We start from the raw sequence: 55,596 nt of genomic DNA on the forward strand, positions 1-55,596 counted from the left end.
CGCCCTTGATGCCGGTGATGTCCGGCACGGAGGAGCCGCCGGCCGCGAGGGTGGTGGTGAGCTTCTGCTTGAAGTCGCCGCCGATGGAGGAACTGGTCAGCTTGATCCGGCTCTTGAAGTGCGTCCTGGCCTCGGCGACCACCTTGTCGCTGAGGGCTCCGCCCCAGTACCACAGGGTGAGGCTCTTGCCGTTCTTGGTGCCGCCGGATTCCGGGCCGCCGCCACAGGCGACGGTCAGGCCGGAGGCCGCCGCGGTGAACACGGCAGCCTGGAGGAAGCCTCTACGGGAAAGGTCCACGGGTCACTCCTGTTTGTTCCTGTTCGTGGTACTGCGGGGCTGTGGTGCGGGGGTGGGTGGGGTCACGCGGGCGGGGTGACCGGGGCGTGGTGCACGGGTGCGCCGACGTCGGCGGGGATGCGGTCCGCGAGGAAGCCGTAGGCCTTCTTCAGGCCGGGGTCGGTCAGCGAGCGCCACCAGTGGTCGACGCCGTACCAGCCGGGCGCCGCCAGACCTCCGCCGTGCCGGCCCACGGACAGACCCGCGGACAGCACGGCGAACCTCAGTCGCTCCGCCAGCGGCCAGCCGCCCAGGGAGGCGGCGACGAAGCTCGCGCCGAACACGTCGCCGGCGCCCGTCGCGTCGAGCACGTCGACGTCCAGGGCCGGGACCTCCGCGTACTCCCCGGTCGTCTGGTCCACCGCGATCGCGCCCTCGCCGCCGCGGGTGACCACGGCCACCGGCACCAGCTCGCTCAGCGTGCCGAGCGCGGCGGCCGCGCTGTCGGTGCGGGTGTACGCCATCGCCTCGGTCTCGTTGGGGAGGAAGGCGTGGCAGAGGGCGAGTTGGTCGAGCAGGCCACGCGACCACCGCTGGGTGGGGTCCCAGCCGACGTCCGCGTAGATGTGCGTGCCGTTCGCGGCGGCCTTGGCGAGCCACTCGCGCGGCTCGGCCTCGATGTGCACCAGCGCCGTGCGCGACTCGGGCGGGTCGCCCATCAGCACGTCCTGCGAGTACGGAGGTTCCTGGCCGTGGGTGACCAGGGCCCGGTCGTGACCGTGCGCCAGGGAGACGGTGACGGGGGTGTGCCAGCCGTCGGCGGTGCGCGAGAGGGAGAGGTCGACTCTCTCCTGTCCGGCGAGGACGTCACGGCAGTACGCGCCGTAGTAGTCGTCGCCGAAGACCGTGGCCAGGGAGGTCCGCAGGCCGAAACGGGCCGCGGCCACCGCCAGGTTGGCGATGCCGCCCGGACCGCAGCCCATGCCGTCGGTCCAGATCTCCTCGCCGGGGGTGGGCGGTTTTCCCAGCCCCGTGAGCACGAGGTCGTAGAAGAGCAGCCCGGTCAGCAGCACATCGGGCCGGTCGTCGTCCACGCGTGCACCCTCTCGTCGAGACGTTCGAAGATCACTCTTCAAAAGTCTTCAATTTCGGTGCACAGATCGTGCGCGCCTCCGAGAGGTTTGGCAAGAGTCAAGCAGAAGTGAGCATGGAAATGATTGGGAATGACGAGTACTGTTCAGCGCGTGCTGGCAGAGCGTAGACACCAACTCATCCTGCGGGCCCTGCGATCAGGGGGCCCGGCGGCCGTCACCGACTTGTCCGAACAGCTCGGTGTGAGCCCCGCCACCATCCGGCGTGACCTCGTCAGGCTGGAGGAGGAGGGGCTGCTCACCCGTGTGCACGGCGGCGCGGTCGTGGACGAGGGCGACCAGCCCTTCGCCGAGGTCGCCGAGGTACGGGTGGCCGAGAAGGACGCGATAGCGGCGAAGGCCGCCTCGATGGTCCGCGACGGTCAGTCCGTGCTCCTCGACATCGGGACCACCGCCTACCGCCTGGCCCGGCAGCTGCACGGCCGCCGCCTCACCGTCATCACCAGCAACCTGGTGGTCTACGAGGAGCTGGCCGACGACGAGGGCATCGAACTGGTCCTGCTCGGCGGCATGGTCCGCCGCGAGTACCGTTCCCTCGTCGGCTTCCTCACCGAGGACAACCTCCGGCAGCTGCACGCCGACTGGCTGTTCCTCGGCACGAGCGGAGTGCGTCCCGGCGGTCAGGTGATGGACACGACCGTCGTCGAGGTCCCGGTGAAACGCGCGATGATCAGGGCCGGCGACAAGGTGGTCCTGCTCGCCGACTCCGCGAAGTTCCCCGGCACGGGGATGGCGCGGGTCTGCGGCCCGGGGGAACTCGACGTGCTCGTGACCAACGGGTCGGTCGACCCGGGCACACGGTCGTCGTTCGAGGACGCGGGGGTCGAGGTGGTCACCGTATGACCGTCGGAGCGGCCCCCGGGCGGCGACGGCTGACACGTGTCGGACGCACCGGGCGCACGGACCGCGCGCAGGGTGGCGGGACGGCCCGCTCACAAGCACGATCGGCAAAGGTGGTAGTTGCGTGAAGCTGACGATTCTGGGCGGCGGAGGATTCCGGGTGCCCCTCGTGTACGGGGCGCTCCTCGGGGACCGCGCCGAGGGCCGGGTCACCCGTGTCGTCCTGCACGACCTGGACGCCGAGCGGCTCTCCGCCGTCACCCGCGTCCTCGCCGAGCAGGCCGCGGATGTCCCCGACGCCCCCGAGGTGAGTGCCACCACCGACCTCGACGAGGCCCTGCGCGGCGCCGACTTCGTGTTCTCCGCGATCCGCGTCGGCGGTCTGGAGGGCCGCGCGCACGACGAGGCGGTGGCCCTCGCCGAGGGCGTCCTCGGCCAGGAGACCGTGGGTGCCGGCGGCATCGCCTACGGCCTGCGCACCGTCCCGGTCGCAGTGGACATCGCCCGGCGGGTGGCCCGGCTCGCCCCCGACGCCTGGGTCATCAACTTCACCAACCCGGCGGGCCTGGTCACCGAGGCGATGTCCCGCCACCTCGGCGACCGCGTGATCGGTATCTGCGACTCGCCCGTGGGCCTCGGCCGCCGCATCGCCCGCGTCCTCGGGGCGGCGAACCCGGCCGAGGCGTGGATCGACTATGTCGGCCTCAACCACCTCGGCTGGGTCCGCGGCCTGCACATCGCCGGCCGCGACGAACTCCCGCGCCTGCTCGCCGACCGCGACCTCCTCGGCTCCTTCGAGGAGGGCAAGCTCTTCGGCGTCGACTGGCTCCAGTCCCTCGGCGCCATCCCCAACGAGTACCTGCACTACTACTACTTCAACCGCGAGGCGGTCCGCGCCTACCAGGCGGTCGAGAAGACCCGCGGCGCCTTCCTCAAGGACCAGCAGGCCCACTTCTACGAGGAGATGCGCCGCCCCGACGCGCACGCGCTCAAGGCATGGGACCGGACCCGCGCCGAGCGGGAGGCCACCTACATGTCGGAGAACCGGGAGACGGCCGGCGCCGGCGAACGCGACGCCGACGACCTCTCCGGCGGGTACGAGAAGGTCGCCCTCGCCCTGATGCGGGCCATCGCCCGCGACGAGCGCACCACCCTCATCCTCAACGTCCGCAACAAGGGCACGCTGACGGCGCTCGACACCGAGGCCGTCATCGAGGTGCCCTGCCTGGTCGACGCCAACGGCGCGCACCCGGTCGCGGTGTCCCCCCTGCCCGGCCACGCCACCGGCCTGGTCTGCGCGGTCAAGGCCGTCGAACGCGAGGTACTGGCCGCCGCCGAGTCGGGTTCCCGCACGACGGCGGTGAAGGCGTTCGCCCTGCACCCGCTCGTCGACTCGGTGAACGTCGCACGCCGCCTGGTCGAGGGCTACACGGCGGTGCACCCTGGCTTGGACTACCTGCAGTAGGCTCCCGCCCAGAAAGCGCTTACCGCGCCCGACCCGTCTTCCTCCGCTCCCCCTGCTCACCGCTCCGCCCGCTGCCTGGAGACCTCACATGCATGACGAACGCAACCGGATCGAGGAACGCGTCGAGCGCGTCCACACCCAGCGCATCAAGCCCGCGATCTACGCGGCCTCCGTGCCCTTCCAGGTCGAGGCATGGCAGGCCCCGGGCGAGCCCGTCCCCTTCGAGGAGGCCGCGGCCGCCTCCTACGCCCCGTTCGCCATGGACACCCCCTGGGGCCCGCCGTGGGGCACGACCTGGTTCCGGATGCGCGGACAGGTCCCCGCCGAGTGGGCGGGCCGCCGCGTCGAGGCGGTCGTCGACCTCGGCTTCGTCGGCGACTGGCCCGGCAACCAGGCCGAGGCCCTGGTCCACCTCGCCGACGGCACCCCGCTGAAGGCGGTCAACCCGCTCAACCAGTACGTACCGATCGGCAACCCCGCACGCGGCGGCGAGACGATCGACTACCTGGTCGAGGCCGCTTCCAACCCCGACATCCTCGCCGACAACTTCTCGAGGCCCACGCCGCTCGGCGACATCCTCACCGCCGGCGACAAGCCGCTCTACACCTTCCGGCGCGCCGACATCGCCGTCCTCGACGAGGAGGTCTTCCACCTCGACCTGGACCTCCAGGTGCTGCGCGAGCTGATGGTCCACCTCGGCGAGCACGAGCCCCGCCGCCACGAGATCCTGCACACCCTGGACCGGGCCATGGACGCCGTCGACCTCGACGACGTCGCCGGCAGCGCGACCGCCGTCCGCGAGATCCTCGCCCCGGCCCTCGCCAAGCCCGCCCACGCCAGCGCCCACACCATCTCCGGCGTCGGCCACGCCCACATCGACTCCGCCTGGCTGTGGCCCATCCGCGAGACCAAGCGCAAGACGTCCCGCACCTTCTCCAACGTCACCGCGCTGGCCGACGAGTACGAGGACTTCATCTTCGCCTGCTCCCAGGCCGTCCAGTACGAGTGGGTGCGCGACAACTACCCGCAGGTGTGGGAGCGGATCAAGAAGGCCGTCGACAAGGGCCAGTGGGTGCCGGTCGGCGGCATGTGGGTCGAGTCCGACGGCAACCTGCCCGGCGGCGAGGCCATCGCCCGCCAGCTCGTCCACGGCAAGCGGTTCTTCATCGAGCACTTCGGCATCGAGACCAAGGGCGTCTGGCTGCCGGACTCCTTCGGCTACAACGCCTCCTACCCGCAGCTCGCCAAGCTCGCCGGCAACGACTGGTTCCTCACCCAGAAGATCTCCTGGAACCAGACCAACCGCTTCCCCCACCACACCTTCTGGTGGGAGGGCATCGACGGCACCCGCATCTTCACCCACTTCCCGCCGGTCGACACCTACAACGCCCGCTTCAGCGGTGAGGAGATGGACCGCGCGGTCCGCAACTACGCCGAGAAGGGCGCCGGTACACGCTCGCTGGCCCCCTTCGGCTGGGGCGACGGCGGCGGCGGCCCCACCCGCGAGATCATGGAACGCGCGCGCCGCCTCGCGGACCTGGAGGGCTCACCGAAGGTCGTCGTCGAACACCCCGACGAGTTCTTCGCCAAGGCCCGCGCCGAGTACGAGGACGCCCCCGTCTGGAACGGCGAGCTGTACCTCGAACTCCACCGCGCCACCTACACCTCCCAGGCCCGCACCAAGCAGGGCAACCGCCGCAGCGAGCACAAGCTGCGCGAGGCGGAGCTGTGGGCGACGACGGCCGCGCTCAACGCGCCCGGCTACGCCTACCCGTACGAGAAGCTCGACCGCCTCTGGAAGACGGTCCTGCTCCACCAGTTCCACGACATCCTGCCGGGCTCCTCGATCGCCTGGGTCCACCGCGAGGCGGAGGCCGAGTACGCGAGGGTGGCGAAGGAGCTGGAGGTGCTGACGGCCGAGGCCGTCGCGGCGCTCGGCGCGGGAGACACCCGCGTCTTCAACACCAGCCCCCGCGACCGCGCCGAGGTGGTCCGCACGCCCGCGGGCGCGCCGGTGTACGTGACGGTCCCCGCGAGCGGCAGCGCGCCCCTGGCCGCCGCCGAACCCCCGCACCCCGTCACCGTCTCCGGCCGGGTGCTCGACAACGGCCTGGTCCGGGTCGAGATCGCCGAGGACGGCACCCTCGCCTCGGTCCGCGACCTGGTCGCCGACCGCGAGGTGCTGGGAGACAAGGGCAACCTGCTCCGTCTGCACACCGACCTCCCGAACTACTGGGACGCCTGGGACGTCGACAAGCACTACCGCAACCGCTACACCGACCTGCTGGACGCCGAGTCGATCACCGTGGTCGAGGAGGACCCGCTGCTCGGCGCGATCCGCGTGGAGCGCTCGTTCGGCAAGGGCTCCCGCATCGGTCAGACCATCACGCTGCGTGCGGGCAGCCGCCGGATCGACTTCGAGACGGACATCGACTGGCACGAGGCCGAGAAGTTCCTCAAGGCCGGCTTCCCGATCGACGTCCGCGCGGCCCACTCCTCCGCCGAGATCCAGTTCGGCCACATCCAGCGCCCCACCCACACCAACACCACCTGGGAGGCCGCCCGCTTCGAGGTCCCCGGTCACCGCTGGGTGCACGTCGGCGAGCCCGGCTACGGCGTGGCGGTGATCAACGACTCCACCTACGGCCACGACGTCACCCGCACGGTCCGCGAGGACGGTGGTACCACCACCACGGTCCGCCTCAGCCTGGTGCGCGCCCCGCGCATCCCGGACCCCGAGGCCGACCAGGGCAAGCACCGGCTCACGTACTCCCTGCTCCCCGGCGCGAGCATCGAGGACGCGGTCGCCGAGGGCTACGCCCTCAACCTGCCGCTGCGTGTCGCCGACGCGGCGGGCGCCCCCGAGCCGGTGGTCTCCGTCGACGGCGACGGGGTGACCGTCGAGGCGGTCAAGCTCGCCGACGACGCCTCCGGCGACGTCGTGGTCCGGATCTACGAGTCGGGCGGCGGCCGGGCCCGGGGCGTCCTGCGCACCGGCTTCCCGCTCGCCGGGGCCCAGATCACCGACCTGCTGGAGCGCCCCCTGTCCGAGGCCGCCACGGAGGGCGACGGCGTCCCGGTGACCCTGCGGCCGTTCGAGGTGCAGACCCTGCGGCTGGTGGTGGGGGAGCGCTGACCGTTCTCCCCGGCCGGCAGTGAGAAAGGCTCCGGCCGGCAGAGAGAAAGGCCGCGGCGGGCACGTCGCCCGTCGCGGCCAGGTGGACGGGTGCGGGTCCGGCGGGGGCCGGTCGCGCGGTTCCCCGCGCCCGTGCAAGCCCAGGCCCTGCGCGCCTGAAAAGCCCAGCCCTCACCGGGGCCGCGGGGGCGGGACCCCCGGCCCTCAGACGGCCAGCGGCCGGTCCGCGGACGGCTTGCAGGCGACCGGTGTTCCCACCGTGAGCGCCCGCGCCTCCACGGACTCCGGCTCAGGCACCACCATGGCGACCGGTACCTCGGACACCTGCTGCGGCAACGTGACCGCCCGTACCGGCCGGGTCCCCGACACCACCGTGTAGTCCTGACCCAACCGCGTCGGCACCACGTCACCCGGCTCCTCGCCGAGCGCCAACCGAACAGCGGCCCACGGCGCGTTGATCCCGCACAGCGCGAGCTGGTGCAGCCCGCCCGCCGGGCGCGTGTTGACGTCCATCAGCACCGGCTCGTCGCCGTACATCCGGAACTGGATGTTCGTGAGGTGGTGCAGCCCGAACCCCTCCGCGATCCGCCGTGCCGGCTCGATCCACGCGGGGTTCTGGCTGAAGCCGCGCCGCCGCCCGTTCTTCGTGCGGCCCACGGCCATCCGGACCCGCCCGTCGGGACCGGTGAGGCAGTCCACGGACACCTCCGGCTGCTCCAGACGCGGCATCACCAGCCAGTCCACGGGCTCCCCGGCCGCCCGCAGCGCCTCCACGACCAGGTCGAGCTGGACGTGCGGGCTCGGGAACCCGCTGAGGTGGGAGAGCGAGAAGGGGGCACGTGAGACGACGCGGAAGCCGACCCCGCCGGCGCCGGCCGCCGGCTTGAAGCAGGCCCGGTGACCGGCCTCCTCCAACTCGTCGACGGCGGCGACGAGTTCGTCGGCGTTCGTCACCCGGAACCACGGCGGCACCGGAATCCCGTGCGCCTGGACCGCCTCGTACGCGGTCACCTTGTCCTCGAAGAGCTCGATGGCCTCGGCCGTCGGCGCCAGCAGGGCCGTACCGACGGCCGCGAACTCCTCACGGTGGGCGGCCAGGGCCGCCTGGTGCAGCCGGGGCACGAACACGTCGATGCCGCGCTTGGCGCACTGGTCGAGCGCGTACTCGACGTACGCGGCGGGGGAGAGGCCCTCGGGCTCCAGGTCGGCGGTGTCCGCGGCGGCCAGCACCGGGGAGTCGGCGTCACCGTGCGTGGCATGGATGTCCACCGGACGAGCGTGCGGATTATGCCGCAGCTGATCCATGAAGAAGACGTTCTCCGCGTACGTGCGGTTGAGCCAGACGCGTACGCGAGAGACCATGCAGGCCGCCTTTCCAGGGTTCGCGGGCACAGCGGAGCAGGCCGTGCCCGGCCAGGGGGGATGGAGGTACGCCGAACCGCCGTACGCGAAAGAGAGGGCGTGGCGGTGGTGTAGGAGGGATCATACGGCCACCGGGGCCCAGGTTTCTGTCACGCGCGTGTTAATCCTGGCGCGGCGGGGCGGACGGGGCCCCGGCGGGGCGCGGGCCGGGCGGTGCGGCAGGCCGGTCTTGTCGACCGGTGCGCCCATGTGATCTCGTGTCGATGTGCGGTGTTCGGAAGGGAGCACGGGTGGACTCGAAGGTCGGCCGTCACGGGAATCTGCTGGCCATCAGCGATCTGCACATCGGCTATCCCGAGAATCGCGCCCTGGTCGAGCGGATGCGCCCCGAGACCGACGACGACTGGCTCCTGGTGGCCGGTGACGTCTCCGAGAGCGTCGCCGACATCCGCTGGGCCCTGGAGACCCTCGCCGGCCGCTTCGCGAAGGTCGTCTGGGCGCCGGGCAACCACGAACTGTGGACCCACCCCGCCGAGACCGTCCCCTACCGGGGCGTCGAGCGGTACGAGCACCTCGTCGCCCTCTGCCGGGAACTGGGTGTCCTCACCCCGGAGGACCCCTACCCCCGCTGGGAGGGCCCCGGCGGTCCGGTGATGATCGCCCCGCTGTTCCTTCTGTACGACTACTCGTTCCTGCCCAAGGGCTGCGCGACGAAGGAGGAGGGCCTGGCGTACGCGCACGGCACCGGCATCGTCTGCACCGACGAGCACGTGCTGCACCCCGACCCGTACCCGAGTCGCGAGGCGTGGTGCCGCGCCCGGGTCGCCGAGACCGAACGCAGGCTCGCCGAACTGCCGCCCGGCCTGCCGACGGTGATGGTCAACCACTACCCGCTGGACCGGCACCCCATGGACGTCCTGCACCACCCGGAGTTCGCCATGTGGTGCGGCACCGGACTGACCGCCGACTGGCACCGCCGCTTCCGCGTCGAGGTCATGGTCTACGGCCATCTGCACATCCCGCGGACCACCTGGCTGGACGGGGTCCGCTTCGAAGAGGTGTCCGTGGGTTACCCCCGCGAGTGGCGGCCGCGTCCGGGACCGCCGGGCAGGCTGCGCCGCATTCTGCCGATGGAGGTCGAAGCCGGTGATCGAGGAACTGCTCCCGGGAGCGGTCGTGGCCGTGGAGGCGTACGCCCCTGACGAGGACGCGGCCGTCGAGGCGATCGAGCTGTACCCCGAGGAGGAGGCGGTCGTGGCGCGGGCGGTGGCGAAGCGGCGCCGCGAGTTCACCGTCGTCCGCGCCTGCGCCCGGCGGGCCATGGAGAAGCTGGGCGTGCCACCGCGGGCCCTCGTCCCCGGCGAACGGGGCGCCCCCGTCTGGCCGGAGGGACTGACCGGCAGCATGACCCACTGCGAGGGGTACGCGGCCGCCGCCCTGGTCCGCCTCGGCGACCTCGCCTCCCTCGGTATCGACGCCGAACCCCACGGCCCTCTGCCCGAGGGCGTCCTGGCGGCGATCGCGCTTCCCGCCGAGGAGGCCCGGCTGGACCGGCTGAGCGCCGACGACCCCGCGGTCCACTGGGACCGGCTCCTCTTCAGTGCCAAGGAGTCCGTCTACAAGGCGTGGTTCCCGCTCACCGGGCGGTGGCTGGACTTCTCGGAGGCCGACATCGAGGTCTGCGTCGAACCCGGCGGCCGTTCCGGCACACTGCGCGCCCAACTCCTCGTGCCCGGACCGGTGGTGGACGGCCGGCCTGTCGACGCCTTCGCCGGACGCTGGACGGTCCGCCGGGGGCTGGTGGCGACGGCGGTGTCGGTCCCCCGCGCCCCGGCGGCCTTCCCCGGCGAGGCCGAGCCGCCGGACTCCGTCTGACGGATCATCACCGCCGGGGCACCGGAAGGGACCCCGGGGCTCCGGGAGGCGGTGACCCTCCACCGCACCCCCCGGCGGACCGTCGCCGCCCGCGCTCAGATCTCCGGGCACCAGCTCCGCAACAGCCTGAAGAACTCCTCCTCGTTGCCCGAGAGCCCCGCCGCCGACAGCGCCTGCTCCGCCTCGGCGAGCACGGCGGGCGGCACCACGGGTGGTCGGCGTGACTCGCCGGACCCGTCGAACGCTGCTCGTACGGTCCCCAGCAGCCGCAGATAGGCCTGTACGGCGGCCCGCTCGCGGTCGGTCAGTACGGCGGTCTGCATCGAACGGCTCTCCCCTGGTCGGATCGGCGAAAACTCCGTGCCCGCCCCGGCGTACGGGTGGCACACTCCCAGCTTGCCGTCCACCACTGACAATCCCGTTCTCCCGCGCGCTGATGTCGCCCGGCGAGCCAGGGCCTGTCCGACCGTTCCCGTCTGCCTCGCGACGCCCTGCACGCCCTCTCGCGACGCCGTGCACGCCCTCTCGCGACGCCGTGCACGCCCTCTCGCCGCGCCGGACGAGAGCCCAAGCGGCTCCGCCAGGAGGACTTCCGCCCGGCACACCGGGAGCACGCACCGCACGCCGCTCCTTCTCCCGCGGAGATCCCTCAGAAGGGCCCTAACGCCGTGCCGCCCCCAGCACCGTCTCCCGCTCATGCCCCGTCAGCGGCGGTTCCGTCAGCGGGGATCTGACCGGGCCCCGCAGCACCGCCAGGACGATCTCGGGCCTGACGAGGGCGCCGATCGGTGCGCTGAGGGTGACCACACCGAGGTAGGCCTTGAAGACCAGGGGCCGGCCGAGCGCGGTCCGCATCAGCCGCTCCACATAGCGGCCGAAGAGTCTCTGCACGGCGTTCGGCCGCTTGCCGATGGCCTCCGGATAGCGGATGTCCGCGCCGGTGGCCAGGTTCCAGGCCAGGGAGACCGGCACCGCCACCGCCTTCTGCACCCGGCGCGCGAGCCCCGGCGCCGTCAGACCCTGCGCGGCGACCCGCTCGCGCAGCGCCAGGGCGCTCTGGGCGGCGACGGACATGCCGTGGCCGTATATCGGGTTGTACGTGGCGACAGAGTCGCCGATCGCCACGAACCCGTCGGGCCAGTCGGACACCTTCTCGAAGAAGCGCCGCCGGTTGATCGTGCTGCGGGTGACCACGACGTCCGTCAGCGGCTCGGCGCGGGCGATCAGCTCGCCGACGACCGGGTCCCTGACGTCCCGCGCGAACGCCTCGAACTCCTCGGTGACCGCGCTCGGTTGACCGCCCCGGGTGCCCGACAGCGTCACCAGCCAGCGCCCGTCCTCGATGGGCACGAGGGTCGCGCTGCGTCCCGGCACCGGCTGCGACCCGTCCGGCTGCACGTTGACGACCGGGTACTCCTCGGTGCCCGCCGGTGCCCGGAAGACCCGGCTGGCGTACACGAGTCCGGAGTCGACCTCGTCCATCGGCGCCGGCGCGACCCCGAGGGTGTCGAGCCAGGCGGAACCCCGTGAACCGCGTCCGGCGGCGTCCACCACCAGATCGGCGGCGAGGACCCGCGCCTCACCGTCGGCGGAACGGACCCGCAGCCCCGTCACCCGGGAGGCGTCGCCCTCCAGGCCCAGGATCTCGGTGCGGTCGAGCACGGTGACCCGGGGCCCGGCGAGAAGGCGGGCGCGGACGACCGACTCCAGCAGATCCCGGCTGCACGCGATCATGAACTCCATCTCGGGCCAGCGGCGCACCCAGCCCTGGGGCGACAGGCAGACCAGGCCGGTCGGCAGCGGGATGCGCCGGGCGCCGGCCGCGAGCCAGGCGTCCGTGACCCCCGGCAGCAGCTCCTCCATGGCGCGGGCCCCGCCGGACCACAGCAGATGGGCGTGCCGGGCCTGGGGCACACCCCGGCGGGGCCCGGGCTCCTCGGGCAGCACGTCACGTTCGATCACGGTGACGTCGGCGTGGTCGCGCAGCGCGGCGGCGGCCAGCAGGCCGGCCAGGCCCGCGCCGACGACGACGGCGCTCCGGGAGGTCGTGACCGCGGTGTCACGCGGGCCGCTAACGGGTTCGCTCATGGAAGTCGCTCTCTGACCTGGTCGCGGCGGCCCATTCACGGGCGGCCGCTACGACGGGTGACTGACGCAGGGCGATGGACATCCGCACGAGGTCACGGGGGTTCTCGGTGGGCGGGGTGGGGGCTTCGGAGGCGGCGGAGCTGATGACCCGCCCCTCCGGATCGTGCTCCCTGGCCCGCACCGCCGCCGTCACCATCGCCGCGTCGGCCTCGGCCCGCGCCTGGGCGGGCTCGGAACCGGCCGCGACGGCGGCGTCGTAGGCCTTGGCCCGGACCTGGGCGTCGAAGTACGGGTACAGGCTGAGCATGCCGTCGTGGATGTCGGACTCCCGCTGGGTCATCTGGAGCCGGGCGGGCGCCCACCAGGAGATCCGCACCTCGTGGCTCGCCTGGGCCCAGACCGGGCGAAGCTCCCGCCACAGCGGGCCGAGCCGACGGTACATCGACCAGATCGTCCAGGAGTCGCCCAGCCGTTCTCCGGCCAGCGGCAGACAGAAACCGACCGCGCAGACCTGCGCGCCGACGGACGACAGCACGGGGGCGACGTACGTGCTCAGATAGTCCAGGTCGCCGCCCTGCCAGCGGGCCACCACGGCGACCAGCTTGACCGCCGCGAACGGGACGTTGAGCAGGAAGCCGAACGCGATGATCAGCAGTCCGGCGCGCAGCCAGCCCCGCACCTGCAGCGCCCAGCGCCAGCACATGACGTTCATCGCGACACCCGCGACGCTGAACCCGGCCAGATACAGCACGATCATCTCGCGCAGGAACGGCGTGGTGGCGTAGTACGTGTCGAAGTCCCGCACCCGCTCCACGGGTGCCTCGCCGAGCAGGAACAGCAGCACGATCGCCGCGCACACCGCGCCGTAGCCGGCGATCCAGCGGTGCGAGAGCCGGCGGGTCGTCTCGGGCGGGCCGCCACGCCAGTTGATGATCAGCACCAGACAGGAGCCGCTGAACGCGCTCAGCAGGAAGTAGACGACGGGCGCCGAGATGTTGGTGACGCCCGTGACGTGGTTGAGCTCGCTGATCGTCGGCGGCGCGGCGAAGCAGAAGACCAGGGCGGCCAGCGTCATCAGCGCGCACACGGACCTGATCAGGGGGTCGCCCCAGTTCCGCAGCAGCGCGGGCGTCTTCGAGGCCAGGGCGATCGCCATCGCGGCGGCCGGAAGGTAGTAGCTGGACCCGTCCATGCTCTCGGCGTCTCTGCGTTCCCGGCCGCTCAGCCCTGCGGTCCGCGGCAGCCCAGCGAGGCCCCGATGCGGCCGGCCAGGTGATCGCGGCGCACGGGCCGACGCAGCGCCGAACCGGCCAGCCAGGCACGGCACTTGCTCGCCAGCAGCAGTCCGAAGCTCTCGGCGTCCTGCTCGTCCGTCAGGTCGAAACGGGTACGGGCTGCGACCCTCGGCACGGTCGCCCGCAGATCGGCGTCCTGGCTCAGTAAGCGCGCGGCGACCGCGGTGCCCTCCACGTGCCGTCCGCAGTGACCGGCGTGCATGTGCCACAGCTCATGGCCGAGGATCACCAACTGGTGGTCGGGCGCGGTGCGTTCCTCGATGACGACCAGATCCTGCTCGGCCATGTCCAGCCACAGCCCGCTGGCCGTGCCCGGCGGGAAGACGGCCGTGCGATAGCGGACGGGACGGCCGCGGCGCCGGCTCATGGCGTCGCACAGGGCGCCGTAGAGATCGGCGGGGTCCGCCGGCGCCGGCAGCGTGAGTTCGCCGACCAACTCGCCGCACAGACGGCGCATTTCCTTTCCGATGCCCACAGTTCTCCCCCGGTCAGGACTCGGGCCGCTTGACGCTCTCCAGCAGCATGTCCAGCCACTCCGCCACCTTGTCGCGGTGCTGGTCGGTGGGCAGCTGGGCCGCCCGCCAGGCGATGGAGCGCACACCGTGGTTCTGCAGCAGCCGCTGCAGCGGGTCGTCCGCGGCCTCGGCCGCCGCGCGTTCGCGGTCGGCCAGCTGCTGGAGAAGCTCCTGCTCGGTCCGTATCAGGGCGCTCGCCAGCGCCTCGGGGTCCTCGGCGGTGAGGAAGCCTGCGTGCACCCGGAAGAAGCGCTGGATGGCGTCGCAGTGCTCCATCGTGGGCCGCCGGTCCCCGTTGATCAGGGCACCCGCCTGCTGGCGCGACATCCCGGCGCCGTCGGCGATCTCCTGCTGGGTGTACTTGCGGCCACCCGGCTTGAGGCGGGTGCGCCGCAGCAGGTCGAGGCGTTGCAGAAAGCGGGCCTGGACGTCCGGCTCACCGGCGCGCTGTCCGCTCAGCAGGGCCTTCACCACCGCCTCCGGCACGCCCGAGGCGACCGAGAGCCGTCGGGTGTCGAACACCTCCGTGTGCCGTACGCGCAGCTTGTCCGCCAGCGCGGTGACACGGGCCACGACGGCCGGCAGCAGAACCGTCGCCGCGGCGTCCGGAACCTCGAAGCCATCCGTCACCGACAGGTCTCCTACGTCTCTCTCAGGCCAATTTCGCGGTACTGCGGAATCCGTGGATCCAAGCCTGGCGCGAGACCCTGGTCCCGGCAAGTACACCCGTGAACTGCGGGGAGACTAGCGGTTGTGTCGAACTCACATCCAGGTCTCGCCACAACTGTGGCGGGATTCAGCCGTCAACCGACGCCGAATGCCACGATAGTTGACACCGATCCGACCGGGGCACCAGGATCAAGGCGCCGCGTGAAGGCCGCATAGGCAAGAGGGGTGACCTCCCGATGGCGTTTCAGGCAGGAGGGCAGCGGTGGGTACCGCGGTCCGTCCCCGACACTCTCGAAGCCCAGGAAGCACAGGCGTACCTCCAGGACTACGCCGTGTTGCTGGATTCCGTCCTGTTCCCGTCCGTGGTCCTCGACCACCGCTGGGGCGTCGTTCTGGCCAACGCCGCGTTCCGGGCCCTGTTCAACGGTGTGGGGCCGCACCCGACGGCCATGCCGGACGACAACTTCCTCCGCTTCGTGCTCTTCCACCCCGACGCCGCCACGGTCCTCGGCGACCACGAGGCCGGCTGGTGCCTGCCGATGCTCGCCCACTTCGCCGCCGCGGTGGAGCAGCACCCCCAGGACCGGGGCCTGCAGGCCGTCCGCCGGGAGATCGCCCAGGACCCGATCATGGACGCCGCCTACCGCCACGGCCTCCCGCACTGGCTCCGTACGGTGGGCCCCGCGGCCGTCCGGAACGACGGCGCCGTACGCCGGGTGATCCACCCGGACCCGCGCTGGGGCGCCACCCACTGCAGGGTCGTCGGCGAGAGCCCCGACACCCTGCGCGACATGGGCTACCACCGTATGACCCTCGTCCTGCGCGAGGTGGGCCGCCCGGCCGACCCGCTGCGCCGGACGCGCCGTCCCCGGCCCGCCGCCACGGGCCATCTGAGCGTGGTGCCCTCTCCCGAACGGTGAGCCGCACCCCCTCCGGCGCCGCCGGCGTTCAGGTCGCCGACGGCGCCGGAGGACAACCCCCGCCCCCCGGTCACCCCTTGCCCAGGTCGAGGGGGACATCCCGCTTCGCCGCCTGGATCTGCTCGTACACATGGGTCCGCAGCTCCGCGAAGCGCGGAGCCACACGGGTGTGCAGCTGGTCCCGCTCGGCGGGAAGGTCGATCCTGAGCCGTTCCCGCACGACGGTGGGGGAGGAGGAGAGGATCAGAACCCGTTCGCCGAGATAGACGGCCTCGTCGATGTCATGGGTGACGAACAGGATCGTGATGCCCCGCTCCCGCCACAGGCCCCGCACGAGATCCTCCAGGTCGGCCCGCGTCTGGGCGTCGACCGCCGCGAACGGCTCGTCCATCAGCAGCACCTCCGGCTCGTACGCCAGCGCGCGGGCGATGGCGACCCGCTGCTGCATACCGCCGGACAGCTGCCAGGGGTAGGCGCCCGCCGCGTCGGACAGACCGACGGAGGCCAGCGCGTCGTCGACCAGTTCCCGGCGCCGTGCCCTGCCCGACTTCTTCTGCCGCAGGGGCAGTTCGACGTTGTCGCGGACCCGCATCCAGGGGAACAGGCTGCGCCCGTACTCCTGGAACACCACCGCCATGCCCGGCGGCGGCCCGTCCACCCGCCGTCCCCCGAGGCGGACCTCACCGGCGGTCGGGTCCAGCAGCCCGGCCACGCACTTCAGCAGGGTCGTCTTGCCGCAGCCCGACGGCCCCACCAGACAGACCAGTTCGCCGGCGCCGACGGTGAAGGTGAGGTCCCGCACCGCCTCCACCCGGCGCCCGGAACCCTCGTAGACCTTCCGCAGACCCGTCACTTCCAGCAAGGCGCTCATCGCCGGCTGCCCCTTCCCCGGTTTCACCACGACCGCCGCGAGGACGCGCGCTGGCCGTGATACCAGCCCAGCACACGCCGCTCCACCAGGCGGAACACGACGGACAGCAGGAACCCGAGCAGACCGAGGACGAGGATGCCGGTCCACATGTCGGGGATCGCGAAACCGCGCTGGAACTGGACGATGGTGTGGCCCAGTCCGTCGCCGGCCGCGGTCATCTCGCTGATGACCATGAGGATGATGCCGATCGACAGCGCCTGCCGCAGCCCCGCGAAGATCTGCGGACTCGCCGAGCGCAGCACGACGTGCCGCAGCCGGGCCGCGCCCGTGACGCCGTACGACCGGGCCGTCTCGGACAGCACGGAGTCCACCGCCCGTACGCCCTCCACGGTGTTGAGCAGGACCGGCCACACACAGCCGCTCGCGATGACGGCGATCTTCATCGTGTCGCCGATGCCCGCGAACAGCATGATGACCGGGACGAGGACCGGCGGTGGCACCGCCCGCAGGAATTCGAGGACCGGTTCGCAGACCGACCGCACCCGGCGGTGGGAGCCGATGACCGTGCCGAGCGCGACACCGGCGACGGCCGCCACCGCGTACCCCGCGGACAGGCGCAGCAGGCTCGGCAGCACGTCGGCGCGCACCCGCTCCGCCGTCCAGACGTCCGGGAAGGTGGCGAGGATCGTGCGCAGGGGCGGCCAGAACACGTCGGTGCTGCCGGAGGAGGCGAACCACCACACGGTGACCAGGACGAGGGGAAGGGCGACGCCGAACAGCAGCCGCGCCGGCACACGTCTCACACGGCCACCTCCCCGCGCACCGACTGGTGCCAGGCCAGCGCCCGCCGCTCCACCGCACGGGCGCCCACGTTGACCAGCAGCCCCAGCAGCCCGGTGACCACGACCAGGGCGTACAGCTCCGGCACCGCCTGCGAGGTCTGCGCGACCGCGATGCGCTGACCCAGCCCCGGTGCCCCGATGACGAGTTCGGCCGTCACCGCCAGGACGAGGGCCACGGCGGCGGCCAGCCTGAGGCCCGTCATGACGTACGGCAGTGCGGTGGGCCACAGCACGTACCGGACCCGCGCCCAGGGGCCGAGGCCGTAGGAGCGGGCGGTCTCCTCGGCGACCGGGTCGACGTCCTGGACGCCGTACAGGGTCTGGATCAGGATCTGCCAGAAGGACGCGTACACCACCAGGACGAGCACCGACTGCAGTTCGCTGCCGTACAGGAGGACGGCGAGGGGGATCAGGGCGACCGAGGGGATCGGGCGCAGGAACTCGATCGTGGAGGACGTCGCCTCGCGCAGGTGCGGCACGACGGCGATCACGACCCCCGTGAGGATCCCGGCCGTCGCGGCGATCAGGAGTCCGAGGGCCCAGCCGGTCAGGGTGTCACCGAGCGCGGTCCAGAAGGCCGCGTCGGCGAGTTCGGCGGCCAGAGCGCCGGCGACCCGGCTGACCGGCGGGAGATAGTCGTCCTCGACGAGGCCGAGCCGTGGGACCGCCTCCCACACGGCGAGGAATCCCGTCAGTCCGGCCGCGCCGAGGAGCGCGTCGGCACCCCTCACGGCAGCAGCTTGTCCAGGTCCGGGGCCTTCTCGAACAGGCCGTCCTTCTGGCCGAGTTCGGCGAGCCGCTCGATGGAGGCACGGTCCGGCTCGGCCGGCCAGTGGGGCAGGACCACCGACTCCAGCAGGTTCTGCGGGATCTTCGTGTAGGTGGTGACGATCTCGCGGACCTCGTCCGGGTGTTCGTCGGCGTAGGCGAGCGACTCCGCCGTGGCCTCCTGGAACTTCTTCACCGTCTCCGGGTTCTCCTCGGCGTACTGCTGCGAGGTGAAGTACATGGCCACGGTGAGGTACGGCGACACGTCGACGAAGTTCGACGCCAGGACGGTGCCGCCCTGGGACTTGATGGTGGCCAGCGCGGGCTCCACGACACAGGCCGCGTCGACCTGGCCCTTGGTGAGCGCGGCCGGCATCTGGTCGAACGGCATCTCCACGTACTCCACCTCGGACGGGTCGCCGCCGTCCTTGCGGACCGACTCGTTGACCGAGGTGTCGCAGATGTTGCCCAGCGTGTTGGCCGCGACCTTCTTGCCCTCCAGGTCGCTGGCGGTCCTGATCGGGCTGCCCTTGCGCACCATGATCTCCGCGAAGTCGGCGCCCGCCTTTCCGGTGGAGGCGACGCCGTTCACCACGGCCTTGACCGGCACGTTCTTGGACCGGGCGACCAGCAGGGACGTCATGTTGCTGAAGCCGAAGTCGAACTGGCCGGAGACGACACCGGGCACGATCGCCGCTCCGCCCTGCGCGAGGGTGGGCTCCAGGTCGAGCCCCCGCTTGCTGTAGAAGCCCTTCTTCTCGCCCAGGTACAGGGGCGCCACGTCGATGATGGGGATGACGCCGAGCTTGAGCGTGGTGGTGCCCCCGGACCCCGCGTCCCCGCCGCCCGACTTCGTGGAACCGCAGGCCGTCGCGGTGACGAACAAGGTGCCGGCCGCGAGACCGATGAGCAGACGACGCATGACTCCCCCTGGTGGGAACGCTCCTCGACAGGCTGTGCGCACACCGCACAGAAGTGCTCAGCGGGAAGGTAGAACGCCGCCGGTTGCGGGTCAATGCCCGCAGCCTGCAAGCCCGTTGACAGTTGCAGAAGTGTGCTCCTAGCGTGCGCACAACGCACCGTCGTGCGTACGGCACGCGGGTGCGGCGCTTCGTCCGTGCCGTGCCCGCGCTTCGTTCGTGCTGCTTGTGTGCGGATCCGGTGCGGATCCCGTGCGGTGCTCGGCCCGGTGCCCGGTCCCATGCTCCCCGCGGTCTCCGTTGCGTCTTCCTGGAGTCGACGATGCCCGATCGAGACCGGTTCGGCGGAGCCCGCGAACCGCACTTCGTCCGGTCCTTCGAGCGCGGCCTCGCGGTCGTCCGCGCCTTCGACGCCGAGCATCCCGCCCTGACACTGAGCGAGGTCGCGCGGACCTGTGAGCTGACCCGGGCCGCCGCCCGCCGCTTCCTGCTCACCCTCGTCGACCTCGGCTACGTCCACACCGACGGCCGGCTGTTCCGGCTGACCCCGCGCGTGCTCGAACTCGGCTACGCGTACCTGTCGAGCGTCACCCTCCCCGATCTCGCCGTCCCCCATCTGGAGCGGCTGGTCGCGCAGGTCGGGGAGTCGTCCTCGCTGTGCGTCCTCGACGGCGACGACATCGTGTACGTGGCGAGGGTCGGCGCGCGCCGCATCATGACGGCGACGATCACCGTGGGCACCCGCTTCCCGGCCCACGTCACCTCCGTCGGCCGGGTGGTCCTCGCGCATCTGCCGGACGAGGAGATCGACGCCCGCCTCGCCCGCGCCGACCTCGTGCCCCTCACCCGGCGCACCCTCACCTCTCCCGGCCGGCTCAGGACCGAGCTGCGCCGGGTGCGCCGCCAGGGGTACGCCGTCGTCGACCAGGAACTGGAGGAGGGGCTGCGGTCCGTCGCCGCCCCGGTGCGCGACCGCAACGGCGAGGTGGTGGCCGGCGTGAACATCCCCGTCCACGCCGGGCGCACCTCGGTCGAGTCGGTACACCGGGACCTGCTGCCCCACCTGCTGGCCACGGTCGCCCGGATCGAGGCCGACCTGCGCGCGACGGGGACCGCCACGGGCCGGGCGCGCGCGGTGGCCGCGCCGCTACAGGTCGAGCACCAGCCGTGACCCCCGGCACCGGGACACGCAGATGAGCATGGTCTCCCCGGCCTCGCGCTCCTCGTCGCTCAGCACCGAGTCGCGGTGGTCGGGGGTACCCTCCAGGACGTCCGTCTCGCAGGTCCCGCAGGTGCCCTCCGCGCAGGAGTACAGCACCTCGACCCCGGCGGCCCGCACGGTGTCGAGCACGGACACCCCGACGGGCACCGTGACGGTCTTCCCGGTCCGCTCCAGTACGACCTCGAACTCGCCGTCGGGGCCCGTCTCCTGCTCCTTCGGCCGGAACCGCTCGACCCGGAGCGCCTTTCCCGGGCACCGCGCCTCGACCGCGTCGAGCAGGGCGCCCGGCCCGCAGCAGTAGACCAGCGCGTCCTCGGGCAGCCCGTCCAGCACGGACCCGAGGTCGAGCAGCCCGGTCTCGTCCTGCGGGGCGACGGTGACCCGGTCCCCGTACCTGCCCAACTCCTCCCGGAACGCCATGGAGTCACGGCTGCGCCCGCCGTACAGCAGCGTCCACTGCGCGCCCGCCGCCTCGGCCGCGGCCAGCATCGGCAGGATGGGGGTGATGCCGATGCCGCCGGCCACGAACCGGTAGCGGGGCACCGGCTCCAGGGCGAAGTTGTTGCGCGGCCCCCGCACCCGGACCTTGTCGCCCCGCGCCAACTCCGTGTGCACGTACGCCGATCCGCCGCGGCCGTCGGGCTCGCGCAGGACGCCGATCCGCCAGACCCCGCGGTCCGCCGGGTCGCCGCACAGCGAGTACTGCCGCTCCAGTTCCGGCCCCAGCAGCACGTCGATGTGGGCCCCCGGCTCCCAGGCCGGGAGTTCTTCGCCGAGCGGATGCCGCAGCGTGAGGGCGAGCACGCCGTCGGCCGCGAACTCCCGGCTGTCGACGACCAGTTCGGCTTCGTACCCGGGCGACGAGGGCGACGGCGAGGGGGGCGGGGTCATGAAGTGTTCCCTTGCGGCTCGTGTCCTTGGGGGTGGGCGAGCATCCACTCCCACATCTCGATGGGGTCCTGCGCGGTGTGCTCGCGCCCGCAGTGACAGGTGCCGTGCAGGATGTCCGTGCCCGGCAGCCAGTCGACGCGGTAGACCTCCCCGGTCCGGTAGGTGGGCGGGGTGCTCACAGGACCTTCTCCACCGGCTTCTCGCCCTGCTCGACCAGTCGGGCCAGGATGCGGCGGGCGGCCAGACCGCCGGTGTCGATGTTGATGCTCAGCTCCTGGTAGCCGGTGCGCTCGGTGCCCAGCGTCTCCTGCAGCAGGTTCAGCGCGTCGACGTCCTGCATGACGACCGTGTGGTTGTTGCCCCTGAGGAACTCGGTGACCTCGTCGCTCTCGGTCGCCCAGTCCCGCGAGACCATCCAGAAGTCGTACACCTTGCCGTCCGAGGACGGGGTGATCGCGTACGTGATCTCGGTGTGGAAGCCGTTCGGGTCGCTGCCGTCCGCCTCGGGGAGCACGCCCACGGGGGCGATGCGGCTGTGCAGCAGATACAGGCAGGGCGCGAAGTACTCGATGTCCTGCCAGCGGGTGATCCGGCCCTCGATGCCGGTCGACTTCGCATAGAACGGCGGGCACTCCGCGTCGTCCATGTGCCGGCTCACCCGCACCACGCCGGCGCCCTCGTCGACCTCGGTCGTGATCGGGGTCTCGGCGACCTCGGGGGTGCCGATGTAGCCGCCGTGCAGATAAGTCTCGTGGGACAGGTCGAGCAGGTTGTCGACGAGGAGCCCGTAGTCGGCGTCGATCGGCTCCATGCCGCGCACGGTGGTCCAGCCGGGAGCCGCCAGGTGCCGGGCGCGCGGGATGGTCTGCGGGTCGGCGAGCGCCGGGTCGCCTATCCAGACCCAGATCAGCGAGTCCTGCTCGACCACGGGGTACGAGGCCACGCGCGCCGTCCGCGGGATCCGCTTCTGCCCCGGCACGTACACGCACGCGCCCGTCGTGTCGTAGGTGAACCCGTGGTAGCCGCACACGATCCGGTCACCGTCCAGCCCGCTCTGCGACAGCGGGTACCGGCGGTGCACGCACCGGTCGTGCAGCGCCACCGGGGTCCCCTCCTCCTCGGTCCGGTAGAACACGAGCGGCTCACCCAGGATCGTCCGTCCGAGCAGTTCCCGCCCGACCTCCTCGGCGTAGGCGGCGACGTACCACTGATTCCTGGCGAATGTCGTCGTGTGCGGCATGGCTGCGGCTCCCGTCGTTGGGTGATGGCGACATCGTCCGGAAGGGTGTCACGGGGACGCAATACTGCTTCCGCCTCACGGAAGGCCCGATGTGAACAACCTGTTCAGAGGCTTGATCTGCCTACGCTTCGGCATTCGGCCCGAAGGGAGCGTGCGGCCGTGCCTGCTGTTCCTCGCCCACGGCCCGTGTCACTGCAGTTTCGGTGAACTGCGAAGACTGGCCGATTTGGTTCTTCTGTGAAGCCTTCTCGGCTGTGTACGGCTGTGTACGGCTGGTACAGCGGCAGACTGTGCGGAGCTCCGGATCACCTGGTGCGGTGTTCGCCCGCCTCCGGCTGCTCCAGGTGGGTGGCGAGGACGGCGGCCTGGACCCGGCGCTGCACTCCCAGCTTGGCCAGGAGGCGGGAGATGTGGTTCTTGACGGTTTTCTCGGAGAGGTAGAGCTTCTTGCCGATCTCGCGGTTGGTCAGTCCTTCGCCGATCAGGGCCAGGATGTCCCTCTCGCGGGGTGACAGGCTCGCCAGTTCGGAGGGCACGGAGGGGGTCTCCGCGGGGTCGGCGCGCAGTGAGCGCATCAGGCGGGCCGTGGTCGCGGGGTCGAGCATGGACTGGCCCGAGGCGACGGTGCGGACGGCCGAGACGAGGTCGGATCCCTTGATCTGCTTGAGGACGTAGCCGGAGGCGCCGGCCATGATCGCGTCGAGCAGGGCCTCTTCGTCGTCGAAGGAGGTCAGCATCAGACAGGCCAGCTCCGGCATCCGGTTGCGCAGCTCCCGGCAGACCGAGATGCCGTCGCCGTCCGGCAGCCGCACGTCGAGGACGGCCACGTCGGGGCGTAGCGCCGGCCCCCGAGCGAGCGCGTGATCGACGGTGCCGGCGTCACCGACCACCGAGATGTCGGGCTCGGCGCCGAGCAGATCCGCCAGGCCGCGGCGGACGACCTCGTGGTCGTCCAGCAGGAACACCCGGATCGGGTTCTGTTCGGTGAAGGTGCGTGGCTCGGGCATTGGCGACCCCTCGTTCCCCGGTGGAGCACAGACTGCGGGCTGTCCATGATGCCGATCATCACGTGCCCGAACCGCATGCGCCAGGGCCGACCGGCCCCATTCAGGAGGAGGCCGAGCCGGCGGGAGCCACGGGTACGGACACGGGACCGGGAAGCGTTCATGACATGCCTCGGGGCAGGGGGTACGGATTTCCCCCTCCAGCGTGCGGAATCTCAGGGCGGCGCCAATCAGTTCCACGTGAACGTGAACGTGCTCGACCGGGTCACGCTCAAGGACGCGATGGAGCATCCGGAGAAGTACCCCGACCTGACCATCCAGGTCTCCGGATACGCCGTCAACTTCGTCCGCCTGACCCGCGAGCAGCAGCTCGACGTGATCAGCCGTACCTTCCACGGATCGCTGTGCAGGCCGTCATGACGAACGGCCGGATCCACTCCTGGGACCTGTCCACCGGCGTGGACGGTCCCGGGACCCGGTTCGTGCTCTTCGTCAGCGGCTGCCCCCTGCGCTGCCCGTACTGCGCCAACCCCGACACCCGGCACATGCGCGACGGCCGGGAGGCGACGGTGGACGAGGTGATGGCGGAGATCGAGAAGTACCGGGCCTTCGTCACCACGGCCGGGGGAGGGGTGACGATCACCGGTTCGTCGCGGGGCTCGGCACGGTCGAACGGGTCGGGGTGCTGCCCTTCCACAAACTCGGCGCCGCCAAGTACGAGGCCCTCGGCATCCCCTTCCCGCTGCGCGACACCCCCGTCCCCGACCAGTCCCTGACCGAGAGTGTCCGCGCACGCTTCCGGGAGCAGGGTGTGCCCGCCCACTGACGGTCGAACCACGCGCGGTACGCGGGAGCGCCGCGCCGCGCCGCCCCGGTCCTGATCGGCCCTCTCGCGGACCGGGGACCGCGAGAGCCGCCGCGAGTGACGCGGAGCGCCCGGCCGTCCCCGGCCGCGAGCGGTGCGACGACGGTCGTCGTCATGAGGGCGGTGGCGGACTCGGGTCCGGCGGACAGCAGCGGCGAGGACCCGGACAGGGCGTACGTCGCATCCACCGCTCGCGACAGCCACAGCGAGAGCCGGCGTGCGGCACGCGGCCCAACGGCCTCGGAGAGCAGGGCCGTTCGGCCCCGTGGTCGCGGACCTTCGGCATCCGCCGCCGACCGGCGCGCGCGGCCAGAGTAAGCGGTGTCAGGCACCGACCCGACCGCCCTCGAAGGGAACCACGACCATGGCCGTGCACGAGCACCCGCATCGGAATGCCGGATTCCACCTGCCGTCGCGGCGCAGGAACCGGAACGCCTCCGCATCCGAGTCGGCAGTGGCGACAGGAACCGGCACGCACACCGCGCGGGCCTATGCCGTCGCGTCCCTGCGTCTGCTCACGGGGTTCGTCTTCCTGTGGGCCTTCCTCGACAAGACCTTCGGCTTCGGCTACGCCACCCCCTCCGGCAAGGGCTGGATCGACGGCGGCTCCCCGACGAAGGGCTTCCTCGGCTCCGTCGCCGTCGGACCGATGGAGTCCACCTTCCACTCCTGGGCCGGCGACCCGTGGGCGAACTGGCTGTTCATGCTCGGTCTGCTCGGGATCGGCCTCGCCCTGGTCGCGGGGGTCGCGCTGCGGTTCGCCGCCGTCGCCGGCACCGTGATGATGGCGCTGATGTGGATCGCCGAGTGGCCGCCGGCCAAGCACCTCTCGGACGGCTCGGCGAGCATGTCGACGAACCCGTTCGTCGACTACCACCTGATCTACGCCGTCGCCCTGATCGTCCTGGCCGCCGTCGCCGCCGGCGACACCCTGGGCGCGGGCCGGCTCTGGGCCGGGCTGCCCTTCGTCCGCGACCACAGCTGGCTGCGCTGAGCACCGACGGCGCGGTGGGCCCGCCACCCGGGCCACCGCGCCGATCCGTGCGGGGGGTCGGTCGGCCCCGATCCGGGACCAGTGGCCCCTGCACGAGGAACCGCCCGAAGACGACTCTGTAATCGGATCCCTCGCCCCAGGAGGTGGAGATCATGCTCCGTACCGTCACCGTAGGTCTCGACGGCTCGCAGGAGAGCCGGGCCGCCGCGGAATGGGCGGCTCGCGAAGCCGGGCTGCGCGACCTGCCGCTGAAACTCGTCCATGTCTGGGAGCCGGTCCCGGAGCCGGTGGCTCAGGCGCCTCTCCTGGGAGCCGAGACCCAGCGGCACTGGACCGAGCGGATCCCGCGCGAGGCCGCTGAGGGCATCAGCCTGCGCCACCCCGGCGTCGAGGTGATCCGCGAGCAGATCGCCGGCCGCCCGCACGACGCCCTCGTGGAGACGGCGAAGGGCGCCGAACTGCTGGTCCTGGGATCTCGCGGATTCGGCGGGATCGGCGGGTTCATGGTCGGCTCGGTCGGCCTGTCCGTCGTGGCGCACGCGGACCGCCCGGTGGTGCTGGTCCGCGCGCTGGAGGTCGCCGCGGACGAGCACGAGCCGGATCCGGCCGGCATCCCCTCCGCCGCGACCCCGTTCCGGCCCGTGGTCCTCGGCCTCGACGTCGACCACCCGGACGAGACGCTGATCGAGTTCGCGTTCGCGGCCGCCCTGCTCCGCGAAACGTCCCTGCGGGTCGTCCACGGCTGGAACCCGCCGCCGTACTACGCGTACGGCACGTCCGCCAACCCGGCGCTGCACGAGGCGCTGGCCCTCGCCGACGCCGAGGCCCTCGCCCAGGCGCTGCGGCCCTGGCGGGAGAAGTACCCGGACGTGGACGTCGTCGAGGTGTCCCGCTACGGCAGCCCGGCCGTCCACGTCGTGGAAGCCTCCCGTGACGCCTCCCTCGTCGTCGTGGGCCGGCGCATCCGCCGCAGCCCGTTCGGCGCCCACATCGGACACGTCACGCACGCCGTCCTGCACCACTCCACCGCCCCCGTCGCCGTCGTCCCCCACAGCTGACCCACCCCCGATGATCCACCCCGTGGATCCACCCCCGAGGAGAAGAGACCCATGAAGGCAGCGGTCGTACGAGCGTTCGGCGAGCCCCTGGTCGTCGAGGAGCGCCCCGACCCGGAGCCCGGCCCCGGCCAGGTCCGTGTCCGGGTGGAGGCGTCCGGGCTGTGCCACACCGACATCCACGCCGCCCACGGCGACTGGCCGGTCAAGCCGAACCCGCCGTTCGTCCCCGGGCACGAGGGCGTGGGCCTGGTGGAGGCGCTCGGCGAGGGCGTCACCCACCTGGCCGTCGGACAGCGGGTTGCCGTGCCCTGGCTCGGCAAGGCGTGCGGGAGGTGCGAGCACTGCCTGTCCGGCTGGGAGACGCTGTGCGAGCAGCAGATCAACACCGGTTACGGCTGCGACGGCGGCTACGCTGAGAAGATGCTCGCCTGGGCCGACTTCGCCCAGCCCGTGCCCGACGGGATCACCGCCCTGGAGGCGGCCCCGCTGACCTGCGCGGGCGTGACGACGTACAAGGCGCTCAAGGTCGCCGACGTCAAGCCCACGCAGTTGGTCGCGATCTCCGGCATCGGCGGCCTCGGCCACCTCGCCGTGCAGTACGCGAAGATCGCCGGAGCCACGGTCGCCGCGATCGACGTCACCGACGAGAAGCTCCGGCTGGCCGCCGAACTCGGCGCGGACATCGTCATCGACGCCCGCAAGGAGAACGTCGGCGAGGTGCTCAGGCAGCACGGCGGTGCCCACGCGGCCATCGCGCTCGCGGTGAACGACGCGGCCTTCGAAGCCGCGGGCTCCGGCCTGCGGCGCGGCGGCAAGCTGGTCATGGTGGCCCTGCCCGCGCACGGCACGGTCCGCGTGCCCATCTTCGACACCGTTCTGAACGGCACCTCGGTGATCGGCTCGATCGTCGGCACCCGGCAGGACCTCGCCGAAGTCTTCCAGCTGCACGCGGCCGGCCGCACCAAGGTCATCTACGAGGCCCGCCCCCTCGCCTCCGTCAACGACTGCATCGACGAGGTGCTGCGCGGCGAGGTCAAGGCCCGGATCGTCTTCGACCTGGACGCGGGACGGTGAGAGCGATGGTCCTCCCGATCGTCGTCGGCGTCGACGGATCAGAACCCAGCCTGCGAGCCGTCGACTGGGCGGCCGACGAGGCCGCCCTGCGCGGGCTTCCGCTGCGGCTGGTGTACGCCTCCCTCTGGGAGCGGTACGAGGGCGAGTCGCTCGCAAGTGACCTCGGCAAGCCGTCCGAGCAGGTCACGGCCGAGGACATCGTGCGGACCGCCGCACAGCGGGCCCGCCTGCGCCGGCCCGACGTCGCGGTCTCCACCGACGTCCTGCCGGAGGAGCCCGAGTACGCGCTCGTCCACGAGGGACACACCGCCTCCGCGCTGGTGCTCGGCACCCGCGGCCGCAGCGGCTTCGTCGAGATGCTGCTCGGATCGGTCAGCCTTGCCGTCGCCGCCCACGCGGACTGCCCGGTGATCGTGGTGCGCGACAGCCACGGCCACCAGGCCCGGGCAGGCGCGCGCGGCCGGGTCGTCGTGGGCGTCGGCGAGAAAGCTACGGACTCCGCCGCCCTGCGCTTCGCCGTCGAGGAGGCGAAGCTGCGCCACGCGACGCTGGACGCCGTACGGGCCTGGCGGTGCCCCGCGCACGAGACCACCGACCACCCTCTGCTCGCCGGTGAACCCGCGCGTCTGCACGAGCAGCACGCCGCCGAGATCCTGGAGAAAGCGCTGAAGGACGCACCCGCGGATGTGGACCTGCGCCGGCACACGGTCGAGGGGCCCGCGCGCCGGGTCCTCCTGGACGCCTCGCACGAGGCGGACCTGCTGGTGGTCGGCGCCCGGCGAAATCCGGGGCACCTCGGACTCCAGCTGGGGCGCGTCGCCCACGCGGTGCTGCACCACTCCGCCTGCGCCGTCGCGGTCGTACCCGAGCAGGTGTGAGAGAGGCCGGCCGCTCGGAGGCTCGCACTCGCCGCGTGGTCGGGGACGTAGGTCTCCGCGGATCACGCGGCGGGTGAACGCAGCCGGTCCACTGTGCGCCTTCGCCCACGCTTGTTCCAGCTCCGCCGCCTTACCGATCTGCCACCTGCTCGCCCGCGCCGCTCGACGATGGACAGTGCCGGTACCGCGATGCCAGGTGAGAGACGTGAAGGGAGACGGACGCCAACGACGGATCCCGCGAACTCGACCGGCACGAGTGCCTGAGGCTGCCGGCCGAAGTGCCTGTGGGACGCATCGTGTACACATGGCAGGCGCTGCCCGCCGTCCTGCCGGTCAACTTCTGTCTCGACCGGGACGAAGCAGCGGGCTCGCGGAATCCGGGGCGTGCGCACGCTTGAACCCGCGTGGCGGAGGTGCCTGGGGCGGGCCTTTGCGAGCGGATTCGCAGGACTGATGGGTGGCACCGTGGACGCCGGGTGCCGATCGCACGCCATGGAGCGCTTGTTACCGCGCTACCATCGCGCAGCCCAGTCGTTGCTTATGGTGTGAACAATTCAACCCGAGCGTCCGCAGGCGCCCTTCTGCGTCTCCATGACGTCCGTAAGGCTTATGGCCGGCGCCCGGTACTGCGCGGGGTGAGCCTGGACGTGCCGCGGGGCTGTCTGCTGGGCATCGTCGGCGCGAACGGCGCCGGCAAGAGCACGCTGATGCGCATCTTGGCGGGTCAGGCCGCGGGCGACAGCGGGACGGTCCAGTGCCGAGGGCGGATCGGGTACTGCCCGCAGAACACCGTGCTGCACCCGGCCTTCACGGTCGCTGAGCACGTGCGGTCCTTCCAGGTCGCCTACCGGCTCGAAAGCTGTGCGCGCGTGTGGGAGCTGCTGGAGGAGCTGGGCTTCGACGAGAACCCTCGCAGCCGCATGCACACGCTCAGCGGCGGAACGCGGCAGAAGCTGAACCTGGCCCTGGGTTTGATGCACGACCCTGAGGTGCTGCTCCTGGATGAGCCGTATCAAGGCTTCGACTGGGAGACCTACCTGCGGTTCTGGGACATCGCCCAGGGACTGCGGGAGCGGGGCCGTGCGGTCGTGGTCGTCTCCCACCTCGCCTACGACCGCGAGCGCCTGGATGTGCTGCACCGGCTCCAGGACGGCGTTCTGGCCGCCGACCACAGCAGCGCCGCGGGAAGGGTCGCATGAGCCGATGGCAGTCTCCGGTCACCGCAGTGCGCGACGACGCCTCCGGTTCGATGTCCGCGCTGCCGCGGCCTGCCCGCTCCGTGGGCTCCGGCGCAGGCCGGCTGGACTTGGACCGGATCGTTCGCAGCATCGAGGAGGTGCTGACCGTGTTCGTGGCCGACAAGGTCAGCGGCAGCCGTGCCGAGGAGCCTGGTCTGGAAGCGCTGCTTGATGCGGTGGGTGACTTCATCTCCGCGCCGGGCAAGCGCATCCGGCCCTTGATGTGCGTGCTGGGCTGGTACGCGGCCGGAGGCACAAGCCCCGTACCGCCGGTCTCGGTCCTGCGGGTGGCTGCCTGCCTGGAGATTTTCCACGCGTTCGCGCTCATGCACGACGACGTCATGGACGGCAGCGACCGACGTCGGGGCCGGCCGTCCCTGCACCGGACCCTGGCGGCGCACCACCCGAGCCATCCCAGGGCTGACCGGCTGGGCGTGAACGCGGCCATCCTCGCCGGCGACCTGGTGCTGGTGTGGTCCGATGAACTCCTCACCAGCACGCCCATGACTCCCGAGCAGATCAAGGCCGTGCTGCCGGTGGTCTACCGCATGCGCCGCGAAATCGTCACCGGCCAGTACCTGGACTTGGTGACCACAGGCCGCCCCACCGACTCCCTGAGCACCGCCTTGCGCATCGCCCGGTACAAGACCGCCCAGTACACCGTGGAAGGCCCGCTGCAGATCGGCGCCGCGCTCGCCGGCGCGGATCAGTCGCTCCTGCACGTGCTCAGCACCATCGCCTTGCCGTTGGGTGAGGCGTTCCAGCTGCGCGATGACCTGCTGGGCACCTTCGGCGACCCCCGCCGTACGGGCAAGCCCACCCTGGACGACCTCCGCGAAGGCAAACACACCGCCCTGCTCGCCTGCGCTCTGCGCCGGGCGGACCCGGCCGGTCAGAAACTGCTTCTCCGCACGGTCGGCGCTGCGGATCTGGACGCCCGTACGGCAGCCCGCATCCAGGGGCTGCTGGAGGAGTGCGGCGCACGCCAAGCGGTGGAGGACCTCATCCAAGAGCGCCACCACCAGGCCCTGGAACGCCTGAACCACGCCCACCTGCCTGCCACGGCGGCGTTCGCGCTGCGCGACCTGATCCAGGCCGTGCACAGCCGAACCGCATGACAGGCGCGCTCTCGCAGTGACCCTGTCCTGTCACCCGTGCGCACCCCTGGGGCCAGAGCCGGCCTCCCACCGAATTCGTGGAGTGAAAGTGTCAACGACCCAGCACACCCCTGGCCACCTGCACTGGTCGCAGGACGGCGTCCCGACCGCCGCCCGACGCGGCGTCACCGGGCGTGCCGCATGAGGTGGTGGGGGCGGTGTCTGGGGACAGCGGTGCGCCACGCTGCGCTGGAGCAGGCCCGCAACCGGCTCGCGCTGGTCCTGGTGCTCTTCTTCGTTCCCCTGTGGCTGACGCTCGCCTACCAGGTCCTGCCCAGCGACCCGGTCCGGTTCTTCCTGCGCGCGGTCGATCAGCCCGTGGCCCTGGGCGCCAACACGGTCAGCCAGCTCTCCGGTGGGCTGCACTCCCTCGCGCTGATCGTCGGGTTCATGATGTTCCTCGCTGCCAGCCGCTCCGCGGAATTCGACCACCGCATGGTGCTCGCCGGCTACCCGCGCATCTGCCTGCTGCTGGCTCGCAGCACCGTACTGCTCCTCACCGCGGCACTGACCGCCTCGTATGCCACGGCATGGGTGTGCTTCTTCTACCAGCCTGAGCGCCTGGACGTCATGGCTGCGGCGTTCATGGTGGGAGCCCTGACGTACGGGGGCGTCGGGATCCTCCTGGCGGCGCTGCTGCGCAGTGAGCTGGCGGGGATGTTTGCCGTCATCATGCTGAGCTTCATCGATCTGACGCTGCAGAATCCCGTCGCCAACCCTTCTGCGGACAGTCCGCTGCTGAAGTGGCTGCCCGCCTACGGGGCGATGCAGTCCGCCGTGTCTGCGGTCGACCTCACCCACACCCCCTGGCGGCACCTGTTGCTCGGCCTGTGCTGGTCGGCAGGACTGACCGCCGCCGGCCTGGCCGCTTTCACCGCCCGCACCAGCCGGCGCACCATCACACAGAGACTCCTGGGCGGGCGCGCCATCAGGCCCCGCGCCCTCCGGATCGCCCTGCGTCTACTGCACCCGGTCCGCACGTACGTCTACCGCCGAGCCGGTATCCACGACACCACGGTCATCACCGGCTACGAGATCTGCCGCCGTCTGATGCACCGGTCGGGTCCGGTGGAAGCAGCTCTCACCAAGCTCCTGCCCGGCCGGCTGCGACCGTTGTTCTGGGCCATGTACGGATACGGCCGGCACCTCGACGACCTCTCCGACACCCAGCACCTCGACCGGCAGGAACGAGTCGAACGCGTCAGCCGATTCAGCGAACTACTGGAGGCCGATCTGCGGGCAGGCCACAGCGAAGACCCCCTGCGCGCGGCCTTGGTGCACGCCGTATGGACCTGGGACCTGCCCGGCGACGGAGTAACGGCAGCCAACGCCGTATACCGCCAGGACGCCAAAGGCCAGAGCGCCCTCACCACCTGGGACGACTGGTACACCTACTGGCACACCCTCACCTTCCCATTCGGCGTGAGGCGCCTGATGGCCCTGCTCACCACCCCTGGCTTGGCCTTCACGCCCGACGACGCCCAGGCACTACGCGTGTGGACGGACGCGCTCAACCTCATCGACGTGCTGCGCGACCTACGGGAAGACGCCGCGGAGGGCTTCGTCAAGCTGCCCGCCGCCGTGCTCGACGAGTACGACGTCAGCCCTGAGGACCTCGCCCGCGGCCGGGCGGACGGCCGGTATGCCGACATGGTCCATGCCATGACCGCCCAGGCCCGCCAGTGGCTGGCTCAGGCCGCGACCGCCGGCGCCCAGCACCCACCCATGGCCGCAGCCCTGCAAACCGTCATCGACCTGCACCTGCTCGAACTGGACCGTATCGACCGCAAACCCCACGCATTGCTGCAGCGCCGCTCCCGGGCCAACCCGGTCCGCTTCCGCCTTACGCTGGCCCGCGGCCGACTCCGCACGGCCAGGGCCTGGCACCGCCACACCCGGACCGCTGCCACCACTACTGCCACCATCCACCTGCCGCACCCTCCCGCAGGCGACCACGACACAGCACGCACGACCCCTCCGCTACCACCGGTGCCCCACGCCGGCGGTGTCCGGCCGCCCCAACTGCCCGCCCACCTGATCCCCCAACACGTGGCGCTCATCATGGACGGCAACGGACGATGGGCCACCCACCGAGGCCTGCCGCGCACCGCCGGCCACAAAGCCGGCCAGCTCGCGGTGCGGGACGTCATCTACGGCGCCCTCGAAATCGGCCTGCCCCACCTCAGCCTGTACTCCCTGTCCTCGGAGAACTGGGCACGCCCCGCCGCTGAGATCCAGGCCATCCTGCGCCTGGTCCAGGACGGCCTCGTCATGGAAACCGAGGAAGTCTGGCGACGCGACGTCCAGCTGCGCTGGTCCGGCCTCCCCGAAGGACTGCCACCGGACCTGGTGCACGCACTGCGCCAGACCGAGCACCTCACACGCCACCGCACCGGCCTGACCGTGAACATGTGCATCAACTACGGCGGCCACAGCGAAATCACCCAAGCCGCACGCGAACTCGCCCGTCAAGCGGCCGCGGGGACCATCCAGCCCGACGACATCACCCCCCGCCACCTCGCCGCCCACCTCCACCACCCCGACCTGCCGGACGTGGATCTGCTCATCCGCACCGGCGGCGAACAGCGCACCTCGAACTTCCTGCCCTGGCAGTCGACCTACGCCGAACTCGTCTTCCTCGACACCCTGTGGCCGGACACCGACCGCACCCACCTGTGGCAGGCCATCGACACCTACACCCGCCGTGACCGTCGCTTCGGCACCACCCCTTCCTCACCCACCAACCGCGACGAACAAGCATTCACCAGGTGATCTTGTGTGAGGACAGGGTGGAGGTGGGTGAGGTGGCGGCGGATGCCGCAGTACCCACGGGGCTCGGCTTCGCGGGGCCCTGCGCGGGGAACAGCGGCTCCTGCCCGCGGCGCGTGTGCAGAGCCGGCCGCCGCTCGTCGTCGTCCGGGACCTCGCTGTCGCCGACCGCGATCGCCTCGAAGGGACCGCGCTTGCCGGTCGGCAGCGAAATGACCAGCCGGGTGAACTGCCGGGAGTCGGGGCGGGCTTCATCGAGGAGAGGTAAGGGTGGCAGCTGCGGCACCAGCAGCGTCTCTCGTCAGCGGTGTCGCGTCCCAGGTCCCGTTGGTTCCTTGCCGGGGCCGGCCGAGTCCGAGGCGGTGCGGACGGTCAACCTGTTGACGACGCCGACCACACCGTCCACGCGATACGTCAGCCGGATCACGAGCGGAATGTCTTCGCTGTGCTCCAGCGGACCTTCCAGCGTGGCCATGCCGTCGCGGACCGCCACGGTCACGCCGTGGTCCGGCCGGCCGAGGACGTGGGTGAGAACCGAGTCTTGGACCTCCTGGCGGATCTCGTCGTCCGTGCGCAGGAAGACGCGCAGCAGGTCGCGCCGGGTGGCGATGCCGATCAGCCGGTCCTCCTCGTCCACGACCGGGAGGCGTTCGACCCCGTGACGCTCCATGACACGCGCGGCATCCGCGATCCGTTGCTCCGGATGCACGGTCACCGCGGGCGTGGACATCAGTTCCTGCGCCGTGACCGTACGGTCGTGCGGGGACCGGGCCGCCTGGCGGCGGACCAGATCGCTCTCCGAGATCACTCCGAGGACCTTGTCGTCCTCGTCCACCACGGGCAGCCCACTGATCCGATGCCGGTCCAGCAGCCGTACGACGTCCTTGAACGACGTCTCCCGGTGTGCCTCGACGACCTCACGGGTCATCACCTCACCGACGATGCGCCTCATGCGACCCACCTCCTGGTCACCTGCTGTCACTCGTCCCCGACTCGGGGAGCGCGGCCCGTCCGGCCTCCAGACGTGCGACCGGCACGCGGAACGGCGAGCAGGAGACGTAGTCCAGTCCGGCCGCGTGGAAGAAGTGGACGGAGTCGGGGTCCCCGCCGTGCTCGCCGCAGACGCCGATCTTCAGGCCGGGACGCGCGGCGCGGCCCTCGTCCACCGCGATGCGGACCAGCCGGCCGACACCGTCGCGGTCGAGGGTCTCGAAGGGGGAGGTGGCGAAGATGCCCTTGTCCAGGTAGGCGGAGAAGAAGGCCGCCTCGACGTCGTCGCGGGAGAAGCCCCAGGTGGTCTGGGTGAGGTCGTTGGTGCCGAAGGAGAAGAACTCTGCCTCCTCGGCGATCCGGCCGGCCGTGAGCGCGGCCCGGGGCAGCTCGATCATGGTGCCCACCGGGCAGTGCACGGGGACGCCGGACTCCTCGGAGACCTCGGCCAGGACGCGTTCCACCTCGGCCCGCTCGATGCGCAGTTCCTCGACGGCGCCGACCAGCGGCACCATGACCTCCGCCCTGGGGGAGCCACCGGCCCTCGTGCGTGCCACGACCGCCTCGGCGATCGCTCGCACCTGCATCGCGACCAGTCCCGGCACGACCAGGCCGAGCCGCACTCCGCGCAGGCCGAGCATCGGGTTCTCCTCGTGCATGCGGTCGACCGCGTCGAGGAGTTCGGTGTCGTGCGGGGCGGGTTCGGTGCCCTGGGCCTCGGCAGTGGCGATGCGCACGGCGAGTTCGGTGCGGTCGGGCAGGAACTCGTGCAGGGGCGGGTCGATGAGCCGGATGGTGACCGGCAGACCGTCCATCGCCTCCAGGATGCCGATGAAGTCCTGCCGCTGCAGCGGCAGCAGCGCACCCAGCGACTTCTCGCGCTCGGTCTCGTCGCGGGCCAGGATCATCGCCTCGACCAGCTTGCGGCGCTCGCCGAGGAACATGTGCTCGGTGCGGCACAGCCCGACGCCCCGCGCGCCGAACCGCCGGGCACGGGCGGCGTCCTCGGGGGTGTCGGCGTTCGCCCGCACCTCCAGCCGGCGGGCGCCGTCCGCTCGTTCCATGGCGCGGGCCACGGCCTCGACCAGACCGGCGGACCGCTCGCCCGTCTCGAACCAGCGCATCACCGCGGAGTCGACGAGCGGAGCGGCGCCCAGGTACACGGACCCCTCGGAGCCGTCGACGGAGACGACCGTGCCCTCCTCGACGACGAGGTCGCCCACCGTGAAGCGCCGCGCCGCGGTGTCCACGGTGAGTGCATCGGCGCCGCACACGCACACCGTGCCCATGCCGCGGGCGACCACGGCGGCGTGGCTGGTCTTGCCGCCGCGGCTAGTCAGCACGGCCTGTGCGGCGATCATGCCCGGCAGGTCGTCGGGGGTGGTCTCCTGGCGGACCAGGACGACCTTCTCACCCGCGGCGGCCCGGCGGACGGCTTCGGCGGAGTCGAACACCGCCGCACCCACGGCCGCACCCGGCGAGGCCGGAAGCCCGTGCGCGAGCGGCTCGCCGACGGCCGAGGTGTCGAACCGGGGGAACATCAGCCGGGCCAGGCCGTCCCCGCTGACCCGGGCCAGGCCCTCGTCGGGGGTGATCAGGCCCTCGTCGGCCAGCTCGGCGGCGATGGCGAACGCGGCCTCGGCGGTGCGCTTGCCCACCCTGGTCTGGAGCATCCACAGCCGGCCGCGCTCGATGGTGAACTCGATGTCGCACAGATCGCGGTAGTGGGTCTCCAACGTCCGCAGATGGCTGAGCAGTTGCCCGTACGAGACCGGATCCAGCTCCTCCAGTGCGGTGAGCGGGACGGTGTTGCGGATGCCGGCGACGACGTCCTCGCCCTGCGCGTTCGCCAGGTAGTCGCCGTACAGGCCGGGCCGCCCCGTGGCCGGGTCGCGGGTGAAGGCGACTCCGCTGCCGGAGTCGGACCCGAGATTGCCGAACACCATGGTCTGCACGTTCACCGCGGTGCCCAGGTCGTCCGGGATGTGCTCGCGGCGGCGGTACAGCCGGGCGCGCTCGCCGTTCCAGGACTCGAAGACGGCCAGGACGGCCCGGCTCAGCTGCTCGCCCGGGGACTGCGGGAAGTCCTCGCCGGTCTCCGCGCGGATCAGGTCCTTGTACGTCCCGACGAGACCGGCCAGGTCCGCCGCGTTCAGACCCAGGTCGTTCGTCGTCGCCCGGGATCGCTTGAGGCCGGCCATGGCGTTCTCGAACAAGGAGCCGTCGACGCCCATGACCGTACTGCCGAACATCTGCACGAGTCGACGGTAGGAGTCCCAGGCGAAGCGTTCGTTCCCGGACACTTTCGCCAGCCCGAGCACGGAGTCGTCGTTGAGACCGATGTCGAGGATCGTCTCCATCATGCCGGGCATGGAGAACCGTCCCCCGGAGCGGACGGACAGCAGCAGCGGGTCGTCGGGCTGACCCAGCCGCCGTTCCGCGGCCTGCTCCAGGACGGTGAGGTGTCCGGAGATCTCGCGGGCCAGGGTGTCCGGCTCGGTGCCGGTGGCCAGGAAGGCCCGGCATGCCTCGGTGGTCACGGTGAAGCCCGGCGGGACGGGCAGGCCCAGCCGGGTCATCTCGGCCAGGTTCGCGCCCTTGCCGCCGAGCAGTTCGGCCTGGTCACGGCCGCCTTCTGCGAAGTCGTACACGTAACGGACCATGACGCCGGTCTCCTCCGATGGGCTTCGGGCTGGTACCTCTCCAGCGTCCGGCCGCCGGGACCGGAAGGGGCAGGTGCCGTCGGTCCCCTCCATGGGGCCGGTCGGCCCAGGCGGGTCCGTCCCCTCGGGGCCCCACGCGCAGGAGGCGGCGCTACCGGCCGGGCCCGCCGTCGGGTGATCGTGAGGCACCGGGACGAGCCCCGGCACTCACCCGGATCCGCTTCTGCGGCAGGCGGCTTACCATTACCGTGACACATGATCGGACCGGTGCGTGTCCGTGTGTCGCGGGGACCTGGAGGAGTACCGGTGGCAAGCCCCGAGGAAGCCCGTGTACGGCTGCCGCAGCTCAGGCTGGACGAGCTGTTGGAGGAACTCCAGGCCCGCCTGGACGCGGCCCGCGGCACCCGCGACCGCGTGCACAGCCTCCTCGAGGCGGTCCTGTCGGTAGGCCGGGAGCTGGACCTGGAGCAGGCCCTGCTCAGCATCGTGGAGGCAGCCGCGGTGCTGGTAGACGCGGAGTACGCGGCGCTCGGCGTGATCGGCCCGGACGGCAGGCGACTGTCGGCCTTCCACACGGTCGGGGTCAGCGAGGAGCAGATCGCCCGCATCGGCCCGTATCCGGAGGGCCACGGCATCCTCGGCGAGCTGATCCGCCATCCCGAGCCGCTGCGCCTGGCGAAGATCTCCGAGCACCCGAACTCCTACGGCTTCCCGGCACACCACCCGCCGATGAACACCTTCCTCGGCGTCCCGATCCGGGTACGGGAGCAGATCTTCGGAAACCTGTACCTGACCGAGAAACGGGGCGGCGCCCAGTTCGACGAGGAGGACGTCTCGGTCACTCTGACGCTCGCCGTCGCGGCCGGCGTCGCGATCGACAACGCCCGGCTGTACGAGGAGTCCCGGCTGCGGGAACGCTGGCTGCAGGCGAACGCGGACATCACCCACAGCCTGATGTCGGGCAGTGACCGCACCGAGGTCCTCGCCCTGATCGCGGAACGGGCCGGCGAGATCACCGGATCCGCCCTGACGGCGGTCGCACTGCCCATGGAGGACACCCGAACGCTCGCCGTGGAGATCGCCGTCGGGACGGACGCCGAGGCACACCGGGGCCTCGTACTGCCGATGGACAGCAGTCTGATGGGGCTGGCCTTCTCCGGTGCCGCCCCGGTCTCCAGCACGGACGTCGGCCAGGACGAACGGATCTCCCTGGAACCTCCGCGGTTCGGCGGACTCGGCCCTGCCGTGGCCGTGCCCATCGGCGTGGGCGAGGGGGGTTCGCGAGGCGTGGTCCTGCTGGCGCGCAAGGCCGGTCAGCCGGTGTTCTCGGCGGCGGAGACCGAGGCCCTGCAGGCCTTCGCCGCGCAGGCCGCCGTCGCGATGGAGCTGGCGGAGCGCCGCCAGGACGCCGAGGAGGTCGCGGTGCTCAAGGACCGCGACCGGATCGCGCGGGACCTGCACGATCTGGCGATCCAGCGGCTCTTCGCCACCGGCATGACGCTGCAGAGCGCCGGACGCTTCATCGAGCACGAGGAGGCATCCGAACGCGTGGTGCGCGCGGTGGACGACCTGGACGAGACCATCAAGATCATCAGATCCACGATCTTCGGCCTGCGCACCCGAGAGGGCGTGCGGGAGGCCGGGCTGCGGGCGCGTGCCGTACGGGTGGTCGGGGAGGCCGCGCCGGTCCTCGGCTTCGCCCCCAGCGTCCGGATGGAGGGTCTGCTGGACACCGACGTACCGAAGGAGATCGCCGACCACGTGATGGCGGTGCTCTCCGAGGCCCTGACCAACATCGCCCGGCATGCCCACGCGGACCGGGCCGACGTCCTCCTGGCGACGGACGGGCGGGAGGTACGCCTGTCCGTCACCGACAACGGCGTCGGCGTCCCGGAGGACGGCCGCCGCAGCGGGCTGCGCAACATGGCCGAACGCGCCGAGCAGTTGGGCGGCCGCCTGGACCTGGGCAGGCCCGAGGGCGGCGGCACCGCGCTGGTGTGGCGGGTGCCGGCGCGGAAGCAGTAGGCCCGGCGGGCGTCAGCGGTCCCCGGAGCCCAGCGCCGACTGGAGTGACTGGCGGTAGCCGTCGCTGGTGTACGTGGCTCCGGAAACCGTGTCGATGTCGGTGCTCTGGGCCGTGAGAGCTTCTCCGGTCAGCTGCGGGACGGCGTAGGCGTCTGCTGATCCCTCGGGTTGTCCTGCGGATAGGTGACCGCGGTGACGCCGGTGAGTTTCCCGTTCCTCAGGGTGACGCGGACCTGGACAGGGCCGTAGCGGGTCTGGACGGACTCGCCGGTGAGGGCCTGGGTTCCCGTCGCCACCGATCCGCTCGATCCCACCGAAGCGCTGGAACTGCTGGTCGGCGCGGGAGAGGTCGCCGGCCCGGCGACGGCCGGCGTCGTGTGCGGGTTCAGCGACAGCAGCAGCACCGTCCCGGAGACGGTCGGGGCCCCGGCCAGCACGATGCGGCGCAGCGGACGGTTCTTCTTCAACGTGGGCAAGACGGCCTCACAGGTCGAACGATTCGTGGTGGATACGGCGGTCCGGGACGCCTGCGGCGCGCAGCGCCTCGTACAGGTCCCGCGCGACACAGCTACACGTCGTGGGTGTCCAGGTCGGGCACGGCCGCGCGCAGGGAGTGCGCCGTGAGGTCCGGGCGCCGGCCGTGCGGGCCGTTGAGCGCGTAGAGCACCTCCGCCCCGCGCCACCGTGCGACGGCCTCCAGCTCGCCGCCCAGCGCGAGGTCCTCGGCCGTGCGGGCGCGGCGGAGCTTCCTCATGCTGTTGTCGAGCCGTCGGAGTGCAACTCACGTGCCACGTGAGTACGAGGTCATGTGCTCACCTGGCGTCCTCGGCTCCGGCCATGTCGTACTCGTCGATGTCGAGTTCGGCTCCGGTGGCGCCGCGCGAAACCGGCCCCTGCACTTCCCCGAAGGGTCCCGCGCCCTGCTCCGCCACCGTCACCGCCGCCTCGGCCAGGCTTGTGCCGCCGCCCGCGCGGGCGGCCGGCGCGGCGCGCTGTACCCCTGGCAGAGCGGCAGCGACGGGCGAGGAGGCGCGGCGACGACAAGCACGGACGACAAGCACGGACGACAAGCACGTCCGGCGACGCATGAGGCTGCCCTCGCGCCCCTCTCGCGTCATGAGGACTCCCGCCCAAGTGACTCCGCCAGCCGGTCGACCTCCGAGGCGGGTCGCGGTCCGCTCCCCGGGGCGGCTGGGACGATGCGCACATGACATCCGGGACACAAGCTGACAAGACCTCGGCGAAGGTGCGAATCGTCCTGCTGACACTCGCGGCCGGTCAGTTCCTGATGGCGCTGGACAGCTCGGTCATGAACGTCTCGATCGCGACGGTGGCCGAAGACGTGGGCACGACGGTGACGGGTGTCCAGGGCGCCATCACGGCCTACACCCTGGTGATGGCGATGTTCATGATCCCCGGCGGCAAGGTGGGGGCGCTGATCGGCCGCAGACGCGCGTTCATGATCGGCTGCGTCGTCTACGGCTGCGGCTCCTTCACCACGGCGCTCGCACCGAACCTGACGGTGCTGCTGATCGGCTGGTCGTTCCTCGAAGGAGTCGGGGCGGCGCTCATCATGCCCGCGATCGTGGCGCTCGTGGCCGGCAACTTCGTCACTGAGCGCCGCCCCGCGGCCTATGGTCTCGTCGCGGCCGCGGGGGCCGTGGCGATCGCGGTCGGGCCGCTCATCGGGGGCGTCGCGACGACGTACTTCTCCTGGCGGTGGGTCTTCGCCGGCGAGGTCCTGGTCGTGCTCGGCATCCTGGTGCTCGCCCGCCGTATCGCCGACGCGCCGGTCGGCGAAGGCGCTCGCATCGATCTCGTCGGCGCCGTGCTGTCCGCGCTCGGGCTCGGATCCTTCGTCTACGGCGTGCTCCGCTCCGACGAATGGGGCTGGTTCCAGCCGAAGCCGGACGCGCCCTCATGGCTAGGGATCTCGCTGGTCGTGTGGCTGATGCTCGCCGGTCTCGTGCTGATCTGGCTCTTCCTGCACTGGGAGGCCCGCATGGTGGGGCGGCGCAGGGAACCACTCGTCGAGCCGGCCCTGCTGGAGAACAAGCAGCTCACCGGCGGACTGACGATGTTCTTCTTCCAGTACCTCGTTCAGATGGGCGTCTTCTTCGTCGTACCGCTCTATCTGTCGGTCGCCCTGGGCCTGTCCGCGCTCAAGACCGGTGCCCGCCTCCTGCCGCTGTCCGTGACCCTGCTGGCGGCCGCCGTCCTGATCCCCCGTTACCTCCCGAAGGTCTCGCCCCGGCGAGTGGTGCGGCTCGGGGTTCTCGCGTTGTTCGCGGGCGCGGTGGTCCTGATGGCCGCGCTCGACACGGACGCCGGTGCGGAGATCGTCACCATCCCCCTGCTGTTGATCGGGCTGGGCATGGGCGCGCTGGCCTCCCAGCTCGGGTCGGTCACCGTGTCCGCGGTGCCGGAGTCGAAGAGCGCGGAAGTCGGCGGCGTCCAGAACTCCGTCACCAACCTGGGCGCCTCGATCGGTACGGCGCTCGCCGGGTCGATCCTGATCGCCGCGATGACGACGTCCTTCCTCACCAGCGTGGAGCAGAATCCGGATGTCCCCGCCGAGGTCAAGAGCCGGGCGACCGTCGAACTCGAAAGCGGCGTACCGTTTCTGTCGGACGCCGACCTGGAGTCCGCGCTCGACGAAGCGGGCACGAGCGAGACGGTGACTCAGGCGGCACTCGACGCGAACGAGGACGCCAGGATCGACGGCCTGCGCGCCGCGGTCGCCATCCTCGCCTTCGCCGCGCTCATCGCCATGTTCTTCACCTCACGGATCCCGACGACCCAGCCAGGTTCGACGAAGCCGTAGCCGCGGGGCGGCTGGATCCAAGCTGTCCTGGTCCCACCGTTCCCACGGACGGGAGCGGCGCGGAGCGCCCGGAAGGGCCGACGGCGAGGGCTGGGCCGTCCTTGGGCTGCCGAGGCCCTGGCGGTCCGAACCTTCCGGGCCGTCCGACCAGCGCACGTACGGAGGCGTTCCGTCCTCGTGATGGAGTCCGACGATCTCGCCGTCGCGCTTGGCGGCGCCGGTCGTCGTGCGTTCGACGACGAGCTGGTCGCCCAGGTGAGCTCGCATGACGTCCGCCCTCTCCTCGGAATGGTGCTGTGTGCAACGTGCCACGCACGGCGGGCGCCCGCACGGGACCGACCGGCCTGGGAGGCTGCCGCGCCTCGCTCCCGCACGGCCGTCGACCGTCTCGGCCGGAGATCCCGACGCGCCGAGCCCTGCCCTTGTCGGTCTTGGGGACCTTCGCCGTGAGCACTCCGCTGTTCGGATCCGCGCTGATGTGCTCGGTGTCGGAGAACGGCGGGAGAATCGTGCGGTGGCCGAACTGGCCGATGCGACGGGTCTGCCGGCGGACCGACCCGGTGTGTTCCTGCCGGCAAGGGGTGCCCATGGCCCGGCCACGCCGAACCAGGGGAAGCCGCCATCGGGTAAGGCGGCGTGCATGAGCTGGTCCACCCCGCCACGCGGGTCCGCCAGCTCCCGCAGGGCTGCCGGAAGCCCACCTCTGCCGTGTCGTGCGGGACGTGTCATGGCTGATCCCTCCTCGACCTTCCGCTTCGGGGGTCGCTGTGACGCCGTCCCTCACATGCGCCACCCGGCGACCTCCCGGCCGTGTGGCCGCGGTGCGCCGCTGCCCTCGATGTCACGCTCGGCGATCCTCAGCAGCTGCCCGGCCAGGTCTTTCAGGGCCCGGCCCGCTGCCAGTTCGTCCCCGATCTCCGGCACGTTCGCGTCCGCCGGATGGCAGTGCGCGGTCCCGTGGCCGATGTGTTCCGTGGCGCCGGTGTCCAGGACCAGATGTGCCTTCGTCGTTCCCGCGTCGTCCTCGAACAGTTGAAGACGAACCGTCCATTCCAACGTGTGCGGCATCGCTCTCCTCCTCACCTCGGTACGGACCCGTGCGATCCTGCTGGGGCTCGCTCCGGGGCGTGGCGCCCGGAGCCGGCCCGCGTCCGGTCCTCGATGCGTTGCCGGACGCGGGCCGTGAGTGCGCTCAGCCGCTGGGAGGTCGTCGCCCGGGGCGCGAGGGGCGCTCGGATCCGGCGGGCGGCCGAGGGCAGCTCTCCCAGGTCCGCGGCGAGTCTCTCCCGGCACTCGTCGAGCGTGGGCCTTCCGCCGGTGCGCCGCCCGTTCAGCATCACCGTCTCCAGCAGCGGAACACCGCCGTCGAGGGGCCGCTCGTCGGCGAGAGCGATCACGTCGGCGCAGCCGGGGCGGCGGAACACCTGCTTGCGGCCGGGTGCCGTCACCTTCGCCGACGACAGCTTCATCACCGGGCGGCCGTCGAACTCGACCAGCTTGTACGCCGAGTCCAGGTACGGCGCGTCGGCCGACACGCCGACGCGGGTGCCCACGGCGTACGTGTCGATCGGTGCTCCGGAGCGGACGAGGTCGTCGACGGAGTACTCGTCGAGACCGCCGCTGGCGACGATCCGCACGTCCGGCATGCTCGCGTCGTCGAGGATCGAGCGGGTCCGTGTCGCCAGATCGCCGAGGTCGCCGCTGTCCAGCCGTACGGCGGAGCCGGGCCCACGGTCCAGGTCCCGCAGCACGCGTGCTGCCACGCGGACGCCTTCCTCCGTGTCGTACGTGTCCACCAGCAGGGTCACCGGGCCGGGGTGGGACCGGGCGAAGGCGCGGAACGCGTCCTCCTCCGAGGCGAACGCCTCCACGAAGGAGTGCGCCATCGTACCGACGGCGGGGATGCCCTCAGCGGTGGCCGCCGCCACGTTGCTGGTCCCGGCGAAGCCGACCATCGCACCGAGACGAGCGGCTTGGAACCCCGCCTGCGGACCGTGGGTGCGCCGCAGGGAGAAGTCGACGACCGGGTGACCGGCCGCCGCGAGCACGCAGCGTGCGGCCTTCGAAGCGATCGCCGTGCGATGGCTGAGCAGGTTGAGCACATACGACTCGACCAACTGCGCCTGCGGAAGAGGCCCGGTCACCTCCAGCAGCGGCTCACCCGCGAACACGATCCGCCCCTCCGGCACCGCCCGGACCTGCCCGCTGAACGTCAGGCCGAGGAGAGGCTCCAGGTCTCCTGGCGGCCGGTGCAGCGCCGAGGCGAAGGCGTCGACATCCACGGGCCCGACACGGAAGTCGGCCAGGTAGTCGAGTGCCGACCCGAGCCCCGCCGCCACCAGGAAGCCGCGTTCAGGGGGCAGGTCGCGGACGAAGAGGCTGAACGTCGCCGGGCCGGTCATCCCCTCCCGCAGGTAAGACATGGCCATCGTGACTTCGTAGAGATCGGTGGTCGTCGCATCCGACATCGGTCTCACCTCCTGGGCTTCCGTCCTGCCTGCCGGTCGTCACCGGCGGAAGCGCGCGGACCACTGCGGTTCCACCAGGTCCCACTCGGCGTCCCACTGCGCGTACCTTCTCCGGTCCAGGACCAGGCGCATGCCCGCCCAGGCCGCACAGGACCCGGCGGCCACGCCGAACGCCGCCATACCGCCCACCATCCAGCCACTGGTCGTCGCGTTGAGAGTGCTCGTCGGCGGACTGGTGACGGTTCCCTCCCGAGTCACCCACACACGCACGGTGGCGCCTTCGGCAGTTCCCGGCTTCACGAGGGCCGTTCCCGTGCGCACGGCACCGTTGGCGTCGGTCCAGCGGACCTGCACCGGTCGCTTCGCCCACTCGTCGTCGCTCTTGACGCCCGCTGTCAGCCGGGCGGTGACCTGGTGCCGTTGCGCCGCCTGGGCTCGCACGGTGCGCATCGACGCCTCGTACGCCGTCAGTCCCGCGCCGACCGCGGCCACCGGCAGCCCGAGGACGAGAACGACCATCAGCACGCGGCGGAACCAGCATTCGAACCTGTCCGACGTACGTCTCAGGGCGTTCGCGCCCTTGGACTCGTGATCGCCGCGCCTGGGCGGCGGACCGGATGCGTACGGCGAACCTTGTGCGCTCATGAGTCGGCCTCCAGCAACTCGCAGGCCGCGCCACCGCCTGCTCCCACCGTCGACCGGCAGCGGGTTCGGGGCACAGGGCCGAACGTCCCTGTCGGGCCGACTTTCGGCCCGGGTCCACCGGTTGCCGACCTGGTCCGTGTCCGCAGCACGTGGTCATGTCGGTCATATCCGGGGTACGACCGCGACGGGACACGGGGCGTGATGCAGGAGTGCGTGATTGATCAGGCCCAGCTGCAGGCCCTGGTGCCCCTGGCGTCTGCGTGCGCCGACGACCAGCAGGTCCGCCTCCGACGCCGCGTCCAGCAGCGCTCGGCGGGCCGGGCCCTCGATCACCCTGTTGCTCACCCGGGCGTCGCGATACCGCTTCGCAAGGCCGTGCAGGGCGTCGTCGAGGACCTGGGACGGCGGGCGCCGATGCGCCTCCATGGCGTACCACGACGGAGCCGGCCGCGTGGTCAGAGCCCTGGATGACGGATTCCAGGCGTGCACCGCCGTCAGTCGGCAGCCGCGCACATGAGCCTCCCGGAACGCGAACTGCAAGGCCGTGCCGCTGCCCTCCCCCTCCTCGACACCGACGACGATGTTCCCGAACCGCCCGGCTCTGTGCTCCGCGGCACCGCGCACCACGACGACCGGGCAGTCCGCCCGTGCGGCCACGGCCAGGCCGACCGTGCCCAGGAGCATGTCGGCGAGGTCTCCGAGCCCTCTGGCCCCGAGCACCACCGCGAAGGCGTCGCGTCCCTTGTCGAGGAGGACGGCGGCCGCGTCCTCGTGCAGCACCTCGCTCGACAACTGCACCGTGGGTGCTCTTTCCCTGGCGCGTTCCGAGGCGGCATTGATCACGTCGGACGGCTCGCGATCACCGGCCGCCGCATGCACGAGGTGGAGCGACACGCTGTGCCGGACCGCCTCGTCGGCGGCCCAGTCCACCGCCTCCAGACTCGCTTCGGACCCGTCGACGCCGACCACCAGGGGAATCGCCACCGCACCTGTCTCCTCTCGTGGCCGGTGCCGCGGGCCCGGCCTCCCCCTCCACGGCTCCACATGCGCCGGGACGGGGATCGGGGTACTCGTCGAAGGAGGGAAGCACCGCGCTCGGCCTGTCGGTGACATCCGGAGCATGCACGCCATCGGACTCGTCCACCGTCGTCATCCGCCGTCGTATCCAGCTTCGTACGAGACGGAGGCCGCCGCCATGCAGCCAGTCGCGGCCGTGGGCCTCGACGGTTCACCCGAGAGCGTCGCTGCCGCCCGCTGGGCCGCCGACGAGGCCGACAGGCGCAGGCTCACGCTGCGCCTGCTGCACGCGTGGCCCTCGCTCGCGCCGGAACCCGCCCACGCCCCCTTCGAGGTCGATCAGAACTACGGGGCGAAGCGTCTCGTGCACACCGCACGGGCCGAACTGCAAGCCCGCCACCCGGGGCCTGACCGCCGTCGGGAGTCTGGTGGCCTACGACGCCCAGGGCGCTCTGCTCCAGGCGGCGTCGGAATCCGAGATGATCGTGCTCGGCTCACGGGGGCTGGAGTCCGTCGTGAGCTACTTCCTGGGCGACGTCAGCAGGCCGGTCGTGGCCCGGGCGGAGCGGCCGGTGGTACTGGTCCGCGCCGAAACCCGGGTTGTTCGTAAGCACTTCTTTGGGCTCCACTGCACGGACCGGAAGTGGCTCCATGACGTAAGAAGTTGATCTGGCTCCACTTCGGGCGGAGCCGTGGAAGTCACCGGAGACGGCCTGGCTTCTGCCGCCTTCAACTCGAACACGGGTTCCCTGGGGTCGGATGCTCATTGATACGGTCCCGTCATGGCTGAAGTGCAGGGATCACCGAACGGCCCGGTCACCGCGGCCGATGTCGAACATGCCGTCCGTTTGGCGCTCGCCGCTCTGCGCGGGGCGAACGCGCCGGACTGGAGTGTCAAGGCCGGATCCCTGGAGTGGGACTGTTGGGAGACTGTCGAGCACCTGGCCGACGACCTGTTCTCCTACGCCGTCCAACTGAGCCCGGCGAACCCGCCGCTGGACACCCACGTGCCGTTCGCGTGGAGCCGCAAGAGGCCGGGCGGCCCCGCGAATGCTGTCTTCGCAGACCGCGAGGCTGGCCCAGCCGGTCTGCTGCAAGTACTGGATGCCAGCGGCGCCTTGCTGACCGCAATCGTCCGCACGACGCCACCCACGGTCCGGGCACATCACATCTTCGGCCCTGCCGACCCCGAAGGCTTCGCCGCGATGGGCATCGTCGAGACCCTGGTGCACACCCACGACGTCGCCGAGGGCCTGGGCCTGGACTGGACGCCGCCCGCAGACCTATGCGGCCGCGTGCTGGACCGGCTCTTCCCCGACGCCCCGACCGATACCGACCGGTGGCCAACCCTCCTTTGGGCCCCCGGCCGCGCGGAACTTCCCGGCCGGGCGCGCCTTACCAAGTGGCGCTGGTACGGCACACCCCGCGCTGACAGCAGGCTGTAGAAGACCGCCAGCCCGGCCGGGTGCCCGGCGAGATCCACCCCATCCGTCAGCAACGAGGCCCGCGCAGTAAGTTCGTTCTTTATCTACCAACCCGGCAGGGGCACAAGATCTCCGCGGATACGGTGGGCGACCTCCCGCGAGAGGAGGGCTTCAGCCTGCAGAGCAACGCCAAGACCCTGGAAGGCAAGCAGCACCCGACCGGGACGCACAGTTCCACCACCTCGACGAACAGGCCCGCGACCACCAGGACGGCCAGGCTCCGGTGATCAGCGTGGACACCAAGAAGAAGGAACCGGTCGGCCCGTTCAAGAACAACGGTCGTGCGGCTGCTGACCACCGCCGACGCCGGCGGCTCCAACGGCTATCGCATCCGCACCTGGAAGACTGAACCCGCCCGGTTCGCTGCCGAGGCCCACCTGGCGGTCACCGTCTGCCACCTGCCTCCCGCCACTTCGAAGTGGAACCGGATCGAGCACCGGCTGTTCTCCCACATCACCCTGAACATTCCTGAGCGCGCACGGGACCGGGCAATACCCCTGCCGTCAGACGGAAGCCCGCCGCCCGCGGCTTTGCCCGCAGGAGGGCCGCCCGCCCGCCGCTGTTCGCCCGGCGGACCTCCCCGTGTCACACCCGCGCCACGGACCCTTCCCCGGCGTTGGTTCCTCTTGGACCATTCCTTGCGCGCAGGTCACATCCGACGCACCACGTCAGGACAAGAGGTCATCCACCCATGCCTGAAGTCAACCGGCGGCGATTCCTCCAGGTAGCGGGCGCCACGACGGCGTTCAGCGCCCTGTCGGCCAGCATCCAGCGGGCCGCGGCGCTGCCCGCGCACCACCGTTCCGGCACGATCGAGGACGTCGAGCACATCGTCGTCCTCATGCAGGAGAACCGGTCCTTCGACCACTACTTCGGCGCCCTCAGGGGCGTACGGGGCTTCGGCGACCCGCACCCGGTGACGCTGGACAACGGCCGGAGCGTGTGGCACCAGTCGGACGGCACGAAGGACGTCCTGCCGTTCCGCCCCGACGCCGACGACCTCGGCATGCAGTTCCTGGAGGGTCTGCCGCACAGCTGGCCGGACGGCCACGCCGCCTACAACGGGGGCAGGTACGACAGGTGGGTCCCGGCCAAGGGCACCACGACGATGGCGTACCTGACCCGCGAGGACATCCCGTTCCACTACGCCCTCGCCGACACCTTCACCGTCTGCGACGCCTACCACTGCTCGTTCATCGGCTCGACCGACCCCAACCGCTACTACATGTGGACGGGTCACACGGGAAACGACGGCAAGGGCGGCGGCCCCGTCCTCGGCAACGACGAACTCGGCTACGACTGGACCACCTACCCCGAGCGCCTCGAAGCGGCCGGGGTCTCCTGGAAGATCTACCAGGACATCGGCGACGGCCTGGACGCGGCCGGCTCCTGGGGCTGGATCGCGGACGCCTACCGGGGCAACTACGGCGACAACTCCCTGCTCTACTTCAACAAGTACCGCAGCGCCGAGCCCGGGGACCCCTGGTACGACAAGGCCCGCACCGGCACGAACGCGAAGGCCGGCGACGGCTACTTCGACCGGCTGAGGGCCGACGTGAAGGCGGGCAAGCTCCCGCAGATCTCCTGGATCGCCGCACCCGAGGCGTTCTCCGAGCACTCCAACTGGCCCTCGAACTACGGCGCCTGGTACATCTCCCAGGTCCTCGACGCGCTGACCTCCGACCCGGCGGTCTGGGCGAGGACGGCCCTGTTCATCACCTATGACGAGAACGACGGCTTCTTCGACCACCTCGTTCCGCCGCTGCCGCCGCGCGACGCCTCCCGCGGAAAGTCCACGGTGGACGTGGGCCCGGACCTCTACCCGGGTGACGCCGGCCGTGTCGCCGGCCCCTACGGGCTCGGTCCGCGTGTGCCGATGCTGGTCGTCTCCCCCTGGAGCAAGGGCGGTTACGTCTGCTCCGAGACCCTCGACCACACCTCGATCCTGCGGTTCATGGAGCGCCGGTTCGGGGTCGAGGAGCCGAACATCTCGCCCTGGCGGCGGGCGATCTGCGGTGACCTGACCGCCGCGTTCGACTTCTCCCGCAAGGACAGCCGGCCCGCCGCGCTGCCGGACACCGACGCGTACGAGCCGCAGGACCGCGAACGGCACCCCGACTACCGGCCCGTCGTGCCCGACGACCCCAGCATGCCGAGGCAGGAGCGCGGGGTGCGCCCGGCCCGGCCGCTGAAGTACGCGCCCCGCGTGGACGCCGCGGCCGATCCCCGGGCCGGGACCCTCACCCTGACGTTCGCCTCCGGCGGCAGGGCCGGCGCGGCCTTCCACGTCACCTCCGGGAACCGTACGGACGGGCCGTGGACGTACACCACCGGGGCGGGCAGGGCCCTCTCGGACACCTGGGACTGCGCGCACTCCGGCGGCGCGTACGACCTCACCGTGCACGGCCCGAACGGCTTCCTGCGGGTCTTCCAGGGACCGGGCAGGACGGGCAAGGCCCGTCCGGAGGTGACCGCGCGGCACACCGGCGACGACGTGGAGCTGACGTTCACCAACAAGGGCGCCGACGCGGTGACCCTGAAGGTCGCGAGCGCCTACGGCGGCCGGTCCCGCACGGTCCGGGTGCGGCCCGGGGCGACCGTCCGCGAGGTCGTCGGCCTGCGGTCGAGCCACCGCTGGTACGACCTGACCGTCACCGCCGGCGAGGGCTTCCTGCGGAGGTTCGCCGGGCACGTGGAGAACGGGCGGGCGGGGGTGAGCGATCCGGCGCTGGGCCGGCGGTAGGGCATCGGGCCGGGGGAGCCCGGCGGGCACCGGCTCCCCCGGCCGTCACAGGGGAGTGAGGTGTCCGGGTGCCGGGGACTGCGGCCGACGGGGGATCAGCGACGGCTCCGCCGGCGCGTGCCGGGGCTCCAGGGCGAGTACGGCCGCCACCGGGTGCTTCTCGTGCGCCGGAACGGCCTCCGGCTCCGGGCGCCCGACCGGTGTCACCCGGGTCAGCAGCACCACGCCCCGCGCCGCGACCAGGGCCCCCGCCCCCGCGAGCAGCACCCCCGCGGCCCCGCCCCGCAGGCCCTCGCCGAGGAGGGTGAGGCCGATCAGGGCGGCGGCCAGGGGGTTCGCCAGGGTCACGACCGCGAGGGGCGCGCCCAGGCCCCCTCGGTACGCCGTCTGAGAGAGCAGCAGGCCGCCCACGGCGAACGCGGCGACCAGGAGTGCCACCACGACGACCTCGGCGTCGAGGAGGGAGCCCGAGCGGTCGGTCGCGGCGACCGTGACGGTCTGGGTGAGCGCGGAGGCGACGCCCGAGGCCATGCCGGACGCCCCCGCGTGGCGCAGGCCGGGCCTGGTGCCGGGCCGGGAGAGGAAACCGATCAGGGCGACGGTCGCGCCGGCCACGGCGACGGCCTCCGGGACGCTCAGCACGTCGTCGGGGGCGGGCCCGGACGCGGCGATCAGGATCGCGGCCAGCCCGGTCAGCGTGAGCGCGGTGCCACGCCATTCCGCCGCGGTGACCCGGCGCCCGGCCAGCCGGGCCCCGAGCGGCACCGCCGCCACCAGAGTGAGCGCGCCCAGGGGCTGCACCACGGTCAGGGGGCCGTACTTCAGGGCCACGACGTGCAGCAGCGCGGCGCCGGCGTTGAGCGCGAGGGAACTCCACCAGGCGCCGCTGGCGAGCATCCGTCCGATGCCCGTGCCGGCGCTGCGGGAGGCGAGCCGCTCCTGGGCCACGGCGGCGGCCGCGTAGGCGACGGCCGACACCAGGGACAGGGCGACGGCGACGAGAGTGGCGTTCATCGGGCGGCTCCCACCAGGACGGGCTCCTCGGCCGGGGCGAGGGCTGTCGAGTGCCGGGCGGCGGTGCTGCGCGTCCGGTGCGGCAGGGGGATCACGGCCAGGGCGGCGGCCAGCAGGGTGCCCGCCACGATCGCGTCCAGCCAGTAGTGGTTGGCGGTGCCGACTATCACGAACAGGGTCACCAGCGGGTGCAGCAGCCACAGCACACGCCACCGGGAGCGGGTCGCGGCGATCAGGCCGACCGCGGTCATCAGGGCCCAGCCGAAGTGCAGCGAGGGCATCGCCGCGAACTGGTTCGCCAGCGAGTCGGTCGCCGGAACCGCCGAGTACACCGTCGGCCCGTACGTCTGTCCGGTGTCCACCAGTCCGGCGACGTCCAGCAGGCGCGGTGGAGCCAGCGGGAACGCGAGGTGCAGCAGCAGGGCGGCGGCGGTGAGGGCGGTCAGGACCCGGCGCGCCCAGACGTAGTGCGCGGGGCGCCGCAGGTACAGCCAGACCAGGAAGGCCACGGTGGCCGGGAAGTGGACGGTCGCGTAGTAGACGTTCGCGAGGTGGACCAGCGTGTCGCCGTGCAGCAGCGCGGACTGTACGGAGCCCTCGTCCGGCAGCCGCAGGACCCGTTCCCAGTCCCACACGAGGTGGGCGTTGCGGTAGGGCTCGGCGGTGTGGCCGTCGGCCAGCATCCGGCCGAACTTGTAGACGAGGAAGAGCCCTGCGACGAGCAGGAACTCACGGACGAGCGGTGGCCGCGCTGTCGCGGCTGTCCGCTCCTCAGCAGGCTCGGTGCGGCATTCCATCCCCCGGCCCTTTCACTGACGGCGCTGGTGGCGCTGGTTCCCTTGGCGGTACTTGACGATCGATACGGACGGGTACCGATACGCGGAAGTACCGATACGCGAGTGTACCGATACGCCACTGTACCGAAACGGGTGGGTACCGAAACGATTGGGTATCGATACGGCACTGTACCGATACGGTGGCGTTCCGGTACAGTGGCGTATCGGCAGGCCTTTCGGCAGGGGACGACCGAGGGAGACACGAGTCATGACGTCGCAGGCAGCGCAGGGGCCGGAGACGGTCGCCGCCTCGCGCCGCTCCAAACTCACACCCGAGCGTGAGCAGGAGTTCTTCGACGCCGTGCTCGAACAGATCCGGGAGTGCGGTTACGACTCGGTGACCATGGAAGGCGTCGCCGCGACCACGCGGTGCAGCAAGTCCACGCTCTACCGCCAGTGGAGAACCAAGCCCCAGTTCGTGGCGGCCGCCCTGCGCGCGCGCCGCAGTGTCCGCTTCGCGGGGATCGACACCGGCACCCTCGCCGGCGATCTGCGCGAGGTGGCCCGGCACGCGGGTCAGGGCTATGTGCTGGAGGGGCGGCTGTTCCAGGCGCTCGGCCACGCCGCCGTGCAGGACGAGGAGCTGCGGACCGCTCTGCGGGACGCGCTCGTGGAGCCGGAGATCGACGCGCTCCACACCATGATCGCCCGCGGAGTCGCCCGGGGCGAGGTCCCCGCGGACCACCCGGCGCTGGAGTTCGTCCCGGCGCAGATCTTCGGCGTGCTGCGGGCCCGGCCGGTGCTGGAGGGCCAGGACGCGGACGAGACGTACATCATCAAGTTCATCGAGGCGGCCGTGCTGCCGACGCTCGGCCTCGCGTGAGACTCAGGACGCCGTCCGTGGAGCGATCCCGGACGACGACCTGATCGCGCCGCACCGTGGGGACGGGGGCGGCGCGTACCCCCCGGCCGGGTGGGGTTCCTCTGGAGCGGAGAGGAATCCCACCCGGCCGGCTTTTTCGGGCCGGACGGCCGGAGCGCCCGCGAGCATCGGTGCGGGCGTCACGGCCGGAGAGGTGTGGGCGGGTCGCGGGGTCACACCCCCTGACCGCTGCCGCCTCCGTCGGTCGACGCCTCCTTGATGCCCTTGGTGATCTCATCGATGACCGACTGCCTGGGCGCCTTGTCGCTCACGTCGATCCCGAAGCGGACCACGACGAGCCGCTTGGAGTCGGCCGGGGAGGGGAAGGCCAGCGATTCGACATAGCCGTCGTCGCCCTTGCCCGTGACCACCTTCCAGCGGACGTAGTAGCCCTTCTCGCCGGCCACGGTCACCGCCTTCGACGCCAGCTCCTTGTGCGAGGTGATCTTCCCGTAGCCCTCGGAGCCGTAGGCGTCCTCGGCGGCCTGGGAGATGTCCTCCTTGGCGGCCGCCTCGGCCGTGGTGGCCTTCAGCTTCAGCAGCTCGGCGGGCGAGGAGTAGGCGCCTCCGCGCGTGCAGGTCTTCGTGGCGTCGGCCGGGCACTTGTACGACGCCTCCGTCGTCACCTGCGCACCGGCTTGCAGGGGCGCGCCGAGCCAGCCGTCGGGCACGGGAATGCTGATGCCGCTGGTCGTGTCGGTGGCGTAGCCGTCCTCGACCTGAGGGGGCTGCCCGGAGCCGTCCGGCGCGGGGCTCTGGCCGCCGGAACCGCCGGAGCCCCCCGATCCACCCGGCCCGCCCTGGCCGCCGGAGTCGCCGCCCCGGCCACCGTCGCCGCCCCCGCCGTTCTGGCCGCCGGAGCCCTGGGACGTCGTGCTGCCCTCGCTCCCACGGTCGTTGCCGGCCAGCGCGTACACGCCCACCCCGATGCTGACCAGCACCGCGGCCGCCACCCCGATCGCTATCCCGATCCGGAGACCGCGCCGGGGAGCGGGGGCCGGGTGGCCCGGATACCCGGGGTGGCCTGGGTACCCGGGGTACCCCGGGTGGCCCCCGGCCACCGGCGGGTAGGCGCCGGCACCCGGGGGGTACGGTCCGGCGGCCGGCGGGTAGACCGGGGGCCCGAACCCCGCGGCCGAGCCCACGGGCCGGATCTGGTCCGTCCACGCCTTGCCGTCCCACCAGCGCTCGGTGGCGGGTGCGTCATTCGTCTGGCCGGGGTCGGGGTACCAGCCGGGAGGAGTCACCTGCGTCATGGTGCAACCGTATGAGGCCGGAGTGAAAACCGGATGAGAGGGGACGGTTATTCGCCCGCCCACCGCCCGATTCCCCTTCGGAACCGGCCAATTACCCGGTCGATCGCCTCTTTTCCGTGCCAACCTGCCGAATTGACTTCCGACCGGATGATTTCGACCGCGTCTGTTCACTCGTCGGCCGGAGGATTCCCTCGCGAGTGGACGAACGCCCCGCTCCGACGGCCCACGGCGCAAGCGCACGGTGCAAGGCGCACAGAGCAAGGCGCACAGAGCAAGGCGCACAGAGCAAGGCCCAGGGCACAATGCCCGCGGCTCACCGCAGGGCCAGCCGCATCGGCGGCCGCACGCCACCCGTCTGCCCCGCCTGCTCCGGCCATGGCCGGCCCGGGCGGCCCGATGTCACCGATCCCAGCGCGCCGGCGTGCCGGGCCCCGAACCCGAGCGGCAGCGCCAACAGGAACGGCAACCGCCACCCCCACGACTCCAGCTCGGCGGCGGACAGCAGGGAAGCGGGCAGCGCGGCGGCCCCCGCCCGGCCCCCGCAGTCCCAGCGCCGCCGTGAACGACTGCCACGACCCGTACAGCCCCCGTCGGCCCGGCGGCGCGAACTCCGTCAACACCGAGACCGCGCCGCCGAACTCGCCGCCCGCGGACAGCCCTTGCATCACCCGGAGGAAGGTCGGCAGCCAGGGCGCGAGGGCGCCGACCGTGTCGTAGGTGGGGAGCGCGCCGATCAGCGTCGTCGCCACCGTCATCAGGACGATCACCAGGATCAGCACCGGGCGGCGGCCCACCCGGTCACCGAGCCTGCCGAAGAGCGCGGCACCCACCGGCCGGAAGAAGAACGTCGGCGCGAACGAGGCGTACGTCCTCACCAGTCCCTCCACCTCACTGCCGCCCTCCGGCGTGAAGAACCGCGCCGCGACGACCGTCGCGAAGTACCCCTAGACCCCGAACTCGTACCACTCGATGAAGTTGCCCACCGAGCCCGCGAACAGGGCCCTGCGCGACTGCCCGGCAGGGACGGGGCGAGGGGCCTGGCCGGGCGCGGGCGCGGTGATGGCGTCTCCTACAGCAGTGAGGACCCGTCTACACCGAAAAGGCCGGAAAATCAGCCTCGGACCAAGGGCAGTTGACTGTCCGTCACCTTCAACGGCACAGGTGGACAGCCGGATGCGTCGTCCGCCGGCCGCCCGATGTCACCCGACACGGCAACAGGTGCCCGGACCCGCCTCCACTTCGGCATGCAGAGGGCTACGCTCAATGACCTGTGCATCGTTCGGGCGACCTGGGGAGGTAGCGGGATGACGGAGGCACGGCCCGACGCGGCGGCCTCGGCCTCCCTGTGGGAGCGGGACGCGGAGCTCACAGTCATCAAGGAGGCG

47 protein-coding genes and 12 pseudogenes (2 of these 59 cut by a window edge) are annotated in these 55,596 nt (G+C 71.7%); 27 read left to right on the forward strand and 32 right to left on the reverse strand.

What is annotated here, in order from left to right; translation table 11 throughout:
* Positions 1-298 carry the start of an ABC transporter substrate-binding protein gene (locus tag ACZ6BB_RS03850; RefSeq protein ID WP_471613710.1) on the reverse strand. It extends 983 nt beyond the left edge of the window, so only the first 298 of its 1,281 coding nucleotides appear in the window; the start codon lies at positions 296-298; its stop codon lies beyond the left edge, outside the window.
* Between the two features lie 62 nt (positions 299-360).
* Positions 361-1,371: a carbohydrate kinase family protein gene (locus ACZ6BB_RS03855; RefSeq protein ID WP_471613711.1), complete on the reverse strand. Its 1,011-nt coding sequence runs from the start codon at positions 1,369-1,371 to the stop codon at positions 361-363.
* A 150-nt stretch (positions 1,372-1,521) separates the two neighbouring features.
* On the opposite strand from ACZ6BB_RS03855, the gene ACZ6BB_RS03860 reads away from it, so the two are divergent.
* The 3 genes from ACZ6BB_RS03860 to ACZ6BB_RS03870 all read left to right on the forward strand — a co-directional run bounded on the left by ACZ6BB_RS03860 (position 1,522) and on the right by ACZ6BB_RS03870 (position 6,869).
* Positions 1,522-2,271: a DeoR/GlpR family DNA-binding transcription regulator gene (locus ACZ6BB_RS03860; protein ID WP_471613712.1), complete on the forward strand. Its 750-nt coding sequence runs from the start codon at positions 1,522-1,524 to the stop codon at positions 2,269-2,271.
* Between the two features lie 121 nt (positions 2,272-2,392).
* Positions 2,393-3,733, forward strand: coding sequence for a 6-phospho-beta-glucosidase (locus ACZ6BB_RS03865; RefSeq protein WP_471613713.1), 1,341 nt, complete (start codon positions 2,393-2,395; stop codon positions 3,731-3,733).
* A gap of 88 nt (positions 3,734-3,821) precedes the next feature.
* Complete coding sequence (locus tag ACZ6BB_RS03870) at positions 3,822-6,869, forward strand: alpha-mannosidase (RefSeq protein ID WP_471613714.1); 3,048 nt, start codon at positions 3,822-3,824, stop codon at positions 6,867-6,869.
* Positions 6,870-7,073: 204 nt separating this feature from the next.
* On the opposite strand, the gene ACZ6BB_RS03875 is transcribed toward ACZ6BB_RS03870, so the two are convergent.
* A complete protein-coding gene (locus ACZ6BB_RS03875) occupies positions 7,074-8,231 on the reverse strand; it encodes an ATP-grasp domain-containing protein (protein ID WP_471613715.1) in 1,158 nt (385 codons plus the stop codon).
* A 263-nt stretch (positions 8,232-8,494) separates the two neighbouring features.
* Between ACZ6BB_RS03875 and ACZ6BB_RS03880 the strand changes: the two genes are divergently transcribed.
* Both ACZ6BB_RS03880 and ACZ6BB_RS03885 read left to right on the forward strand, forming a co-directional pair.
* A complete protein-coding gene (locus ACZ6BB_RS03880) occupies positions 8,495-9,433 on the forward strand; it encodes a metallophosphoesterase family protein (protein ID WP_471613716.1) in 939 nt (312 codons plus the stop codon).
* The gene (locus tag ACZ6BB_RS03885; protein ID WP_471613717.1) at positions 9,378-10,106 is read left to right on the forward strand and encodes a 4'-phosphopantetheinyl transferase family protein; all 729 of its coding nucleotides are present in this window, start codon (positions 9,378-9,380) and stop codon (positions 10,104-10,106) included. Before ACZ6BB_RS03880 ends, ACZ6BB_RS03885 begins: the two co-directional genes overlap by 56 nt.
* Positions 10,107-10,201: 95 nt before the next feature.
* On the opposite strand, the gene ACZ6BB_RS03890 is transcribed toward ACZ6BB_RS03885, so the two are convergent.
* From ACZ6BB_RS03890 to ACZ6BB_RS03910, 5 genes are all read right to left on the reverse strand, one after another.
* Positions 10,202-10,429, reverse strand: coding sequence for a hypothetical protein (locus tag ACZ6BB_RS03890; protein WP_319362948.1), 228 nt, complete (start codon positions 10,427-10,429; stop codon positions 10,202-10,204).
* Between the two features lie 337 nt (positions 10,430-10,766).
* Positions 10,767-12,194 carry an FAD-dependent monooxygenase gene (locus ACZ6BB_RS03895; RefSeq protein WP_471613718.1) on the reverse strand — a complete coding sequence of 476 codons (1,428 nt, stop codon included), beginning with the start codon at positions 12,192-12,194 and terminating at the stop codon, positions 10,767-10,769.
* The gene (locus tag ACZ6BB_RS03900; RefSeq protein WP_471613719.1) at positions 12,178-13,386 is read right to left on the reverse strand and encodes an MAB_1171c family putative transporter; all 1,209 of its coding nucleotides are present in this window, start codon (positions 13,384-13,386) and stop codon (positions 12,178-12,180) included. Before ACZ6BB_RS03900 ends, ACZ6BB_RS03895 begins: the two co-directional genes overlap by 17 nt.
* Before the next feature lie 29 nt (positions 13,387-13,415).
* Positions 13,416-13,946 carry a toxin-antitoxin system, toxin component gene (locus ACZ6BB_RS03905; RefSeq protein ID WP_471613720.1) on the reverse strand — a complete coding sequence of 177 codons (531 nt, stop codon included), beginning with the start codon at positions 13,944-13,946 and terminating at the stop codon, positions 13,416-13,418.
* Positions 13,947-13,977: 31 nt separating this feature from the next.
* Positions 13,978-14,634, reverse strand: a complete 657-nt coding sequence (locus ACZ6BB_RS03910; RefSeq protein WP_471613721.1) for a helix-turn-helix domain-containing protein — start codon at positions 14,632-14,634, stop codon at positions 13,978-13,980.
* A gap of 275 nt (positions 14,635-14,909) precedes the next feature.
* On the opposite strand from ACZ6BB_RS03910, the gene ACZ6BB_RS03915 reads away from it, so the two are divergent.
* The gene (locus ACZ6BB_RS03915; protein WP_471613722.1) at positions 14,910-15,593 is read left to right on the forward strand and encodes an MmyB family transcriptional regulator; all 684 of its coding nucleotides are present in this window, start codon (positions 14,910-14,912) and stop codon (positions 15,591-15,593) included.
* Between the two features lie 70 nt (positions 15,594-15,663).
* On the opposite strand, the gene ACZ6BB_RS03920 is transcribed toward ACZ6BB_RS03915, so the two are convergent.
* The 4 genes from ACZ6BB_RS03920 to ACZ6BB_RS03935 are packed head-to-tail and all read right to left on the reverse strand — an operon-like array spanning position 15,664 to position 18,996.
* Positions 15,664-16,464 (reverse strand): ABC transporter ATP-binding protein, encoded by an 801-nt coding sequence (locus tag ACZ6BB_RS03920; protein ID WP_471613723.1) that lies wholly within the window; start codon positions 16,462-16,464, stop codon positions 15,664-15,666.
* Between the two features lie 23 nt (positions 16,465-16,487).
* A complete protein-coding gene (locus ACZ6BB_RS03925; RefSeq protein WP_471613724.1) occupies positions 16,488-17,267 on the reverse strand; it encodes an ABC transporter permease in 780 nt (259 codons plus the stop codon).
* Positions 17,264-18,037, reverse strand: coding sequence for an ABC transporter permease (locus tag ACZ6BB_RS03930; protein ID WP_471613725.1), 774 nt, complete (start codon positions 18,035-18,037; stop codon positions 17,264-17,266). Before ACZ6BB_RS03930 ends, ACZ6BB_RS03925 begins: the two co-directional genes overlap by 4 nt.
* A complete protein-coding gene (locus ACZ6BB_RS03935; protein WP_471613726.1) occupies positions 18,034-18,996 on the reverse strand; it encodes an ABC transporter substrate-binding protein in 963 nt (320 codons plus the stop codon). Before ACZ6BB_RS03935 ends, ACZ6BB_RS03930 begins: the two co-directional genes overlap by 4 nt.
* Before the next feature lie 320 nt (positions 18,997-19,316).
* Between ACZ6BB_RS03935 and ACZ6BB_RS03940 the strand changes: the two genes are divergently transcribed.
* Complete coding sequence (locus tag ACZ6BB_RS03940; RefSeq protein ID WP_471613727.1) at positions 19,317-20,165, forward strand: IclR family transcriptional regulator domain-containing protein; 849 nt, start codon at positions 19,317-19,319, stop codon at positions 20,163-20,165.
* On the opposite strand, the gene ACZ6BB_RS03945 is transcribed toward ACZ6BB_RS03940, so the two are convergent.
* From ACZ6BB_RS03945 to ACZ6BB_RS03960, 4 genes are all read right to left on the reverse strand, one after another.
* Entirely contained in the window at positions 20,142-21,107 is a 966-nt protein-coding gene (locus ACZ6BB_RS03945; protein ID WP_471613728.1) for a PDR/VanB family oxidoreductase, read from the reverse strand. The two genes, ACZ6BB_RS03940 and ACZ6BB_RS03945, sit on opposite strands and share 24 nt — an antisense overlap.
* Positions 21,104-21,286: a hypothetical protein gene (locus ACZ6BB_RS03950; RefSeq protein WP_471613729.1), complete on the reverse strand. Its 183-nt coding sequence runs from the start codon at positions 21,284-21,286 to the stop codon at positions 21,104-21,106. Before ACZ6BB_RS03950 ends, ACZ6BB_RS03945 begins: the two co-directional genes overlap by 4 nt.
* Entirely contained in the window at positions 21,283-22,347 is a 1,065-nt protein-coding gene (locus ACZ6BB_RS03955; RefSeq protein ID WP_471613730.1) for a Rieske 2Fe-2S domain-containing protein, read from the reverse strand. The genes ACZ6BB_RS03950 and ACZ6BB_RS03955 overlap by 4 nt, the downstream gene beginning before the upstream one ends.
* A 305-nt stretch (positions 22,348-22,652) precedes the next feature.
* A complete protein-coding gene (locus ACZ6BB_RS03960) occupies positions 22,653-23,354 on the reverse strand; it encodes a response regulator (protein WP_471613731.1) in 702 nt (233 codons plus the stop codon).
* Between the two features lie 231 nt (positions 23,355-23,585).
* On the opposite strand from ACZ6BB_RS03960, the pseudogene ACZ6BB_RS03965 reads away from it, so the two are divergent.
* Both ACZ6BB_RS03965 and ACZ6BB_RS03970 read left to right on the forward strand, forming a co-directional pair.
* Positions 23,586-23,771, forward strand: a pseudogene (locus tag ACZ6BB_RS03965) (glycine radical domain-containing protein); the annotation flags it as partial.
* Positions 23,768-24,177, forward strand: a pseudogene (locus tag ACZ6BB_RS03970) (4Fe-4S cluster-binding domain-containing protein). The pseudogenes ACZ6BB_RS03965 and ACZ6BB_RS03970, both read left to right, overlap by 4 nt.
* Before the next feature lie 76 nt (positions 24,178-24,253).
* Here ACZ6BB_RS03970 and ACZ6BB_RS03975 read toward each other — a convergent pair.
* Positions 24,254-24,398 (reverse strand): annotated as a pseudogene (locus ACZ6BB_RS03975) (SulP family inorganic anion transporter); the annotation flags it as partial.
* Positions 24,399-24,580: 182 nt separating this feature from the next.
* On the opposite strand from ACZ6BB_RS03975, the gene ACZ6BB_RS03980 reads away from it, so the two are divergent.
* The 8 genes and pseudogenes from ACZ6BB_RS03980 (at position 24,581) to uppS (ending at position 33,387) form a co-directional block, all read left to right on the forward strand.
* On the forward strand, positions 24,581-25,210 hold the full coding sequence (locus tag ACZ6BB_RS03980; protein ID WP_471613732.1) for a hypothetical protein: 630 nt from the start codon (positions 24,581-24,583) through the stop codon (positions 25,208-25,210).
* A 152-nt stretch (positions 25,211-25,362) separates the two neighbouring features.
* The gene (locus ACZ6BB_RS03985; RefSeq protein WP_471613733.1) at positions 25,363-26,268 is read left to right on the forward strand and encodes a universal stress protein; all 906 of its coding nucleotides are present in this window, start codon (positions 25,363-25,365) and stop codon (positions 26,266-26,268) included.
* 51 nt (positions 26,269-26,319) lie between these two features.
* Complete coding sequence (adhP, locus tag ACZ6BB_RS03990) at positions 26,320-27,342, forward strand: alcohol dehydrogenase AdhP (RefSeq protein ID WP_471613734.1); 1,023 nt, start codon at positions 26,320-26,322, stop codon at positions 27,340-27,342.
* A 5-nt stretch (positions 27,343-27,347) separates the two neighbouring features.
* A complete protein-coding gene (locus ACZ6BB_RS03995) occupies positions 27,348-28,220 on the forward strand; it encodes a universal stress protein (protein WP_471613735.1) in 873 nt (290 codons plus the stop codon).
* Between the two features lie 224 nt (positions 28,221-28,444).
* Positions 28,445-28,582, forward strand: a pseudogene (locus ACZ6BB_RS04000) (pyridoxamine 5'-phosphate oxidase family protein); the annotation flags it as partial.
* Between the two features lie 264 nt (positions 28,583-28,846).
* Positions 28,847-29,419, forward strand: a complete 573-nt coding sequence (locus ACZ6BB_RS04005) for an ATP-binding cassette domain-containing protein (protein WP_471614117.1) — start codon at positions 28,847-28,849, stop codon at positions 29,417-29,419.
* The gene (locus ACZ6BB_RS04010) at positions 29,416-30,576 is read left to right on the forward strand and encodes a polyprenyl synthetase family protein (RefSeq protein WP_471613736.1); all 1,161 of its coding nucleotides are present in this window, start codon (positions 29,416-29,418) and stop codon (positions 30,574-30,576) included. Before ACZ6BB_RS04005 ends, ACZ6BB_RS04010 begins: the two co-directional genes overlap by 4 nt.
* Before the next feature lie 213 nt (positions 30,577-30,789).
* Positions 30,790-33,387, forward strand: coding sequence for a polyprenyl diphosphate synthase (uppS, locus tag ACZ6BB_RS04015; RefSeq protein WP_471613737.1), 2,598 nt, complete (start codon positions 30,790-30,792; stop codon positions 33,385-33,387).
* Here the strand turns inward: uppS and ACZ6BB_RS04020 are convergent.
* The 3 genes from ACZ6BB_RS04020 to ppdK are packed head-to-tail and all read right to left on the reverse strand — an operon-like array spanning position 33,377 to position 37,037.
* Entirely contained in the window at positions 33,377-33,670 is a 294-nt protein-coding gene (locus ACZ6BB_RS04020; protein ID WP_471613738.1) for a hypothetical protein, read from the reverse strand. The genes uppS and ACZ6BB_RS04020 overlap by 11 nt on opposite strands.
* A 15-nt stretch (positions 33,671-33,685) precedes the next feature.
* A complete protein-coding gene (locus ACZ6BB_RS04025; protein ID WP_471613739.1) occupies positions 33,686-34,336 on the reverse strand; it encodes a CBS domain-containing protein in 651 nt (216 codons plus the stop codon).
* A gap of 16 nt (positions 34,337-34,352) precedes the next feature.
* Complete coding sequence (gene ppdK / locus ACZ6BB_RS04030; RefSeq protein WP_471613740.1) at positions 34,353-37,037, reverse strand: pyruvate, phosphate dikinase; 2,685 nt, start codon at positions 37,035-37,037, stop codon at positions 34,353-34,355.
* A 306-nt stretch (positions 37,038-37,343) separates the two neighbouring features.
* On the opposite strand from ppdK, the gene ACZ6BB_RS04035 reads away from it, so the two are divergent.
* Positions 37,344-39,062 (forward strand): GAF domain-containing sensor histidine kinase, encoded by a 1,719-nt coding sequence (locus ACZ6BB_RS04035; protein ID WP_471613741.1) that lies wholly within the window; start codon positions 37,344-37,346, stop codon positions 39,060-39,062.
* Between the two features lie 12 nt (positions 39,063-39,074).
* Here the strand turns inward: ACZ6BB_RS04035 and ACZ6BB_RS04040 are convergent.
* Both ACZ6BB_RS04040 and ACZ6BB_RS04045 read right to left on the reverse strand, forming a co-directional pair.
* Positions 39,075-39,538, reverse strand: a pseudogene (locus ACZ6BB_RS04040) (FMN-binding protein).
* Positions 39,539-39,545: 7 nt separating this feature from the next.
* A pseudogene (locus ACZ6BB_RS04045) lies at positions 39,546-39,807 on the reverse strand (ferric reductase); the annotation flags it as partial.
* 148 nt (positions 39,808-39,955) lie between these two features.
* On the opposite strand from ACZ6BB_RS04045, the pseudogene ACZ6BB_RS04050 reads away from it, so the two are divergent.
* Both ACZ6BB_RS04050 and ACZ6BB_RS04055 read left to right on the forward strand, forming a co-directional pair.
* A pseudogene (locus ACZ6BB_RS04050) lies at positions 39,956-40,129 on the forward strand (hypothetical protein); the annotation flags it as partial.
* Positions 40,130-40,269: 140 nt separating this feature from the next.
* On the forward strand, positions 40,270-41,886 hold the full coding sequence (locus ACZ6BB_RS04055) for an MFS transporter (protein ID WP_471613742.1): 1,617 nt from the start codon (positions 40,270-40,272) through the stop codon (positions 41,884-41,886).
* On the opposite strand, the gene ACZ6BB_RS04060 is transcribed toward ACZ6BB_RS04055, so the two are convergent.
* From ACZ6BB_RS04060 to ACZ6BB_RS04085, 6 genes and pseudogenes are all read right to left on the reverse strand, one after another.
* Entirely contained in the window at positions 41,845-42,153 is a 309-nt protein-coding gene (locus ACZ6BB_RS04060) for a DUF1918 domain-containing protein (protein WP_471613743.1), read from the reverse strand. The genes ACZ6BB_RS04055 and ACZ6BB_RS04060 overlap by 42 nt on opposite strands.
* Positions 42,154-42,343: 190 nt before the next feature.
* Positions 42,344-42,475 (reverse strand): annotated as a pseudogene (locus ACZ6BB_RS04065) (hypothetical protein); the annotation flags it as partial.
* A 191-nt stretch (positions 42,476-42,666) separates the two neighbouring features.
* Entirely contained in the window at positions 42,667-42,954 is a 288-nt protein-coding gene (locus ACZ6BB_RS04070; RefSeq protein WP_471613744.1) for a DUF1876 domain-containing protein, read from the reverse strand.
* Between the two features lie 11 nt (positions 42,955-42,965).
* A complete protein-coding gene (locus ACZ6BB_RS04075; protein WP_471613745.1) occupies positions 42,966-44,354 on the reverse strand; it encodes a nicotinate phosphoribosyltransferase in 1,389 nt (462 codons plus the stop codon).
* Positions 44,355-44,393: 39 nt separating this feature from the next.
* On the reverse strand, positions 44,394-44,999 hold the full coding sequence (locus ACZ6BB_RS04080) for an Rv1733c family protein (RefSeq protein WP_471613746.1): 606 nt from the start codon (positions 44,997-44,999) through the stop codon (positions 44,394-44,396).
* 162 nt (positions 45,000-45,161) lie between these two features.
* The gene (locus ACZ6BB_RS04085) at positions 45,162-45,983 is read right to left on the reverse strand and encodes a universal stress protein (RefSeq protein WP_471613747.1); all 822 of its coding nucleotides are present in this window, start codon (positions 45,981-45,983) and stop codon (positions 45,162-45,164) included.
* A 211-nt stretch (positions 45,984-46,194) separates the two neighbouring features.
* Here ACZ6BB_RS04085 and ACZ6BB_RS04090 point away from each other — a divergent pair.
* From ACZ6BB_RS04090 to ACZ6BB_RS04110, 5 genes and pseudogenes are all read left to right on the forward strand, one after another.
* Positions 46,195-46,609 (forward strand): annotated as a pseudogene (locus tag ACZ6BB_RS04090) (universal stress protein); the annotation flags it as partial.
* Positions 46,610-46,798: 189 nt separating this feature from the next.
* On the forward strand, positions 46,799-47,461 hold the full coding sequence (locus ACZ6BB_RS04095; RefSeq protein WP_471613748.1) for a hypothetical protein: 663 nt from the start codon (positions 46,799-46,801) through the stop codon (positions 47,459-47,461).
* Between the two features lie 20 nt (positions 47,462-47,481).
* Positions 47,482-47,849: pseudogene (locus tag ACZ6BB_RS04100) on the forward strand (ISAzo13-like element transposase-related protein).
* Positions 47,773-48,228: pseudogene (locus ACZ6BB_RS04105) on the forward strand (ISAzo13-like element transposase-related protein); the annotation flags it as partial. The pseudogenes ACZ6BB_RS04100 and ACZ6BB_RS04105, both read left to right, overlap by 77 nt.
* The gene (locus ACZ6BB_RS04110; protein WP_471613749.1) at positions 48,192-50,243 is read left to right on the forward strand and encodes a phosphocholine-specific phospholipase C; all 2,052 of its coding nucleotides are present in this window, start codon (positions 48,192-48,194) and stop codon (positions 50,241-50,243) included. The pseudogene ACZ6BB_RS04105 and the gene ACZ6BB_RS04110, both read left to right, overlap by 37 nt.
* A 45-nt stretch (positions 50,244-50,288) precedes the next feature.
* On the opposite strand, the gene ACZ6BB_RS04115 is transcribed toward ACZ6BB_RS04110, so the two are convergent.
* The gene (locus ACZ6BB_RS04115; protein WP_471613750.1) at positions 50,289-51,257 is read right to left on the reverse strand and encodes a DMT family protein; all 969 of its coding nucleotides are present in this window, start codon (positions 51,255-51,257) and stop codon (positions 50,289-50,291) included.
* Complete coding sequence (locus tag ACZ6BB_RS04120) at positions 51,254-52,054, reverse strand: phosphatase PAP2 family protein (RefSeq protein WP_471613751.1); 801 nt, start codon at positions 52,052-52,054, stop codon at positions 51,254-51,256. The genes ACZ6BB_RS04115 and ACZ6BB_RS04120 overlap by 4 nt, the downstream gene beginning before the upstream one ends.
* A gap of 247 nt (positions 52,055-52,301) precedes the next feature.
* On the opposite strand from ACZ6BB_RS04120, the gene ACZ6BB_RS04125 reads away from it, so the two are divergent.
* Positions 52,302-52,916 (forward strand): TetR/AcrR family transcriptional regulator, encoded by a 615-nt coding sequence (locus ACZ6BB_RS04125; RefSeq protein ID WP_471613752.1) that lies wholly within the window; start codon positions 52,302-52,304, stop codon positions 52,914-52,916.
* 212 nt (positions 52,917-53,128) lie between these two features.
* On the opposite strand, the gene ACZ6BB_RS04130 is transcribed toward ACZ6BB_RS04125, so the two are convergent.
* Positions 53,129-54,211 carry a DUF2510 domain-containing protein gene (locus tag ACZ6BB_RS04130; RefSeq protein WP_471613753.1) on the reverse strand — a complete coding sequence of 361 codons (1,083 nt, stop codon included), beginning with the start codon at positions 54,209-54,211 and terminating at the stop codon, positions 53,129-53,131.
* Positions 54,212-54,638: 427 nt separating this feature from the next.
* Positions 54,639-55,272: pseudogene (locus ACZ6BB_RS04135) on the reverse strand (MFS transporter); the annotation flags it as partial.
* Positions 55,273-55,515: 243 nt separating this feature from the next.
* Between ACZ6BB_RS04135 and ACZ6BB_RS04140 the strand changes: the two are divergent.
* A protein-coding gene (locus ACZ6BB_RS04140) for an ATP-binding protein (RefSeq protein ID WP_471613754.1) crosses the window boundary here: on the forward strand, positions 55,516-55,596 show its start. Its footprint extends 2,592 nt past the window's final position; only the first 81 of its 2,673 coding nucleotides appear in the window; it begins with the start codon at positions 55,516-55,518; its stop codon lies off the right edge, out of view.

The organism is Streptomyces sp. NPDC041108 (assembly GCF_055592645.1).

What these genes read in the sequence shown, in the direction of transcription:
- ACZ6BB_RS04115 (WP_471613750.1), bottom strand. Translation starts at nt 51,257, where the DNA reads ATGAACGCCACTCTCGTCGCCGTCGCCCTGTCCCTGGTGTCGGCCGTC.
- ACZ6BB_RS03960 (WP_471613731.1), bottom strand. Translation starts at nt 23,354, where the DNA reads ATGCCCGAGCCACGCACCTTCACCGAACAGAACCCGATCCGGGTGTTC.
- ACZ6BB_RS04060 (WP_471613743.1), bottom strand. Translation starts at nt 42,153, where the DNA reads ATGCGAGCTCACCTGGGCGACCAGCTCGTCGTCGAACGCACGACGACC.
- ACZ6BB_RS03875 (WP_471613715.1), bottom strand. Translation starts at nt 8,231, where the DNA reads ATGGTCTCTCGCGTACGCGTCTGGCTCAACCGCACGTACGCGGAGAAC.
- ACZ6BB_RS04095 (WP_471613748.1), top strand. Translation starts at nt 46,799, where the DNA reads ATGGCTGAAGTGCAGGGATCACCGAACGGCCCGGTCACCGCGGCCGAT.
- ACZ6BB_RS03905 (WP_471613720.1), bottom strand. Translation starts at nt 13,946, where the DNA reads ATGCGCCGTCTGTGCGGCGAGTTGGTCGGCGAACTCACGCTGCCGGCG.
- ACZ6BB_RS03995 (WP_471613735.1), top strand. Translation starts at nt 27,348, where the DNA reads ATGGTCCTCCCGATCGTCGTCGGCGTCGACGGATCAGAACCCAGCCTG.
- ACZ6BB_RS03955 (WP_471613730.1), bottom strand. Translation starts at nt 22,347, where the DNA reads ATGCCGCACACGACGACATTCGCCAGGAATCAGTGGTACGTCGCCGCC.
- ACZ6BB_RS04075 (WP_471613745.1), bottom strand. Translation starts at nt 44,354, where the DNA reads ATGTCGGATGCGACGACCACCGATCTCTACGAAGTCACGATGGCCATG.
- ACZ6BB_RS04025 (WP_471613739.1), bottom strand. Translation starts at nt 34,336, where the DNA reads ATGAGGCGCATCGTCGGTGAGGTGATGACCCGTGAGGTCGTCGAGGCA.
- ACZ6BB_RS04130 (WP_471613753.1), bottom strand. Translation starts at nt 54,211, where the DNA reads ATGACGCAGGTGACTCCTCCCGGCTGGTACCCCGACCCCGGCCAGACG.
- ACZ6BB_RS03890 (WP_319362948.1), bottom strand. Translation starts at nt 10,429, where the DNA reads ATGCAGACCGCCGTACTGACCGACCGCGAGCGGGCCGCCGTACAGGCC.
- ACZ6BB_RS03945 (WP_471613728.1), bottom strand. Translation starts at nt 21,107, where the DNA reads ATGACCCCGCCCCCCTCGCCGTCGCCCTCGTCGCCCGGGTACGAAGCC.
- ACZ6BB_RS04070 (WP_471613744.1), bottom strand. Translation starts at nt 42,954, where the DNA reads ATGCCGCACACGTTGGAATGGACGGTTCGTCTTCAACTGTTCGAGGAC.
- ACZ6BB_RS04110 (WP_471613749.1), top strand. Translation starts at nt 48,192, where the DNA reads ATGCCTGAAGTCAACCGGCGGCGATTCCTCCAGGTAGCGGGCGCCACG.
- ACZ6BB_RS03985 (WP_471613733.1), top strand. Translation starts at nt 25,363, where the DNA reads ATGCTCCGTACCGTCACCGTAGGTCTCGACGGCTCGCAGGAGAGCCGG.
- ACZ6BB_RS03880 (WP_471613716.1), top strand. Translation starts at nt 8,495, where the DNA reads ATGTGCGGTGTTCGGAAGGGAGCACGGGTGGACTCGAAGGTCGGCCGT.
- ACZ6BB_RS04125 (WP_471613752.1), top strand. Translation starts at nt 52,302, where the DNA reads ATGACGTCGCAGGCAGCGCAGGGGCCGGAGACGGTCGCCGCCTCGCGC.
- ACZ6BB_RS03895 (WP_471613718.1), bottom strand. Translation starts at nt 12,194, where the DNA reads ATGAGCGAACCCGTTAGCGGCCCGCGTGACACCGCGGTCACGACCTCC.
- ACZ6BB_RS03920 (WP_471613723.1), bottom strand. Translation starts at nt 16,464, where the DNA reads ATGAGCGCCTTGCTGGAAGTGACGGGTCTGCGGAAGGTCTACGAGGGT.
- ACZ6BB_RS04055 (WP_471613742.1), top strand. Translation starts at nt 40,270, where the DNA reads ATGACATCCGGGACACAAGCTGACAAGACCTCGGCGAAGGTGCGAATC.
- ppdK (WP_471613740.1), bottom strand. Translation starts at nt 37,037, where the DNA reads ATGGTCCGTTACGTGTACGACTTCGCAGAAGGCGGCCGTGACCAGGCC.
- ACZ6BB_RS03870 (WP_471613714.1), top strand. Translation starts at nt 3,822, where the DNA reads ATGCATGACGAACGCAACCGGATCGAGGAACGCGTCGAGCGCGTCCAC.
- ACZ6BB_RS03940 (WP_471613727.1), top strand. Translation starts at nt 19,317, where the DNA reads ATGCCCGATCGAGACCGGTTCGGCGGAGCCCGCGAACCGCACTTCGTC.
- adhP (WP_471613734.1), top strand. Translation starts at nt 26,320, where the DNA reads ATGAAGGCAGCGGTCGTACGAGCGTTCGGCGAGCCCCTGGTCGTCGAG.
- ACZ6BB_RS03900 (WP_471613719.1), bottom strand. Translation starts at nt 13,386, where the DNA reads ATGGACGGGTCCAGCTACTACCTTCCGGCCGCCGCGATGGCGATCGCC.
- ACZ6BB_RS03915 (WP_471613722.1), top strand. Translation starts at nt 14,910, where the DNA reads ATGGCGTTTCAGGCAGGAGGGCAGCGGTGGGTACCGCGGTCCGTCCCC.
- ACZ6BB_RS04080 (WP_471613746.1), bottom strand. Translation starts at nt 44,999, where the DNA reads ATGAGCGCACAAGGTTCGCCGTACGCATCCGGTCCGCCGCCCAGGCGC.
- ACZ6BB_RS03980 (WP_471613732.1), top strand. Translation starts at nt 24,581, where the DNA reads ATGGCCGTGCACGAGCACCCGCATCGGAATGCCGGATTCCACCTGCCG.
- ACZ6BB_RS04010 (WP_471613736.1), top strand. Translation starts at nt 29,416, where the DNA reads ATGAGCCGATGGCAGTCTCCGGTCACCGCAGTGCGCGACGACGCCTCC.
- ACZ6BB_RS03935 (WP_471613726.1), bottom strand. Translation starts at nt 18,996, where the DNA reads ATGCGTCGTCTGCTCATCGGTCTCGCGGCCGGCACCTTGTTCGTCACC.
- ACZ6BB_RS04120 (WP_471613751.1), bottom strand. Translation starts at nt 52,054, where the DNA reads ATGGAATGCCGCACCGAGCCTGCTGAGGAGCGGACAGCCGCGACAGCG.